The 57,671-nt window shown below is 41.0% G+C and carries 55 protein-coding genes (1 of these 55 running past the window's edge); 28 read left to right on the plus strand and 27 right to left on the minus strand.

The window, feature by feature from the left end:
- Nucleotides 1-454: 454 nt before the first annotated feature.
- The 3 genes from ABJK37_RS18260 to ABJK37_RS18270 form a co-directional block, all read right to left on the minus strand.
- Complete coding sequence (locus ABJK37_RS18260; RefSeq protein WP_348356926.1) at nucleotides 455-1,207, minus strand: FKBP-type peptidyl-prolyl cis-trans isomerase; 753 nt, start codon at nucleotides 1,205-1,207, stop codon at nucleotides 455-457.
- 197 nt (nucleotides 1,208-1,404) lie between these two features.
- A complete protein-coding gene (fusA, locus tag ABJK37_RS18265) occupies nucleotides 1,405-3,495 on the minus strand; it encodes an elongation factor G (protein WP_348356928.1) in 2,091 nt (696 codons plus the stop codon).
- 181 nt (nucleotides 3,496-3,676) lie between these two features.
- On the minus strand, nucleotides 3,677-4,693 hold the full coding sequence (locus tag ABJK37_RS18270) for a GGDEF domain-containing protein (protein WP_348356930.1): 1,017 nt from the start codon (nucleotides 4,691-4,693) through the stop codon (nucleotides 3,677-3,679).
- A 189-nt stretch (nucleotides 4,694-4,882) separates the two neighbouring features.
- Between ABJK37_RS18270 and ABJK37_RS18275 the strand changes: the two genes are divergently transcribed.
- Nucleotides 4,883-6,313, plus strand: coding sequence for an alpha/beta hydrolase (locus tag ABJK37_RS18275; RefSeq protein ID WP_348356932.1), 1,431 nt, complete (start codon nucleotides 4,883-4,885; stop codon nucleotides 6,311-6,313).
- A gap of 117 nt (nucleotides 6,314-6,430) precedes the next feature.
- Nucleotides 6,431-6,904, plus strand: a complete 474-nt coding sequence (locus ABJK37_RS18280; protein WP_348356934.1) for a cytochrome c — start codon at nucleotides 6,431-6,433, stop codon at nucleotides 6,902-6,904.
- Nucleotides 6,905-6,945: 41 nt separating this feature from the next.
- On the opposite strand, the gene ABJK37_RS18285 is transcribed toward ABJK37_RS18280, so the two are convergent.
- From ABJK37_RS18285 to ABJK37_RS18300, 4 genes are all read right to left on the minus strand, one after another.
- Nucleotides 6,946-7,629, minus strand: coding sequence for a cytochrome b/b6 domain-containing protein (locus tag ABJK37_RS18285; protein ID WP_348356936.1), 684 nt, complete (start codon nucleotides 7,627-7,629; stop codon nucleotides 6,946-6,948).
- Between the two features lie 80 nt (nucleotides 7,630-7,709).
- The gene (locus ABJK37_RS18290) at nucleotides 7,710-11,057 is read right to left on the minus strand and encodes an amidohydrolase family protein (RefSeq protein ID WP_348356938.1); all 3,348 of its coding nucleotides are present in this window, start codon (nucleotides 11,055-11,057) and stop codon (nucleotides 7,710-7,712) included.
- Between the two features lie 250 nt (nucleotides 11,058-11,307).
- The gene (locus ABJK37_RS18295) at nucleotides 11,308-13,530 is read right to left on the minus strand and encodes a GspE/PulE family protein (protein ID WP_348356940.1); all 2,223 of its coding nucleotides are present in this window, start codon (nucleotides 13,528-13,530) and stop codon (nucleotides 11,308-11,310) included.
- Between the two features lie 150 nt (nucleotides 13,531-13,680).
- The gene (locus ABJK37_RS18300; RefSeq protein WP_348356942.1) at nucleotides 13,681-14,820 is read right to left on the minus strand and encodes a HupE/UreJ family protein; all 1,140 of its coding nucleotides are present in this window, start codon (nucleotides 14,818-14,820) and stop codon (nucleotides 13,681-13,683) included.
- A 514-nt stretch (nucleotides 14,821-15,334) separates the two neighbouring features.
- On the opposite strand from ABJK37_RS18300, the gene rpsJ reads away from it, so the two are divergent.
- The 12 genes from rpsJ (at nucleotide 15,335) to ABJK37_RS18360 (ending at nucleotide 21,098) form a co-directional block, all read left to right on the plus strand.
- The gene (gene rpsJ / locus ABJK37_RS18305; RefSeq protein WP_006012796.1) at nucleotides 15,335-15,646 is read left to right on the plus strand and encodes a 30S ribosomal protein S10; all 312 of its coding nucleotides are present in this window, start codon (nucleotides 15,335-15,337) and stop codon (nucleotides 15,644-15,646) included.
- Between the two features lie 17 nt (nucleotides 15,647-15,663).
- Nucleotides 15,664-16,302 (plus strand): 50S ribosomal protein L3, encoded by a 639-nt coding sequence (gene rplC / locus ABJK37_RS18310; protein ID WP_348356944.1) that lies wholly within the window; start codon nucleotides 15,664-15,666, stop codon nucleotides 16,300-16,302.
- A gap of 18 nt (nucleotides 16,303-16,320) precedes the next feature.
- The gene (gene rplD, locus ABJK37_RS18315) at nucleotides 16,321-16,926 is read left to right on the plus strand and encodes a 50S ribosomal protein L4 (RefSeq protein WP_215926751.1); all 606 of its coding nucleotides are present in this window, start codon (nucleotides 16,321-16,323) and stop codon (nucleotides 16,924-16,926) included.
- Nucleotides 16,923-17,225, plus strand: a complete 303-nt coding sequence (rplW, locus tag ABJK37_RS18320) for a 50S ribosomal protein L23 (RefSeq protein WP_215926753.1) — start codon at nucleotides 16,923-16,925, stop codon at nucleotides 17,223-17,225. Before rplD ends, rplW begins: the two co-directional genes overlap by 4 nt.
- Before the next feature lie 14 nt (nucleotides 17,226-17,239).
- Nucleotides 17,240-18,064 carry a 50S ribosomal protein L2 gene (gene rplB, locus ABJK37_RS18325; protein WP_215926755.1) on the plus strand — a complete coding sequence of 275 codons (825 nt, stop codon included), beginning with the start codon at nucleotides 17,240-17,242 and terminating at the stop codon, nucleotides 18,062-18,064.
- Nucleotides 18,065-18,079: 15 nt separating this feature from the next.
- Complete coding sequence (gene rpsS / locus ABJK37_RS18330) at nucleotides 18,080-18,355, plus strand: 30S ribosomal protein S19 (protein WP_014107406.1); 276 nt, start codon at nucleotides 18,080-18,082, stop codon at nucleotides 18,353-18,355.
- 10 nt (nucleotides 18,356-18,365) lie between these two features.
- Entirely contained in the window at nucleotides 18,366-18,698 is a 333-nt protein-coding gene (gene rplV, locus ABJK37_RS18335; protein WP_348356947.1) for a 50S ribosomal protein L22, read from the plus strand.
- A 9-nt stretch (nucleotides 18,699-18,707) separates the two neighbouring features.
- A complete protein-coding gene (gene rpsC, locus ABJK37_RS18340; RefSeq protein ID WP_215926759.1) occupies nucleotides 18,708-19,409 on the plus strand; it encodes a 30S ribosomal protein S3 in 702 nt (233 codons plus the stop codon).
- Nucleotides 19,410-19,411: 2 nt separating this feature from the next.
- Nucleotides 19,412-19,822, plus strand: a complete 411-nt coding sequence (gene rplP / locus ABJK37_RS18345; RefSeq protein ID WP_215926761.1) for a 50S ribosomal protein L16 — start codon at nucleotides 19,412-19,414, stop codon at nucleotides 19,820-19,822.
- Nucleotides 19,822-20,025, plus strand: coding sequence for a 50S ribosomal protein L29 (gene rpmC, locus ABJK37_RS18350; RefSeq protein ID WP_215926763.1), 204 nt, complete (start codon nucleotides 19,822-19,824; stop codon nucleotides 20,023-20,025). Before rplP ends, rpmC begins: the two co-directional genes overlap by 1 nt.
- A 1-nt stretch (nucleotide 20,026) precedes the next feature.
- Nucleotides 20,027-20,278, plus strand: coding sequence for a 30S ribosomal protein S17 (gene rpsQ, locus ABJK37_RS18355; protein ID WP_215926765.1), 252 nt, complete (start codon nucleotides 20,027-20,029; stop codon nucleotides 20,276-20,278).
- A 193-nt stretch (nucleotides 20,279-20,471) separates the two neighbouring features.
- A complete protein-coding gene (locus ABJK37_RS18360) occupies nucleotides 20,472-21,098 on the plus strand; it encodes a hypothetical protein (protein WP_348356950.1) in 627 nt (208 codons plus the stop codon).
- 35 nt (nucleotides 21,099-21,133) lie between these two features.
- Here the strand turns inward: ABJK37_RS18360 and ABJK37_RS18365 are convergent, their stop codons facing one another.
- From ABJK37_RS18365 to argR, 4 genes are all read right to left on the minus strand, one after another.
- The gene (locus ABJK37_RS18365) at nucleotides 21,134-21,451 is read right to left on the minus strand and encodes a hypothetical protein (protein WP_348356952.1); all 318 of its coding nucleotides are present in this window, start codon (nucleotides 21,449-21,451) and stop codon (nucleotides 21,134-21,136) included.
- Nucleotides 21,452-21,507: 56 nt separating this feature from the next.
- Entirely contained in the window at nucleotides 21,508-23,112 is a 1,605-nt protein-coding gene (locus ABJK37_RS18370) for a S41 family peptidase (RefSeq protein ID WP_348356954.1), read from the minus strand.
- A gap of 62 nt (nucleotides 23,113-23,174) precedes the next feature.
- On the minus strand, nucleotides 23,175-23,747 hold the full coding sequence (locus tag ABJK37_RS18375) for a paraquat-inducible protein A (RefSeq protein ID WP_348356956.1): 573 nt from the start codon (nucleotides 23,745-23,747) through the stop codon (nucleotides 23,175-23,177).
- A complete protein-coding gene (gene argR / locus ABJK37_RS18380) occupies nucleotides 23,740-24,204 on the minus strand; it encodes a transcriptional regulator ArgR (RefSeq protein WP_348356958.1) in 465 nt (154 codons plus the stop codon). Before argR ends, ABJK37_RS18375 begins: the two co-directional genes overlap by 8 nt.
- A 229-nt stretch (nucleotides 24,205-24,433) precedes the next feature.
- Here argR and mdh point away from each other — a divergent pair, with 229 nt between their 5' ends.
- Nucleotides 24,434-25,369, plus strand: a complete 936-nt coding sequence (gene mdh, locus ABJK37_RS18385; protein ID WP_348356960.1) for a malate dehydrogenase — start codon at nucleotides 24,434-24,436, stop codon at nucleotides 25,367-25,369.
- 109 nt (nucleotides 25,370-25,478) lie between these two features.
- Here the strand turns inward: mdh and ABJK37_RS18390 are convergent, their stop codons facing one another.
- Together ABJK37_RS18390 and ABJK37_RS18395 are read right to left on the minus strand one after the other, a co-directional pair.
- The gene (locus ABJK37_RS18390; RefSeq protein WP_348356961.1) at nucleotides 25,479-26,099 is read right to left on the minus strand and encodes a DUF2726 domain-containing protein; all 621 of its coding nucleotides are present in this window, start codon (nucleotides 26,097-26,099) and stop codon (nucleotides 25,479-25,481) included.
- Nucleotides 26,100-26,243: 144 nt separating this feature from the next.
- Nucleotides 26,244-26,717, minus strand: coding sequence for a hypothetical protein (locus ABJK37_RS18395; protein WP_348356963.1), 474 nt, complete (start codon nucleotides 26,715-26,717; stop codon nucleotides 26,244-26,246).
- 107 nt (nucleotides 26,718-26,824) lie between these two features.
- Between ABJK37_RS18395 and ABJK37_RS18400 the strand changes: the two genes are divergently transcribed.
- Both ABJK37_RS18400 and ABJK37_RS18405 read left to right on the plus strand, forming a co-directional pair.
- On the plus strand, nucleotides 26,825-27,352 hold the full coding sequence (locus ABJK37_RS18400; protein WP_348356965.1) for a DUF2937 family protein: 528 nt from the start codon (nucleotides 26,825-26,827) through the stop codon (nucleotides 27,350-27,352).
- 211 nt (nucleotides 27,353-27,563) lie between these two features.
- A complete protein-coding gene (locus ABJK37_RS18405; RefSeq protein WP_348356966.1) occupies nucleotides 27,564-28,208 on the plus strand; it encodes a DsbA family oxidoreductase in 645 nt (214 codons plus the stop codon).
- Nucleotides 28,209-28,295: 87 nt separating this feature from the next.
- Here the strand turns inward: ABJK37_RS18405 and ABJK37_RS18410 are convergent, their stop codons facing one another.
- Nucleotides 28,296-30,464, minus strand: a complete 2,169-nt coding sequence (locus ABJK37_RS18410; RefSeq protein ID WP_348356968.1) for a M3 family metallopeptidase — start codon at nucleotides 30,462-30,464, stop codon at nucleotides 28,296-28,298.
- 232 nt (nucleotides 30,465-30,696) lie between these two features.
- Between ABJK37_RS18410 and ABJK37_RS18415 the strand changes: the two genes are divergently transcribed.
- A complete protein-coding gene (locus ABJK37_RS18415) occupies nucleotides 30,697-31,266 on the plus strand; it encodes a hypothetical protein (RefSeq protein ID WP_348356970.1) in 570 nt (189 codons plus the stop codon).
- Between the two features lie 31 nt (nucleotides 31,267-31,297).
- On the opposite strand, the gene ABJK37_RS18420 is transcribed toward ABJK37_RS18415, so the two are convergent.
- The 3 genes from ABJK37_RS18420 to thpR all read right to left on the minus strand — a co-directional run bounded on the left by ABJK37_RS18420 (nucleotide 31,298) and on the right by thpR (nucleotide 33,507).
- The gene (locus ABJK37_RS18420) at nucleotides 31,298-31,900 is read right to left on the minus strand and encodes a histidine phosphatase family protein (protein ID WP_348356972.1); all 603 of its coding nucleotides are present in this window, start codon (nucleotides 31,898-31,900) and stop codon (nucleotides 31,298-31,300) included.
- Nucleotides 31,900-32,754, minus strand: a complete 855-nt coding sequence (gene purU / locus ABJK37_RS18425) for a formyltetrahydrofolate deformylase (RefSeq protein WP_348357415.1) — start codon at nucleotides 32,752-32,754, stop codon at nucleotides 31,900-31,902. Before purU ends, ABJK37_RS18420 begins: the two co-directional genes overlap by 1 nt.
- 237 nt (nucleotides 32,755-32,991) lie before the next feature.
- Nucleotides 32,992-33,507 carry an RNA 2',3'-cyclic phosphodiesterase gene (thpR, locus tag ABJK37_RS18430; protein WP_348356974.1) on the minus strand — a complete coding sequence of 172 codons (516 nt, stop codon included), beginning with the start codon at nucleotides 33,505-33,507 and terminating at the stop codon, nucleotides 32,992-32,994.
- A 91-nt stretch (nucleotides 33,508-33,598) separates the two neighbouring features.
- Between thpR and hrpB the strand changes: the two genes are divergently transcribed.
- On the plus strand, nucleotides 33,599-36,061 hold the full coding sequence (gene hrpB, locus ABJK37_RS18435; protein ID WP_348356976.1) for an ATP-dependent helicase HrpB: 2,463 nt from the start codon (nucleotides 33,599-33,601) through the stop codon (nucleotides 36,059-36,061).
- Nucleotides 36,061-38,421, plus strand: a complete 2,361-nt coding sequence (gene mrcB / locus ABJK37_RS18440; RefSeq protein ID WP_348356978.1) for a penicillin-binding protein 1B — start codon at nucleotides 36,061-36,063, stop codon at nucleotides 38,419-38,421. Before hrpB ends, mrcB begins: the two co-directional genes overlap by 1 nt.
- Before the next feature lie 96 nt (nucleotides 38,422-38,517).
- Here mrcB and ABJK37_RS18445 read toward each other — a convergent pair whose 3' ends face one another.
- On the minus strand, nucleotides 38,518-39,240 hold the full coding sequence (locus tag ABJK37_RS18445; RefSeq protein ID WP_348356980.1) for a hypothetical protein: 723 nt from the start codon (nucleotides 39,238-39,240) through the stop codon (nucleotides 38,518-38,520).
- A gap of 288 nt (nucleotides 39,241-39,528) precedes the next feature.
- A complete protein-coding gene (locus ABJK37_RS18450; RefSeq protein WP_348356982.1) occupies nucleotides 39,529-39,900 on the minus strand; it encodes a hypothetical protein in 372 nt (123 codons plus the stop codon).
- A 289-nt stretch (nucleotides 39,901-40,189) separates the two neighbouring features.
- On the opposite strand from ABJK37_RS18450, the gene glnK reads away from it, so the two are divergent.
- The 6 genes from glnK (at nucleotide 40,190) to ABJK37_RS18480 (ending at nucleotide 46,033) form a co-directional block, all read left to right on the plus strand.
- Complete coding sequence (gene glnK / locus ABJK37_RS18455; RefSeq protein WP_007622553.1) at nucleotides 40,190-40,528, plus strand: P-II family nitrogen regulator; 339 nt, start codon at nucleotides 40,190-40,192, stop codon at nucleotides 40,526-40,528.
- Between the two features lie 17 nt (nucleotides 40,529-40,545).
- Nucleotides 40,546-41,796 (plus strand): ammonium transporter, encoded by a 1,251-nt coding sequence (locus ABJK37_RS18460; protein ID WP_348356984.1) that lies wholly within the window; start codon nucleotides 40,546-40,548, stop codon nucleotides 41,794-41,796.
- A 218-nt stretch (nucleotides 41,797-42,014) separates the two neighbouring features.
- Complete coding sequence (ggt, locus tag ABJK37_RS18465) at nucleotides 42,015-43,688, plus strand: gamma-glutamyltransferase (RefSeq protein WP_348357417.1); 1,674 nt, start codon at nucleotides 42,015-42,017, stop codon at nucleotides 43,686-43,688.
- A gap of 109 nt (nucleotides 43,689-43,797) precedes the next feature.
- Nucleotides 43,798-44,676, plus strand: coding sequence for a protease HtpX (htpX, locus tag ABJK37_RS18470; protein ID WP_348357418.1), 879 nt, complete (start codon nucleotides 43,798-43,800; stop codon nucleotides 44,674-44,676).
- 4 nt (nucleotides 44,677-44,680) lie between these two features.
- Nucleotides 44,681-45,604, plus strand: coding sequence for a Dyp-type peroxidase (locus ABJK37_RS18475; RefSeq protein WP_348356986.1), 924 nt, complete (start codon nucleotides 44,681-44,683; stop codon nucleotides 45,602-45,604).
- 9 nt (nucleotides 45,605-45,613) lie between these two features.
- Nucleotides 45,614-46,033: a hypothetical protein gene (locus tag ABJK37_RS18480; RefSeq protein ID WP_348356988.1), complete on the plus strand. Its 420-nt coding sequence runs from the start codon at nucleotides 45,614-45,616 to the stop codon at nucleotides 46,031-46,033.
- Between the two features lie 19 nt (nucleotides 46,034-46,052).
- Here the strand turns inward: ABJK37_RS18480 and ABJK37_RS18485 are convergent, their stop codons facing one another.
- The 8 genes from ABJK37_RS18485 to ABJK37_RS18520 form a co-directional block, all read right to left on the minus strand.
- The gene (locus tag ABJK37_RS18485; RefSeq protein WP_348356990.1) at nucleotides 46,053-47,144 is read right to left on the minus strand and encodes an adenylate/guanylate cyclase domain-containing protein; all 1,092 of its coding nucleotides are present in this window, start codon (nucleotides 47,142-47,144) and stop codon (nucleotides 46,053-46,055) included.
- 54 nt (nucleotides 47,145-47,198) lie between these two features.
- Nucleotides 47,199-48,494, minus strand: coding sequence for a glutamate-1-semialdehyde 2,1-aminomutase (gene hemL, locus ABJK37_RS18490; RefSeq protein WP_348356992.1), 1,296 nt, complete (start codon nucleotides 48,492-48,494; stop codon nucleotides 47,199-47,201).
- Between the two features lie 45 nt (nucleotides 48,495-48,539).
- Nucleotides 48,540-49,544, minus strand: coding sequence for an aspartate carbamoyltransferase (locus ABJK37_RS18495; protein WP_348356994.1), 1,005 nt, complete (start codon nucleotides 49,542-49,544; stop codon nucleotides 48,540-48,542).
- Nucleotides 49,545-49,593: 49 nt separating this feature from the next.
- On the minus strand, nucleotides 49,594-50,073 hold the full coding sequence (locus ABJK37_RS18500; protein WP_348356996.1) for a GNAT family N-acetyltransferase: 480 nt from the start codon (nucleotides 50,071-50,073) through the stop codon (nucleotides 49,594-49,596).
- A gap of 101 nt (nucleotides 50,074-50,174) precedes the next feature.
- Complete coding sequence (locus ABJK37_RS18505; protein ID WP_348356998.1) at nucleotides 50,175-51,530, minus strand: DUF3300 domain-containing protein; 1,356 nt, start codon at nucleotides 51,528-51,530, stop codon at nucleotides 50,175-50,177.
- Nucleotides 51,531-51,652: 122 nt separating this feature from the next.
- Entirely contained in the window at nucleotides 51,653-52,270 is a 618-nt protein-coding gene (gene ribA / locus ABJK37_RS18510) for a GTP cyclohydrolase II (RefSeq protein ID WP_348357000.1), read from the minus strand.
- 146 nt (nucleotides 52,271-52,416) lie between these two features.
- Nucleotides 52,417-55,197, minus strand: coding sequence for an EAL domain-containing protein (locus ABJK37_RS18515; protein ID WP_348357002.1), 2,781 nt, complete (start codon nucleotides 55,195-55,197; stop codon nucleotides 52,417-52,419).
- 168 nt (nucleotides 55,198-55,365) lie between these two features.
- Nucleotides 55,366-56,817, minus strand: coding sequence for a protein adenylyltransferase SelO (locus ABJK37_RS18520; protein WP_348357004.1), 1,452 nt, complete (start codon nucleotides 56,815-56,817; stop codon nucleotides 55,366-55,368).
- 133 nt (nucleotides 56,818-56,950) lie between these two features.
- Here ABJK37_RS18520 and ABJK37_RS18525 point away from each other — a divergent pair, with 133 nt between their 5' ends.
- Complete coding sequence (locus ABJK37_RS18525) at nucleotides 56,951-57,211, plus strand: cytochrome c (RefSeq protein WP_348357419.1); 261 nt, start codon at nucleotides 56,951-56,953, stop codon at nucleotides 57,209-57,211.
- A gap of 53 nt (nucleotides 57,212-57,264) precedes the next feature.
- Nucleotides 57,265-57,671, plus strand: partial view of an HD domain-containing protein gene (locus tag ABJK37_RS18530; RefSeq protein ID WP_348357006.1) — the 5' portion only. Its footprint extends 175 nt past the window's final position; 407 of the gene's 582 nt are visible here — the first part of the coding sequence; it begins with the start codon at nucleotides 57,265-57,267; its stop codon lies beyond the right edge, outside the window.

Genomic DNA, 57,671 nt, shown 5'->3' on the forward strand with positions numbered 1-57,671 from the left:
TACCAATCCATCCTAACAATTGATCGCTCAGCGAGGTTTAAAATCACCTAATCAAGGCGTTCGAATGAAGCAATAGTTATTCTATTGTAAGTTCGAGCAACGCAGAGTAGGTGCTTTTAAACCTCGCCCAAAGGGAGAACATCAGCGACTTTCACTCTTCGTTCTAGTCCTTTGAAAGGGGGTAGCCATTCCTGCAGGACTACGCCTCGATTGAAAGTCGCTGGTGTTCTCTGAGTGACTAATTGATAAGATGAATTGGTATTAGCTGAGCTACGGCATCATTTCCGATAAATTTAAGTGAGTTGAATAGCCAACTAACTAGGTTTGAAAGCCGGTTATGTAGGTCTAAGATACTTATTTGAAGCACTACTGGGAAGGGGGTTACATTTTCGTCAAGCTGTTTTATTAAAGTGAAAGCCTCACACAGCTGGAGGCAAGGCTTTCAATTAACTCATTATTTTATTTCGATTAGTTCAACTTCAAATAACAAAGTGGCATCAGGGCCGATAGTTGGACCGCTACCTTTCGCACCGTATGCTAGGTCCGATGGGATAGCCAGTTCAAATTTGTCACCTACATTCATAAGCTGAAGGGCTTCTACCCAGCCTTTGATTACGCCTGTCACTGGAAATTCAGCCGGTTGTCCTCTTTTATAAGAGCTGTCGAATTCGGTACCGTCAGTTAATGTACCAGTGTAATGAACTACAACAGTTTTATCTGACGTAGGCATTTCACCGTCACCCGCTACGATTTCTTTATATTGCAAACCGCTTTCAGTTACGACAACGCCTTCTTTTTTAGCATTGGCTTCAAGATAGGCAAGGCCCGCTGCTTTATTCTTAGCGCTGGCTTCTTGTTGCGCAAGTAGTTGTTTCTCTTGGGCTTGTTTCTGAACAGTTGCTACTGCTTCTTGAATTTGCTCCTGAGTTAAACGTGGGTCTGCACCAGACATTACATCATTAACTGCCAAAACGAAGGCGTCAACATCCAAAGAAAGTTCATCGTTTTTAAATTGACCCGCTAAGTTTGTTCCTACTATATAGCTTAATTTTTGCTCAAGCGTGGTTAAGGCGGTATCAGTTGCAGCGTCGCCTGCAGCCTCAGGAGCTTCTGCTGTTTTAGATTCTGGTGTTGCTGTTTTGTCGTTGCCACATGCAGCTAAAAATAAAGAAGATGCTGTCAGAAAAGCAAGGGTGTTTAATTTCATGTATTTTTCCTATTTTGGGATGGGATTAATGGGCGTAGATAAACTGACCTATTAATTTAAAATCATAAAGAGCAGAATTATTTATGTCATAGCTACCATATGGTGCCGAGTCACAGTATTCAAGCCTAAAGGGAAGATAAGATCAAAAAAGCCCCATTAATTCATATTAATAGGGCTTTTAAAATCAATTAAAGAATTTACTTCTTAGCAGCTTCACGTTCTTTGGTTTCTGCAATTACTTTCTCTGACACATTTTGTGGACAAGGATTGTAATGAGAGAATTCCATTGAGAACTGACCACGACCAGAAGTCATAGTACGTAAGCTTCCGATATAACCAAACATTTCTGCAAGTGGGATATCAGCTTTAACACGTACACCTGTAGCGGCAGCTTCTTGATCTTTTATCATGCCACGACGACGGTTTAAGTCACCAATAACGTCACCAACGTGATCGTCAGGCGTAAACACGTCAACTTTCATGATAGGTTCAATCAACTGAGGACCAGCCTTAGGAATTGATTGACGGAACGCGCCTTTAGCAGCAATTTCAAAGGCAACGGCTGATGAATCAACTGCGTGGAATCCACCGTCGAATAATTCAACTTCAACGTCTAGTACTGGGAAGCCAGCTAGAACACCAGTATCCATCATGCCAGCAAAACCTTTCTCGATAGCTGGGAAGAATTCTTTAGGTACGTTACCACCAACAACTGTTGAGGTGAAAGTAAAACCAGAATTTGGCTCGCCAGGCTTGATACGGTAGTCGATTTTACCGAATTGACCAGAACCACCAGACTGTTTCTTATGAGTATAAGAATCTTCAACTTCTTGAGTGATAGTTTCACGGTAAGCAACTTGAGGTTCACCAACTACTAAGTCAACACCATAGGTACGCTTAAGGATGTCTACTTTGATATCTAAGTGAAGTTCACCCATTCCTGAAAGGATGGTTTCGCCTGAATCTTGGTCAGTTTCAACACGGAAAGTAGGATCTTCAGCCACCATTTTACCAATAGCGATACCCATTTTTTCAGTTGAACCTTTATCTTTTGGTGTAACAGAGATAGAGATAACTGGCTCTGGGAATACCATAGCTTCAAGGATGATTGGATCTTTAGGATCACACAAAGTGTGGCCCGTTTGAACGTTACTCTTCATACCTACAATCGCGATGATGTCACCAGCTTGAGCTGAAGATAATTCATTACGGTCGTCAGCTTGCATTTCACACATGCGCCCAATACGCTCTGTTTTACCAGTCGCAGCATTTAAGATTGTGTCACCTTTCTTAAGAGTACCAGAGTAGATACGCACGAAAGTTAGTGCACCAAAACGGTCATCGGTGATTTTAAAGGCTAATGCTTTAAAGGTTTCTGCAGGATCAACAAGTGCAAATTTGCCAGTAGGCTCGCCTTCTTCATCGGTAAGAGGTTGAGGATCAACTTCTGTAGGTGAAGGCAAGTAATCAACTACAGCGTCAAGAATAAGTTGAATACCTTTGTTTTTGAACGCCGAACCACAATAGGTTGGGAAGAAGTCCATCGTACGTGTACCTTTACGAATACAGCGTTTAATGTCTTCCATTGAAGGCTCTTCACCTTCCATGTAAGCCATCATTAGGTCATCGTCTTGCTCTACAGCAGTTTCGACTAACATTTCACGATATTCTTCTACTTTATCTACCATGTCCGCAGGAACATCTTCAATTTTGTAGTTTTCTGGAAGACCAGTGTCATCCCAGATGTATGCTTTGCGAGTAAGCAAGTCAACCACCCCTACAAAATCATCTTCGATTCCGATAGGTAGAACCATCACTAGTGGGTTAGCAGCTAGTACGTCTTTAGTTTGTTTAACTACGCGGTAAAAATCAGCACCCATACGGTCTAATTTGTTTACGAAGATAATACGCGCAACTTCTGAGTCGTTCGCATAACGCCAGTTAGTTTCTGATTGTGGTTCAACACCACCAGAACCACAGAATACACCGATACCGCCATCTAGCACTTTAAGTGAACGATAAACTTCAACTGTGAAGTCAACGTGCCCAGGAGTATCAATAACGTTGAAGCGGTGATTGTCCCAAAAACAGCTAACAGCTGCTGACTGGATAGTAATTCCGCGCTCGGCTTCTTGTTCCATGAAATCGGTAGTAGATTCACCGTCATGTACTTCACCAGTCTTATGAATTTGACCAGTAAGTTTAAGGATTCGTTCTGTAGTAGTTGTTTTACCCGCGTCAACGTGGGCAAAAATACCTATATTTCTGTACTTTGCTAAATCTGTCATTGTTCCAACTTCAGTCTGAGTAAAATTTGCGCGGGATTATACAAGAAATTTTACGTTGATGTTGTTTTTCTTTTGTATAAAAATCAGCTAAATAGAAAAACTTACTTTTTAGTGGGCTTGCTGGGACGAAAATATACAAGGGATAGAGGTTCGCCTTTAAGTGTAAAAATGAAATGAATTTTTAGGTTATTGGCATGACTCGATTTCGTCCTAAACGTTTAGCTTCATAAAGTTGTTTGTCGGCTTTTTCAATAAGGGCCAGTGGATTCATGCCTTTAGTCAGTTCAGCCACCCCTATGGATGCCGCGATGTCGCCTAATATCTCGCCACTTCGTTTGTCTTTTACCCCTATTTTTTCAATCGCTTTACGCATTGATTCGGCTAATCGTCTTGCTTTAACTAAGTTTGAATTAGGCACAATTATAGCGAACTCCTCTCCGCCAAAACGGAAAGCTTGAGCACCATCCCGACAACCGGCTTGGAGTTTTTTTGCTGTGGCTTTCAATACTAAATCACCCATGACATGGCCGTAGTTATCATTAATTTTTTTGAAGTGGTCGAGATCAACCAATAATAAACATAAATTGGGTTGTAAAGACTGAGTCGCTAACTCTTCGTCGAAATAACGGCGGTTACATAAACCAGTAAGAGCATCATATAAAGCCTCATGTTGACTTTGCTCAAGTTGACCTCGTAGCGCTGCAATTTCTTTTTGTGCCTCGGTTAAGGCTGCGTTAAAACTAATGGTACTTCGCCGAATGTTTTGTGTATCTTTTACTAAATTGCGCACTAAGGCCATTACTTCATTAACCGATAGCCCTTCTTTTTCTACTTTCGCGAGGTCATCAACACATGTGTCCATCGTTTCTTTAAAACTAGTGGTTTCTGAGCGGGTGTCTTGCAACGATTGAGATAATTCAACTAGCATGGCTTCCACGGATTGGCGCAAATCCCAGGCCGAGACTTCTTCAGTTTCTGCTAAATAAGTGCGATACAGTTCCTTGGTTTTGGTCTCTGAGAGTTGTAATTTGTTTTCTATTACATAATCGACTGCTGTCTTTAACTCCGGTGATTCGTTGGCAACGTAGGTATACCAAAGTGCATAATTGGTAGGGATGGCAGAAATCTTATGTTTCAACAAAAGTGGAATAGTTTGTTTTAATGTGGCGAAAGATTTTTCTAAATTATTGTCTGCCATTAAATAAGTCCTTTATCTACAGTATTTTTAAGAACCATTAATATATCTAAGGATATAGGTTTATGCGCTTATTTTTACATGTTGTCGGTGTGAAGCTTAGATGTCGATTAACAATCGCTTAACTTGACATGATACTAACTCATCTTTAATTTAAAAGTCATCTATTGTGCTACTGGTGTGACAGTTTTTATGGGCCATTTTAAAGTTGTATTCGTTTACTTTGTTATTGCCTATAACAGCTATGCACAGGATAAAACAGACGGCAACGAAGTAGTTCAAGCACCGATAGAGCCTCTGCCAGTCCATTGGCAACAGTCGCGAATTAATGAACCCGTTTTTGATGGTGTTGTGCATGTAGTTGAAACGGGGAAAAAATATAAAAAAACTATTATTTTAGTGCACGGTCTAGGATACAGCGGACTACGTGATTGGCTAGGTGTGATTCCGCAACTAGAATCTGAGTATCATGTCATCGCGTTGGATTTGCCTGGATTTGGGGAGTCCGATCCCACATCGCTGCAGCTAGCACCACGACGTTATGCACAATTACTCAAGTGGTTGATCCCCCAGTTTTCAACACAACAAGTAACATTAATTGGTCATTCAATGGGAGGGGCAATCAGTTTACGCTTTGCGTCAGAGTTTCCTGAAATGGTCGAGCGCTTAGTCATGGTAGATACCGCTGGGGTGCTGCATCGCTCAGTATTTGTGCGGCATATGACACAAATGCCGGATCGGTATGAGTGGTTAGCAAAATACCAACAGCAGTTTGATTTTGTCGATACGGCTGTCAGTAGGTTTAATCGGTTTATTGATAGAGTCAGTGGGTCGATGCTTAGTCGCTTAGATAGACTGCCAGATCCTACTCAAGTACTACTAAGCAATGAATATGCGCAACAATACGTATATAAGGATCGCCCTACCTTAAATGCGGCTATTGGGCTTATTAACGAAGACTTTTCGCAGGCCTTGGATAGTCTTGCGGTGCCAACGCATATTATTTGGGGGGAGTTTGATAGAGTTGCACCGCTTAGAACAGGAGAAATACTCCAGTCTAAAATAACCCATGCTGAGTTAAATATTATCCACGAGGCTGGCCATGTGCCAATGAAGGATAAGCCTAATGAATTTATGCGCAAACTAAATTATGCGTTAAATAGCCCTCCTTCAAAGAAACAAAATTCAAATACTGTAGAAACTAAGCAATTACCTACTCTTACATGTAATAACCAAAATGAACGGTCTTACAGTGGACACTATGCTTTTGTTTATATTAGCGGCTGTAGATATGTCACTTTGTCTGACCTCTATGCCGAGCAGATTTATATTGAAAACTCAGAAGTTACTATGCAGCATGTTGTAGGTAAGTCAGACAGTTTAACTATGGAAGTGATTGACTCTTTTGTCACTATGACAAACGTGCGATTACAAGGAGAGACTGCGTTGAGAGTTAAGGGCAGTACCGTTGACGCGGCGGGTTCTGAATTCACAGGTGCAACTCTACCTATTCAAGTGGTGTCTGATTCGCTTATTTATTTGTCAGTAAGCAGCCAACACTACAAGGGTGAATTTCAATATCTACACGGAATGTCGCAGGGAAATAGTTACAAACTGAGGTAAATATCAAGGTCAATTATCAGTCTACAAGGTGGTTGCTCTTAAATAATAGGAATGCACAACAAAAAACAGTTATCATCGTTCTATATACAATTACCCCTAACTTTTGGAGAAAGCAATATGATGAAAAAAGCGTTAGCGATAATAATAATAGGTTCAGCTATGTTAAGTACATTTTCTGTCGTTGCAGAGCCGGCCAAATCGGCTAAACAAGCCAAAGATGTCACAGAGTTTAGACAAGCAATTTTTACACTTGTTAAAAGCAATGTTGGTATTTTAGGCGCAATGAACAAAGGTGCTATCCCATTTGACGCGGAAACTATGCAAACAAATGCGATGCGTATCGAACAGTTATCTTTAATGTTGCAAGACTATTTTGCAACCGATACATCTGGTTTTGATGTTGATACCGCAGCCCTAGATAAAGTTTGGAAAAACAAAGCCGACTTTAACGACAAAATAAATGCTTTAACTCTTGCGGCAAACAACTTAAACAAAGTAGCTAAAGCTGGTGATGCCAGTAAATATAAGCCTGCTATTGGACAGGTTTTTAAAAGCTGTAAAGGTTGTCACGATAACTACAAAGCAGACTAAGCTTTGCTAATGGGTTTGCAGCACAACTGCAAACCCATTGATTAATAGTAATATCCGTCATCTATTGGAGGCGGGTTTATTTCGACTAGCCAATAGATAAATACCGCCACTAAACACATGATCACAATCGCTTTAACAAGTTGAGAGTGTGAAATACTGTCTTTTGTTGAGACTGTTTTTTTACCGTCTAACATGGGTTTTATTAGATTGTGTTTCAGATAAAACAAATACCATCCAATCGCCACCAAATGTAATCCAATGATAGCTAATAAAAGATCGAAAATATTATGGTGTAACCACTGCATCCATTGTTGTAAATCATCGCTAGCACTGTCGTAATAAGGACCTGTATATAGAATGTCGTCTGACGTAAATAATCCACTAATGGCTTGTAAACCCACTAAAATGATCACCGCAGGTAATATCAGTCCACCCACAGAGTTGTGACCGATACTGAAGGCATGTTGTTTTGAGGCGATGCTTTTTAAATACGCCAGCATAGTTTTAGGACCTGCAATAAAACTACTAAACTTAGCGTATTTAGTCCCCAAAAATCCCCAGATAAGCCGGAATATAATGAGCCCCAGCGTAAAATATCCAATATAGAAATGGATATCCATGGCATCTTCCAAAACTTCAGCTGTTAGCCATTGCCCAAATAAGCACAACACTAACAACCAGTGAAATAATCTTACGGGAATATCCCAAACTAAGTTTCTTTGCATATTTAGAGATTCTTATTTTTCAAATTAGGTTATTTAAACACAATACCTTAACAAAACGTTGCTAAGGTATTCTAGAGAAATTAATGCACCCAATGATGCTTTTGTGCCTTAGCGTCTATGGCTTGTTGTGTCTCTTTAGGCATAAACAACTGATTATTGTTTTCAAAGAAAAACGCTTTACGTTGCTCTTTCTTATCCACTTCATTCATGGTTGCAGTCTCATAAACACGGCCATTTAAAACCGTGTATTCAACAAATTCACTACGAGTGATATCTTTGAGAACATCACCGTCAATAACTATCAAATCGGCGATTTTCCCCACTTCGATACTGCCTATTTGTTTGTCCATTCCTAAATGAGTGGCGCCGTCTATTGTGCCACCTCTAAGCGCTTCCCAAGGTGTAAAACCTCCTTGATTCATTATCCATAACTCCCAGTGAGAAGCTAATCCCTCACGCTGACCATGTGCACCTATATGTACACTTACGCCATTATCACGTAAGGTTTTCGCATATTCAGCCACAGTGACATGGTTATATTGGTTTTCTGGAGCGGTAGGGCGTCGTATCGAACGTTTGTCTACCAAAAAGCTAGGTGTATAGCGCATTAAACGTGGATTTTTCCAGACTTCGGTTTTGTCGTAAAAGTACTCTTCACCCATCATTCCACCATAAGACACCACAAACGTTGGGGTGTAACCAAATTTAGTGGCTGACCATAACGCCGTTAAATCATCATAACCTTTGGCAATAGGTAATGAATGTTCTAAACCAGTGTGTCCGTCCACTAACATTGTTATATTTTGTTGCAGTTTACCGCCGCCTTCTGGCACTACCATCATGCCTAGAGCTTTTGCCGCAGCTAAAACCTGTTGGCGGGTATCCCGTCTTGGTTGATTGTAACTTTTAACAGAAATAGCACCTGTGTCTTTTAATCGTTGCATGTGAAATAAAGCATCATCGTAACTATTGATAATTGCTTTGTACCCTAAGCCTTCAGCACCGTATAAAATAGTACCAGTTGAATAAATGCGTGGCGCCAAGATTTCTCCGGCTTTTTGTAATTCTGCCGCAGAGAAAATTTCTGTGGTGTCATTAGACGGATCGTGAATAGTGGTCACCCCAAATGCTAGATTTGAATACATGCTCCAGTTTTGCTGAGGTATAATTTCATAACTACCCTGTGAACCATGAGCATGTGCATCGATAAGCCCTGGTAGTATGGTTTTTCCCTTAGTATCAATCAGTAATGTTTCATCGGGGATTGATACTTCACCCGATTTACCCACTTCGATTATTTTATTGTCTTGGATTAACACTACGCCATTTTCTATCACTTCACGTTGTCTATTGGCGTCTCTCATAGTAACGACAGTGCCACCGACTAATGCTTTATAACCTGATGGTTTGTCGGATTTATGTTGGAACGATAAATTAATTCCTTCAGTGACTGGCTCAGGTAATTTATCTGGCGCGCCTTCTAAAAACGCAAAGGCATCTTGTAACTTGCGTTCATAGAAAATTGCACCGTGGTACCAACTCACAGCTTGGTTATCGGCGTTCCAAGTCAGAAATTCTCCAGCGCGGCTCGATATTTGTTTAACTGGTAATGAAGACATTTTCGGGCCAATTTTGACGCGTTTACCTGTATCGACAAACGGCGCAATATAGGCATTGTATTGATAGACAAACGCGACCCATTTTTTGTCGTGTGAGAGGCGATACTCCGTGACTTCATTGGCACCATACAAATGTTCACGTTTATCTTCGCCGTTTAAGTCGACACTCACAAGCTGGCTTTCCGCATAACTACTTCCCGGAACTGAGGTGGTTAAATACACGCGTTTATTGTCACCAGAAAAATGAGGAGCAGAGCCAGATTTGGCAATACGTTTATTGGTTTTGTTTTCTACATTGAGTACGTAAATTCCTGGGTCGACAGAATATTCAGGGCTAAGTAAGTAGCCGCCCGTCACTTTTTTATAGGTAACTAATTTACCGTCGATGGAAAAAGAAGGAGAAATGTAATGACCTGGCGTGGTGGTTAATGTTTTACCTTTTCCTCCTCGGGCTCGCACCATTTTTATACTGCCTAACTTCTGGTCGTGCCAAGTGGTGTAAAGGATAGACTTGCCATCATTGGAATAGCGAGGGTAAAGCTCTTCATGATCGTTTTGTTTAGTTAATCGTTTAGTTTTACCTGACTTAATATCTTTAACGTAAAGTTTACCTAAAGCTTGAAATAGTATGCTTTTCCCATCGGGAGATTTTTGGGCCCAACGGGTCATTTTTATAGGGAAATTATCGGGAGCAACATCTACATCAAAGCGCACGGCGTCGGCGTATTGTAGTTCAGTTTGAACATTCACCTCTATTGTGGCCACAGATAAGTCTTTAACGTTTAATTTATGGAAAGTACCCGCTGTCCAGAAAACGATATGTTTAGAGTCGGGAGTCCAGTCAAAATAAGCAAAATAGCCCTCAGAGCCAAATCCCTCCTGCATGTCACGTTCGAGATCCATGTATAAAGGCGTTTCCATACCTGTGGTTAAATCCTTTACAAAAAGTACGGTTTTTTCTTTTACTCTGCGGATAAATGCGAGGTGTTTACCATCTGGAGAGGGAGTGGGAACCACCGCTCCACCTGTGCCACTTACAAAACGCTCTTCTTCACCCGTTGCTAATTCGTAGCGGGTAATGGCAAAAATGCCTTTTAAGGGGTCACGATTATAACTAAAGGTGCTTCCAGCAGTTATGTCTTGGGTGAAATACAAATATTTTCCGTCAGGTGAGAAAGCCGGATCGGCGATATTTTTTTGATCTTTTTTACCATTTACTCGCTTTTTAATCGGCAAACCGTCGCCGCCACTATGATGATAAAGCCAAATTTCTCCAGCTGGGATGCTTCGACTCGACATTATTCCTTTGCTTACTGCTATGTATTGACCGTCTGGGCTCCACTTGGGGGAATGGATAAGGTTATGCTTTTCGATACTGAGTTGTTTTAAGTTGGTACCGTCTTGGTTCATTACCCAAAGGTTAGATAATCCGCCACGGTCTGAGATAAAAGCGATTTTCTCTCCATTGGGGCTAACGGCAGGGTGTATATTCCACGCAAAATCTTGAGTAAGGGCTTTGGATTTTCCACCTTTTATATCAGTGATATAAATATCTCCAAGCATATCAAACACTATACTTTTACCATCAGGAGCGACGTCTAGGCTAGACCAAGTAGTTTTGTTTGTATCGATAGATACCGTTGCTAAATCAAGAGGTGGATTTAGGACATCCCAGTCTTGATTTTGTTGCGCTGGTTCTGCAGATAATGATTCTTCATCTTGTTCGGTTTGGCTAAATGTCAAAAATGAAACGCATAATGCAGAGGTTATTCCGGCCGCACGCAGCAGGTTTTTGTTGAAGGATGACATATTGAATTCCCTAGTTTTTATAGATTCTTTCGTGGGTTTATATTGACGTTAAATAAATGTCGTGGAATCAAAGTACAATATCACTATGGCTTTTATCTACAAGTGAAGGGCTTGAAAATGTCTCAAACTGATTTAAGCGCGCTGTATAGGATCCAGCACAGCCCATTTTGTTCTGATTTAACACCCTAAACATTGATAAAAAACACTATTTTATAGGGCGGTAACAGTGCATGTATAGTGAGTCAAATAACTATCCGGTGCCGCTAATAATTTGAATTTGCGGAATATCTGTATCACCTTTAATTACTTTTAGAATCCCGTCTTGGGTGAGTGTTCGCATGCCGTCAGCCATAGCTTGGTCTTGCATGTCATGTACTGACGCTTCTTTATATACTAAAGAACGTAACTCTCCAGTCATGGATAATAATTCATGTACGCCGGTTCTGCCTCTATACCCAGTATCGCCACACTCATCACAACCCTTGCCTCTGTATAGCATGAGAGGCTCTGGTAGATTAAGCTCTTCAATATATTCTTCGCCATATTGACGATTAATAAAGGCTAAGTCCGTTTCGCTTGCTGGGTATTTTTCTTTGCAGTTCGGGCAAATTGTTCTGATCAATCGTTGCGCTAAAATACCCACACATGCGTCTGAAAAGTTGACAGGATCAAGCCCTAAGTCTAACAGCCGAGAAATAGTTTCTGGAGCAGAGTTGGTATGTAGTGTAGAAAATACTAAGTGCCCAGTCAGTGACGCTTCAATACCGGCATGTGCGGTTTCTTTATCACGCATTTCACCAATCAGTATTATGTCGGGATCAGCACGTAAAAAAGCGCGAAGAGCATTGGCAAAAGTAAAGCCTATTTTGGCACTGACCTGAACTTGTTGTAAGCCCGGCTGGGTTATTTCAACAGGGTCTTCCGCAGTCCAAATTTTCTTTTCTGGTGTATTAATATGGCCTAGTACCGCATGCAAGGTGGTTGTTTTACCCGAACCAGTCGGTCCTACTACCAACATAATCCCATGGGGTTTTTGTACTAGTTCAAGAATTTTTTCATGATTTCGTGGGGATAAGTTTAATTTGCTCAGTGGCATAGCACCCCCGGCAGCCAGTATCCTCATTACCACGCCTTCACCTGCTATGGTGGGGATGGTCGCTACCCGCACTTCAATAAGTTGCCCCGACATTCTAAACGATAATTTACCATCCTGAGGTACACGCTTCTCTGCAATGTTCAGATTTGACATGATTTTAATACGAGCAATAACAGCACTGTGATGAGATGCAGGCACTTGTGTGACATCCCTACACACTCCATCTATGCGCATACGTACTCGGGTTGGCGCGTTTTTTTCGGGGTCAACATGAATATCCGATGCATTAAGACGTTTGGCATCATGTAACACTCGACTCACTAGCCTCACAACAGCAGGTGCATCGTCTGACATTTCATCAGTTTGTTCGTCTAATTCGTCAGCACTGGTACCAATTTCATCGAGGATCTCATCCATTGCACCAGGACCCGCACCTCCACCGGCGGCTTCCCCTAAATATTGCAGAATAATATTAGGCAAACTCACTGATATTTCGTAACTATCTATCCCTAAAGCACTTTCAATTTCCATTAGTAAAGTGGCGTTATTAGGCTCAGACATCAACACAATGGGATTTTCATTTACATCAGCTAATACCGCTACAAAATTGCGCTTTAAGTAAGATAAATTAAGCTTACTGTCGCTTTGATACAAATGATATTTATCAGGTAAGTAGGCTAAATAAGGTACTTGGAAGTGAACCGATAAAGCGTTACCTAAGTCATCTTCTGGTACTCGGTGTTCAGATGTTAAGCGTTGTACTAACTGGCGACTATCATGACTGGTTTCTTGTAGCTTTTTTAATTCTTTGTCAGCGATAAGATTGCGATGCACTAAATAATCAAAGGGTTGACTGGTTCCACCTAATTCATAACGAAACTTTCTTCCCATAATTTCTGCGATAGCATTGGCAAGGGCAAGGTCATCTTCTGTAAAGGCAGCCTCTTTTTTATTGATGATCTGCATCACGCCCATCAGTACACCTGAATCAAGGATAGGAATGCAAATAATGTTACGAGTCTTAAAGGTTGAGCCTTTGTCGAATTTATCCGCAAAGTTAAGGCGCTTATGAATACTCGCTAGTTCTTCTTTATTATATGGGTCGCTGATTATCAGAGGTAATTGACTCAACGCAACATAGCCAGCAATTGACATAGGGCTAATAGGTACTTTGATTTCCCGTGTTTCTTTACCTGTTTTAAAGCGCGCTACTAGGTCTTGATGCTGGCGACGACGTTGAAAAATACTCATACGTTCGGCATCAAATAAACCCAAAATAAAAGGTTCCAACTTATGATACGCATCCATAAGAGAGGGATACGTCTTAAGTAGCTGATTGATACGATCGAGATGATTTTGGTTAACGTCTGAGTTCATAAATTTTTTCAGTGTGCGTCTTTGCTGTTTTTCTTATAAGTATTTAAGCACTTACTATAACTGAGCATTCACTTACAGCAAACTACTTCTACTTTATTCTTAATTATCCGATACCATTGCTTCGCACTAGTTCACGCATTAATGATTATTTCAAAAGCGTTGAATACTCCAACTTAGTGCAATAAGCGCTATCATTGCTGAACCAATTTTGACTCCATAGTGTTGATACCAGTTTCGTTTACTAGCCAAAATTAGTAGCGGTAACACTATTATCAGAATCATAAGTTGCCCCACTTCTACGCCTAAATTAAAAGAGAGTATCGACAATAATTTTTGATCTCGGGCTAACCCTAACTCACCTAATACTCCGGCAAACCCCATGCCATGCAATAGACCAAATGCGAAAGTAATCCAGCCAAGCCTAATAATAATCGGCCAAATATTATTCAGCGCCGTCAGCAAAACTGAAATTGCAATGCCTAGTTCAACCCATCTACTATTTGGCACTATTAATTCCATTGCCGTCGCGGTGAGTGTAAGTGAGTGGGCTAAAGTAAATGCAGTGACTATCCAAGCCGCGTTTTTGTATACGCTCCTATTATTGGTTGCTTGTTTCCAGTGTTGTTCTTCACGACTTAAAGCACAAGTTAGTAATAAGGCTATGAGAAACAAAATATGATCTATTCCCATAAAAATATGCAATACACCTTGATAAACATAAAGTGTAAAGGTTTCCCATTGAGAGGCTTGGGTAAAATCGACCACAAAACTCTGGTCATCTTCTTTAATAACAGCACTTATAAAACTGTTGTTATTTTCGACGTTGATGAGCAGGCTATGGGCGTTATCTTCTTCAAAAATGGCACTGTAGTTTATTGTCAGTTGCTCTGATTTAATTGGGCATGACCAATTAAAGTCAGCAACCATATAATGTTCATCAAAGTGTTCGCTGACTTGCAATGGCGGTGTAAAAGTGATGACACAGTGACTTTGTTCAACCACAAAATGCATGTGTTTCTTTAAGTAACTTACGACTGCAGTTTGTTGACTTTGGATTTCCGCCAATAATAGTTGCTTAACAGTATTGTCGCCCAAAGCAAGACTTGTTTCTAAATCAGACCATCGAAGCTGGATTTGTCCTTTATTAATCTGCATATCCTTAGTATCCAGATTGAGGTAGCCCGTACTTGTTTGATGGGCACTGGCATAACCTGCTACAAGTATCCACATACTAGCGGTGATATAACGAAAAACAGCGCTAACTGACAATGCGGAGTGTGGATACTTCATTGATATTGGTTCCTTTAAAAACAATCTGACTACTGGTTAATCTAGCTTAACTTCATTTGCTACCATTTCAGAGCAGTACGCGATAGAGCTGAATAAGACGATGCGGCGAAACTAAGTATGATATCTGACCTAAAATCACAAAACATAATAAATAATTAGGTGTCATTCGAAAACCTAGGCTGAGTAACAGATATTGATTTAAATAGGATAAGCCAATAAGGCGCGTTACGTATTTTCATTACTTAAGCGGTTGCATTCTATTTATTGGTATGTATAATGCGCGCCCACTGTCCCACTAACTTGTTAGTAGCGACGTGATTAACGGGCGGTTATCTAGGTCAATTAGTGCTTGTCACTACTTTAGGTAATCTCTAGCAACAAATGTTTACATAGGTTGCACGTTGATACTAAAACAGGACCCCAATTGGGGGTTAGCAGTTTACACACATCCTCCTATCAATAGTAATTGATGGCGTGGGTGATTTTTTTTGTTCTTTCGGTTGGAGCTTAATCGATGCCAAATCAAAGAATTCGTATTCGTTTGAAAGCGTTTGATCACAAGTTGATCGATCAGTCTACGGCTGAAATCGTTGAAACTGCGAAACGTACAGGTGCTCAGGTTAGCGGTCCCATTCCTCTACCTACACGTAAAGAGCGTTACACAGTACTTACTTCACCTCACGTAAATAAAGATGCACGTGATCAGTATGAAATTCGTACACATAAACGTTTGGTGGATATCATTGAACCTACTGATAAAACAGTAGATGCGTTGATGAGATTGGACTTGGCTGCCGGTGTTGATGTTCAAATCAGCCTGGGCTAACAAGAGAGGGTTTTAACATGGCGATTGGTCTTATCGGTCGTAAAGTAGGTATGACTCGCATCTTCACTGAAGATGGTGTGTCTATTCCTGTGACTGTGATAGAAGCCACCCCGAATCGTGTTACTCAGTTACGTACTGAAGAAACCGACGGGTACAAAGCGCTTCAAGTAACAGCTGGCGATAAAAAAGCTAACCGCGTAAATAAAGCTGCAGCAGGTCATTTTGCTAAAGCTGGCGTGGAAGCAGGTCGTGGGTTGTGGGAGTTTCGTTTAGACAACAATGAAGGTGAAGGCATAGAAGTTGGCAGTGAAATTACTGTTGAAATTTTTGCTGAAACTAAATTGGTTGACGTTGTCGGAACTTCTAAAGGTAAAGGTTTCCAAGGTGCAATTAAGCGCTGGAACTTTAGCCACCAACGTAACACACATGGTAACTCATTGTCGCACCGTGCACCGGGTTCGATTGGTCAAAACCAATCACCAGGTAAAGTTTTCAAAGGTAAGAAAATGGCCGGTCAGATGGGTAACAAACGCGTAACTATGCAGTCTTTGGACGTAGTGCGAGTAGATGCTGAGAACAACCTTTTATTAGTTAAAGGTACAGTTCCTGGTGCTCCTGGCGGCGATGTCATTATCAAAGCTGCTATCAAAGCGTAACGTCTGGGGAGTTAAGTGATGGAATTAGTATTGAAAGACGCTAAAGGCGGTCTTGAAGTATCCGAAGCAACTTTTGGACGTGATTTTAACGAAGCTCTAGTACATCAAGTAGTAGTGGCATTCGGTGCTGGAGCTCGTCAGGGTTCTAAAGCGCAAAAAACACGCTCTGAAGTACGCGGTGGTGGTGCCAAACCTTGGCGTCAAAAAGGAACTGGTCGTGCCCGTGCTGGTACAATCCGTAGTCCTATCTGGCGTTCTGGTGGTGTAACTTTTGCAGCGAAGCCTCAGGATCACAGTCAAAAGGTTAACAAGAAGATGTACCGTGGTGCGATACAAAGCATCCTTTCTGAATTGGTACGTCAAGAACGTTTAATCGTAGTTGAAAAATTTGCAGTTGAAACACCGAAAACTAAAGAATTAATTTCTAAGTTGAAAGAGTTTGAACTTAAAGATGTACTTATCGTGACATCAGAAGTAGACGAGAATTTATTCTTATCTGCACGTAACTTATATAAAGTTGACGTTCGTGATGTTCAGGGCATTGACCCAGTAAGTCTTATTGCATTCGAAAAAGTATTGATGACTGCTGATGCAGTTAAACAATTAGAGGAGTCGCTAGCATGATAAATGAAGAGCGTCTACTTAAGGTGTTATTAGCACCACATGTTTCTGAAAAAGCAACGCTATCTGCTGAACTAAACAACACTGTTGTTTTGAAAGTAGTCAAAGATGCGAACAAAGAAGAAATCAAAGCAGCAGTTGAAAAATTGTTTGAAGTTGAAGTTGATTCTGTTCGTACCCTAAACGTGAAGGGTAAAACCAAGCGTCACGGTGCATCTTTTGGCAAGCGTAAAGACTGGAAAAAAGCCTACGTTGTGCTTAAAGAAGGTCAAGACATCGACTTTGCTGGCAGCGAAGGTTAAGAAGGGGATTAGATATGCCATTATTGAAAGCTAAGCCGACTTCAGCTGGTCGTCGTCACGTAGTTCAGGTTATTAACCCTGACCTACACAAAGGCGCACCTTATGCTCCTTTGCTTGAAAAGAACAGCAAATCGGGTGGTCGTAACAACAATGGTCGCATTACCGTGCGTCACATTGGTGGTGGTCACAAGCATCATTATCGTGTTATCGATTTTAAACGTAACAAAGACGGCATTCCTGCCAAAATTGAGCGTTTAGAATACGATCCAAACCGTTCTGCAAATATCGCTTTGGTATTATATGCAGATGGTGAGCGTCGTTATATTTTGGCTCCAAAAGGTGCTAAAGCGGGCGATGCAATCCAATCAGGTTCTGATGCACCGATCAAATCAGGTAATACTTTACCAATGCGTAACATTCCAGTAGGTACTACGGTACACGCTATTGAAATGAAGCCAGGTAAAGGTGCTCAAATTGCTCGTTCTGCAGGTACTTACGCTCAGATACTAGCGCGTGCCGAGGGTTATGTAACTCTTCGTTTACGTTCTGGTGAAGTTCGTCGAGTATTAGCAGATTGCCGTGCCACCATTGGTGAAATCGGTAATGCAGAACACATGCTACGTTCACTTGGTAAAGCCGGTGCGAACAGATGGCGCGGTATCCGCCCAACTGTACGTGGTGTTGCCATGAACCCTGTTGATCACCCACATGGTGGTGGTGAAGGTCGTACCTCTGGTGGCCGTCATCCTGTTTCACCTTGGGGCGTTCCAACTAAGGGTAAGAAAACACGTAGTAACAAGCGTACTGATAAATTAATCGTACGTCGTCGTAATAAGTAACAGCGAGGATTCACCATGCCACGTTCTCTCAAGAAGGGTCCATTTATAGACCTACACTTGCTGAAGAAGGTTGAGGCTGCAGTGGAGAAAGGCGAGAAAAAACCAATTAAGACTTGGTCTCGTCGCTCTATGATCATCCCAGATATGATTGGGTTGACCATTGCGGTCCATAACGGTCGTCAACACGTTCCTGTATTTGTCAGTGACGAAATGGTCGGCCATAAATTGGGCGAATTTGCTCCAACGCGTACTTACCGTGGCCATGTCGCGGATAAGAAAGCCAAGAGATAGGAAATAGATTATGGAAGCTTTTGCTAAACATCGTCATGCTCGTACCTCTGCTCAAAAGGCTCGCTTGGTAGCAGATCAAATTCGTGGTTTACACGTTGAAAAGGCCCTTGAAGTTTTGGCTTATAGCCAAAAGAAAGGCGCCGATCTAATCAAGAAAGTATTAGAGTCAGCGATTGCGAACGCCGAACATAACGAAGGTGCCGATATCGACGAATTGTCTGTATCAAAAATCTTTGTTGACGAAGGTCCAACTATGAAGCGTATCAAGCCAAGAGCCAAAGGCCGTGCTGATCGTATATTTAAGCGTAGCAGTCACATCACTGTTGTTGTGTCTGATAACTAGGAGAAAGTAATGGGACAGAAGGTACATCCTACAGGTATACGCCTGGGTATCAGCAAACCATGGACATCTACCTGGTACGCTAATACTGCAGATTATGCAGATAACCTGTTTAATGATCATCAGGTACGTCAGTATCTGACTAAGGCACTTAAGAGTGCTTCACTTTCGAAGATCGTTATCGAACGTCCAGCGAAAAGCATCCGTGTAACTATACACACTGCTCGACCTGGTGTTGTTATCGGTAAAAAAGGTGAAGACGTTGAGAAGCTACGTAAGTATGTATCTAAGCTAGCCGGTGTGCCAGCTCAGATTAACATTGCTGAAGTACGTAAGCCTGAATTAGACGGACAACTTGTTGCAGATAGTATTGCTAGCCAATTAGAACGTCGGGTTATGTTCCGTCGTGCTATGAAGCGTGCAGTTCAAAATGCAATGCGAATTGGTGCTAAAGGTATCAAAGTACAAGTAAGCGGCCGTTTAGGCGGTGCTGAAATTGCACGTGCCGAGTGGTATCGTGAAGGTCGTGTTCCATTACACACTTTCCGTGCTGACATCGACTATGCAACGTCAGAAGCTGATACTCAGTACGGTATCATTGGTGTAAAAGTATGGATCTTCAAAGGTGAAGTATTAGGTGGCATGCCACTTACTCACGAGCAGCCAGCTGCCGCACCTAAGAAGAAGGGCCGTGCTCCTAAGCGTGAGGGCTAATTATGTTACAACCTAAACGTATGAAGTTCCGTAAAATGCATAAAGGTCGTAACCGTGGTTTTGCTGCGGGTGACAGTGTAAGTTTCGGAACATACGGACTAAAATCCGTAGGACGTGGTCGAATGACTGCGCGCCAAATCGAAGCAGCTCGTCGTGCTATGACACGTGCCGTTAAACGTCAAGGTAAAATTTGGATTCGAGTTTTTCCTGACAAGCCAATTACTGAGAAGCCTCTAGAAGTGCGTCAAGGTAAAGGTAAAGGTAACGTTGAATACTGGGTATGCCAAATTCAGCCAGGTCGTGTTTTATACGAAATGGAAGGTGTTCCAGAAGAAGTAGCACGTGAAGCGTTTGCATTGGCAGCCTCAAAACTGCCCTTTAAAACAACTTTCGTAACTCGGACGGTGATGTAATGAAAGCCACAGAACTGAAAGAAAAAAGCGTAGAAGAGTTGAACGCAGAGCTATTAAATTTGCTTCGTGAACAATTCAACTTGCGTATGCAAGCGAGCACAGGTCAGCTTGAAAAAACTGACGGTCTTCGTAAAGTGCGCCGTTCTATCGCGCGTGTTAAAACCATTCTGACTGAAAAGTCTAATGCCCCAGTAGGAGCTTAAGATGACTGAACAAACATTTCGTACAGTACAAGGTCGTGTGGTTAGCAACAAAATGGACAAGTCCATTACCGTTGCAGTAGAACGTAAAGTGAAACACCCAATTTATGGTAAGTTCATTAAACGCACTACTAAGCTACACGCACATGACGAAACTAACCAGTGTAACCAAGGAGACGTAGTCACAATTCGTGAATGTCGTCCTTTGTCTAAATCTAAAAACTGGATGTTAGTTGACGTTGTGACTAAAGCTTAATATAAAGTTTTAGGTAATAAATTAAAAAGGTGCTTATCGTAAGATAAGCGCCTTTTTTTGTGTTGCTAGCGTTATTCTGCGCTTATTGGATGTCCCGTTTAGGGCAAGTAAAGCAGACAAGGGTTATTGAACAAATAACTAATGTATGCCACGTTATCGTTAATATCGCCATGGATTATTTGGGAAAAATGTCGTGATAAAAGTGACACATATCGGTGCTGGTTCATCAATGATTGCAGCTATGTGTTTGTGTCTGGGTTACGTTGTTTCCTTTATTATCGTACCTGACTTTATCAGTAATTCTGATGCCCGCGCTGATTCGATTAGGCAGCATGGTTTGCTTATACAAGCTTATTATTTTGTTGTGTGGATAGTGTTTGCAGGAGCGGTGTTATTAAGCAACTATGCTCTACTCTATAATGAAAAAAGATCTCATAGTGTTTATGAGAGCCTAATCACCTTATCGTGTTTTGTTGCTGCGTGTTACTTTATTTCAATTGGATTGATTGAAATTTCCTCCACTTTCATAGTCAATAACGATGTTAATACCCTAAGTCAAGCCTCTGAATTTAGAGAATACTTTGCTTTCTTGCTGAAATTTAGAGGTAGTACCGAGTTTGCGGGTGACGTGTGGTTAATACTTATTAATAGCTATTTGTTCAAAATGAAAACAACCTATAGAGTGCTTGCTATATGGGGTGGATTGGTTGGGGTTTTAGGTATGATGTTGCTTCATCCTGCCTTTTATTCGATTGCAAACCTTTATCTTATCTTGTTTGTTGGCTGGTTTTTGGGTATTGGTTTTCGGATGCTGAGGTAAGTTCGTTATGTTCCCAACGGCTATCAAACTAGCGGCTATATCGCCTTGCACTTGATTTGGTTTAAATATTCGATTTCCCCGCTTTGGTCATGTCGTAAATAACATTTTTTATCATAAAATAACAACGACAAAGTTATTGCTGCACGTATTTCACGACCATTTAGCAGGTCCCCCTGACTGTTTTGAGGTGGAATAGCCTCAATATAAACGGTGCTATTATTGGTAAAAACGTTATCGGCGAGCTTAATAGTCTGACTGTTTAATAAGTCTCCGGCGGCTTGCTCAAGTACTACTCGACTGGTAGGTGATTGTTTTTCGAGTAACGCTGCTACGAAATAGTGTGACTGCGTCATATTGCAGCCAACTAACATAATTGCAACAGTTACTATTAATTTGAATTTTTGAGTTATCACAAGGCTGCAGGTTCTGTAATGGGTGTTAGGATCTTGAGGGAATCAATAAATATGTTGGGGGTGTTAATCGCTATACCTGTTGTTGCTGAACTGTTTTTCTCGAGAGCGTTATTGGCGGCTTTAGATAGGGGCGGACAAAGTCCAGTTTCGGCGTAGCCAATAGCCGATGCCAATAGCGCCTCATTTTTATCACCAAGTGCTTCGGAGAAATCATCTGCAACTGAACAGCCGGGTAATTGGTCGTCGAATTTTGGACTAACAACCGGGATAAAACCATCGGAATACTCACCAAAACCCTTAGCATTAACACCTTGAAATTGAATCGTGAAGTAAGTGGTACTGCAATTGTCCGTTGCATAAAATCCAAAGGGTTTACCACATGTTGTATCGCCGATTAATACCACCTCAACATCTATGCCTCGTAAACCATTTATGACGGCTTCACTAGCAGAACAAGTGTTGTCTGTCGCCAAGATGAATACTCTAGTTACCTCTACTGACGGTAAAGTGTTGTTTGTTAAAGTGTTCGACGTCCAGTTTATTTCTTTAGAGTAAAAAGGCGTAGGTTGTATCGTGTTGCCTGTAATTGGGTCTTGGGTAGGGTATTTATCATTGAACTGTAAAGTTTCAAAATCTTGATTGTTAGTTTGGGCACCGCCAGCAACCATATAAGCGACTTGCGAAGCCATGGCTAGCAGACCCCCACCGTTATACCGTAGGTCGATTATTAGTTCAGTGACACCTTGATCTACAAATGTTTGAAAACCATCAATAAGTGCATCTTGAGCTGTTCTGATGAACGAATTGAATTGCATATAACCAATTCTGCCAGCAGCAGTGTTGAGTACCTTAACATTTTGAACAGGACTTAATTCAATATTGGCCGATGTTAAATTCGTTTCTAACACTTGATTTCCAGCGCTATCCGCAAATACAAAATTAAAAGTTTGCCCGGCATCCACAGGACTTAAGGCTGCATTGATTTTATCTACATCAAGCTGATTGGTTGCGTTAACAAAATCAACACCATCGATTGTATTTAATTCGTAACCCCGACTGACACCAGCTATGGCTGCAGGTGAGTTTGGTTCTGTGTAACGAACGATTATACGTCGCGGTGAACTAGTACTCAGGTATTCCCAGCTGATACCATATCCAGAAGTCACCCCACTTTGGGTACGCTTGTTGTATTCTTGCGTAGATTGCGAAAAATGGAAATTATCTTTATTGGAACCGCTTATGGTTAATTCATTGGTTTTTAGCTGACTAAAATAGTCTGCGACAGAAAAATTCGACGGGTTGTTATCATCCACTTCGCTGTACCAAAGGTAGGTATCTTCAGTCCAAGAACGAAGCCACATTTTTTCATGCATAGCGGTGCCTTGAGAGTCCAAGAAAGTATCGCCATTACTATCGGGGCCTGTCCTTGGAGCAGCACAGAGGTTCTTGTAGTTTGCAACTGCTGCATACTGGCCAGCTACCCACTCTGGCTCATTTGTATTAGGGAGAGGCGGCACGCCCGAATTCGAATCACCGCCACCGCAAGAGGTTAATATAAAACTCATGGTTACAATAAAAATCGCTAATGGTGTTTGGTTCATAGATACAGTTCTTCTTACGGATAGTATTTTTAACAAAGAGTTTTAACCGACCAAATATTCGCTCAATTAGCTGGTTTCGATTTAATCGCAGAGCTTGCGAATTGCGTACCGAGCAATGACAGCAAACAGTATGCGGTGAAGTAATAGAAGCCTTCTCCAGCGGCAGATAATGTTTGGGTACTAATGTCCAACGCAAATTTAAAACCAAACACGCTGAATTGTTCAGTGGTAGAAGTATCAGCATGGTTGGTAGACATTATGGCTAAAAATATAGCAATGACAAACACATCGGCCATAGACCATTTACCAATTGAAGCGACAAAGTTAATCAGTCTTTTTTCAACTTGTAGCGACTTATTAAAGTAGGCAAAACATAAAAGCAGAGTTTTTAGTAAAGGAATGCACACTGAAAACACAAATATCAATATGGCAACCAATAAACGCTGGTCGTCCCATAATTCATTAATAGTCGCCATAATTGACAATTCCTTGTCTATTAACGATGACTTAAGATCTGAGCCGCTTAACGTAGCCGCCATTTCCATATTAAATGAAAACATGGTGAGTAAAATACCAGGAAAGAAAAACCCTAGCGCTGCAATGTTTAATGCAAAACCGATGTGCTTTTTATACATTTTCAAACAATGCTTCTACACGTTTGCGAGTATCTTCAATGGTTTTAACATCCGCCGGTGCGATAAAAATTGTGTCATCCCCAGCAATAGTGCCTAGTACGCCGTCTTTTTTACCCAATGAATCTAACAAACGAGCAATCAACTGAGCTGCCCCTGGACTGGTACGAATAATTACCATCACATTGTTGTGCACAATATCAAGTACCAACTGCTTAAGCGGGCTTTTTGCGGTTGGCATGCCCATCTCAGGAGGTAGGCAATAAACCATATCACCGCGGGCATTACGAGTGCGAACCGCGCCAAATTTGCTTAACATCCGAGAGACTTTGGATTGACTAATATTGTCAAATTGTTGGGTTTTTAGCGCTTCGACTATATCGCCTTGAGACCCAAAACTTTCTGTTTTGAGAATATTTTTAAATGCTTTTATCAATGCGTCTTGTTTATTGGTGGCCATATGTAGCTAATTGCTTGGGTTGATGGAGGTATTTTGCCGTATTGCTTGGGTTTAAGCAATTTGCCAGCTTAAAGAATGTAAAGAGTATATGATAAAACATAGCTGCCTGTTAAATCTAACCAGACCCTAGTATAATCCCGCGGTCTAAAATATTGACCAACAATTATATTTTACAAACCATGTTAGTTTTGATTATTGCAAAGCAGCAAGCTTTTCACAGGAGAGAATCATGAAAATAGCCGTATTAGGTGCAGCCGGTGGTATCGGTCAAGCGTTGTCATTATTATTAAAAACTCAATTGCCAGCTGGCTCAGAGTTGAATTTGTATGATGTTGCTCCAGTGGTTCCTGGTGTAGCGGTAGATTTAAGTCACATCCCTACTGATGTGAAAGTACAAGGTTTCGGGAAAGAAGATTTAGCTGATGCATTGAACGGTTGTGACATTGTGTTGATCCCTGCAGGTGTACCTCGTAAACCAGGTATGGATCGTTCTGATTTATTTAACATCAATGCTGGAATTGTTAGAAATTTGGTTGATGCCATTGCTGATAATTGTCCAGAAGCTTGTACTTGTGTAATCACTAATCCAGTTAACACTACCGTTGCTATTGCCGCAGAAGCGTTAAAAGCAAAAGGTGTTTACAACAAAAATAAACTTTTTGGTGTGACGACTCTTGATGTTATTCGCTCAGAAACTTTTGTGGGGAACCTAAAAGGATTAAACCCTGCTAACGTACATGTTCCTGTGATTGGCGGACATTCTGGTACCACTATTTTACCTCTTTTATCTCAAGTAAAAGGTGTCGATTTCACTGATGAAGAAGTCGCTAGTTTAACTACTCGTATCCAAAATGCGGGTACTGAAGTTGTTGAAGCAAAGGCTGGTGGCGGATCTGCTACACTTTCTATGGGTCAAGCGGCTGCAAGATTCTGCTTATCTTTAGTAGACGCTATGCGCGGTGAAAACGTAGTTGAATATACCTACGTTGAAACCAATAGCGACGATGCTGAATTTTTCTCTCACCCAGTACGTTTAGGTAAAAATGGAGTGGAAGAAATTTTATCTTACGGTGAGTTAAGCGAGTTTGAAGAAAACGCTAAACAAGCAATGTTAGATGGCTTACGTGGTGATATCGCTTTAGGTGTTGAGTTCGTCAAAGGTTAGTTTTAATTGACCTGCTATTGTTAAGCAATAAAAAATCCCCTTGAAGGTGAAACTTAAGGGGATTTTTTTATGTTTAAAATTGAATTGCTTCTCAATGCAATAGTCGTTGTTACGCTGCCGCTACAGGGCGACTCGGGACCGTCTTATTGGTTTGGATTGGTCTGGTTGGTTTCGATTGTCTCGCTAAGGCTGATGCTAATTTTCCGCCACTTTGTGGCGACGGAGCAGTTAATTGTTTTAACTTAGGTTTAGGCAACTTAGCTTGGATACATTCTCTAATGTCCTGAGCTTTGTAACCTGAACGCACTTTAATTCTCACGTGTGGTATATGTGCAGCATCGAGAGCACCGCTTACATAAAAATCTCGCTGGCTCTTGTAGCCATCTTTGCCACTATTGTGGACTAAATCTATTGCCAGTATTGGTGTCATATCTTTTTTGGAGCAAAGCACAAAATCCAAATGTTTGCTGCCGGCTCGTGAAGCGGCATTTTTGCTAGTTTTTTTATCGGCATTTTGGTGGATGGTTAATATATCGCTCATTTTCACTCTGCATAAAATACGAAACTCATTCCCTACAGCTTCTTCAATAAGCTCTAAAAAAGTACGCTCAACAGGAGTGAACAAGTTGCCTTTCTTTCTAAAAGGAAAGGTTAAACCTGGTTCATTAAGTTTCATTGCGCCTACTGCTACTATGATAAGTAACATCATCAAAACAATTGCTAGTTCCACTTTACCTCCAAAAGCCAATGTCGGAAAATTGACTCGGTGTTAATCTTTCTCCTAGCTAAGCAAAGAAAGTGCCAATGAGTGGTAGGTAAGGGGTCTTCAATGATGTGGATGAGGAGTGGGTCTAGATTTCCGTTGTTTTTAACTTTAACCAGCAGATTTTATTAGGATATCTATTTGACTACCTTGGCCATCTTTGGATATCACAACTATTTGTTGTCCATTTGAATATTGCAGCACTATACGGCCATTGAGCATTTTCTCTTGTTCAGCTTGTCCCATTTGGTTGATATAAAAATCCTTCGTGCTTTGCTGATCACTAATTGCAAAATAGGACATGCTTGCAGGTAGCCCGTGAGCAAATAACTGACAAAATTTGGCGTTGGGATATAGAGGTAAACTAAAAAAATCCGCCGGGCACATCGGGCTAGATGATTGGGATGTACTAGTCGATTCTGAATCACTAGCGGTTAGTTTTTCTGGCGTGGACGGCTGTGATTCCACCACCTCTGACTGTGCTTGCAACGCCACGGTATCTGCTACTGCATAGTCTTGAGCCTGCAATGTTATGCTTGTCACAGCAGTCAACAAGATTGAACTTTTCAATTTAAAATTTAACAAACAACTATCCCCGTGTTAACGCTTGTGTTTACTATAGAAGTTCATAACCTTAGCGGCAAGGCAATTCAGGTGAGCAAAGGTATGTTTGCCCGTGAATGAGTATAGAAATGATAAAATTTTGTTTAGATTACTTACGGCTGATACTTTTTTGCAGCGGACTCTTAATGGGTATTCAGATTCCTGCAGTGGTCGATCAATATGAAAAACGTGTTGATGCCCGTTTATCAGAAGCTTTAGACATTTTCGCTGGATTCCAACAAACAGCTGACCGTTATTTTGGTGGTAACGTAGAAGATCTCGTTAAACATTATGAAAGTAGCGAAGACGTTGTTTTTAATGATGACGCTCGAAACATTCGTTTTATCTCCGACCGAGTGGCCACATTACAGCAAGAAACACAGTCTCTGCAGCAGCAAGCACTTTGGCGAGTGCTGCATGTTGTTACATCAGCAGATAAACAAATTATTAATGAAACCATGGAACAATATAGCTATATGATCCTTATTGACCCCCAAGCTTTGATTTGGGGCATTGTATGTGGTTTTTTGATTACTATTGGGTTAGAAGCGTTGCTGCATTTTTTCGGCTTTTGTTTGTTGTGTTTTCGCCCCCATAAACACAGGACTAATAATTGAATTTAAACCAATACCGATAAAGCGATACGGAGTCCCTATTCCAATCTAGCATAGTGACTAGCGGTTTTTAGCATTGTTAACCTAAATAAGCTGAAATTCAAAAGTGATGAATTACTAATACTTTACTTCAGGGTCTTGACTAACAACCCTCGCTCCCCCACATCGATTCATAGTAAACATTTAAATTTGCGCTAAATAAAATGGTGGCTCTATGAATAAAAATTTAACTATCGATATTGTGTCAGACGTATCTTGCCCGTGGTGCATTATCGGTTACCAAGCATTGAATCAGGCTTTGTCAAATTTAGCCCCAGATATTCAAGCTGATATTACTTGGCAACCTTTTGAACTTAATCCTCAAATGCCAAAAGAAGGACAAGAGATCACTGAACATATTACCCAAAAGTACGGCATCAGCGAGCAACAAGCTGAAGAGAATCGCGCGGCAATTAAAGAGCGTGGCCTATCTGTGGGGTATGAATTTGGTAACCGTGGAGGAGGTCGTATTTATAATACTTTTGACGCACACCGTCTCTTACATTGGGCCCATGAATTAGGCAAACAAACTGAGCTCAAATTGGCGTTGTTTAATCTGTATTTTCAACAAAATGGTAACCCCAGTGATCACCAGCAATTGTTAGCTGTGGTCGAAAGTGTTGGGTTAGATGTGACAGAGGCCAAACAAGTTTTGGACTCAGATAAATTTACAACAGAAGTAAGAAAACAACAGCAACATTATCAATCAGCTGGAGTGCATTCGGTTCCGGCTGTGATTGTGAATAATAAACACTTAATTAGTGGCGGTCAGCCTGCAGAAGTTTTTCAAGCAGCCTTGAAACAAATAGCAACTGAATAACGGATTTTTAAGGTTACATGGTTTGCTGAATTGACTCTAATTACCCATTGGTCTCATGGGTAAATAGAGTCTTTCAGTGTATTTACGTTACTTGGTGACTGGGAAACCTCTGTCACGCATCAAAGCTTCAACTTTAGCATCACGTCCACGGAATAAACGGTAGGCCTCAGCCGGCTCCATTGCATTGCGGATAGAAAACAGGTGATCAACCAATTTCTTACTTAAGTCTTTATCGTAAAAGCCCCCCGGCGCCTCTGCAAACGCCTCAGCCGCGTCAGAAGTGAGAACTTCTGCCCACATATAGCCATAATAACCCGAAGAATAACCTTCACTAGAAAACACATGTCCAAACTGAGTACTGCGATGACGCATGACTACTTCTTTTGGCATTCCAAGCGCAGCTAATTGTTCTTTTTCAAAGGCCTGAGGTTCTATTTTGGCAGGATCAGTCGTGTGGTATAACAAATCCATAATAGCGGAGGCCATATACTCGGTTGTCTTGAAACCTTCATTAAAGGTGGCGGCTTTTTTGATTTTGGCTACCAAGTTAGCGGGGATGGGTTCGCCAGTTTTGTAGTGGACTAAATAGTTATTAATCACTTCATCTGTGGTCAACCATCGCTCTAACAATTGCGATTGAAACTCAGTGTAGTCTCTTACGCCAGAGTGGGACGTTGGGTAAGCAACGTTAGCTGACAAGAAATGTAAGGCGTGACCAAATTCGTGGAAATAGGTTTCGGCATCGTCCCAAGAAATCAGGGTGGGCTGACCTTCAGAACCCTTAACAAAATTAGAGTTATTTGAAGAAAGGACCGTCTTCTTTCCATCAAATGTTGTGTGGCTTCTATAGGTTGTCGCCCAAGCTCCGGAGCGTTTACCTTTACGGCCAAATGGATCAAGATACCAAAGTCCAATGTGTGCTCCTGAGGTTTTATCTTTCACTTCCCAGACTTTAACGTCTTCATGAAATACCGGTACCGAACCTTCGGGCACTGGAGTGAAATCAAAATTAAATATGCGACCCGCGACATAAAACATTGCATCGCGCAATTTATGCAATTGTAGATATTGTTTGACTTCATCAGAATCAAGTGAGTATTTGTCTTTGCGAACCTTCTCGGCATAATAGCGATAGTCCCACGGTGCGATCTTAAAGTTAGCGCCTTGTGCATCTGCAATCTCTTGCATATCTGCCACTTCTTCTTCAACACGGGCAATGGCCGCTGGCCATACTTGTTTCATTAAATTCATGGCATTTTCTGGATTTTTTGCCATGCGGTCTTCTAAGCGCCACTGTGAATAGTTATCGTAACCAAGCAGTGCAACACGCTCATCACGTAAATGAAGGATTTGTTTAATGAGCTCGTTATTATCGAATTCATCACCATTATTTGCGCGGCTGTAGTAAGTTTTCCAAACCTTTTCTCTTAGTTCTCGTTCGTCAGAGTAAGTTAAAAATGGATCCATAGATGAACGAGAGTTAGTAATTGCATACTGGCCTTCCTTTCCTAAGGCTTTTGCGGCGCTAGCAGCAGCTGAAATTAACGATTCTGAGAGACCCGCTAACTGCTTTTCACTTAAAAACAATGCGTAATTCTCTTCGTCAGCGAGTACATTATTGGCGAACTGTGTCTGTAGTCCTGCTAATTCTTGGTTGATTTCAGCATAACGTATTTTCGCTTCACCTGATAACGTTGCGCCATTACGGGCATAACTATTATATGTAAGCCATGTGATCCGCTGTTCTTCAGTGTTAAGGGTTTTTAGTTCAGCACCTTGATACACGGTTTTTATCTTTTCAAAGAGCTTTTTGTTACCTGTGATGCTCGAATTAAAAGCAGAAATTTTTGGCACCATTTCTTTTTGGATCGCTCGAAATTCAGGGCTGTTAAGGTTTGATCTCCAAATTCCCCAGTATTTATAGACTCTACTCAAATCGCGGCCTGATTTTTCTAACGCGACTATGGTGTTCTGAAAATTAGCGGGTTCAGGGTTATTAACTATGGCCTCGATTTCAGCCAATTTGAGTGCCATGCCTTTTTCTAAGGCAGGTTTAAGATCCGCTAAGCCCATCTTATCAAACGCTGGTACACCGCCATATGGCCCGCTAAATTCTGCTAAAAGTGGATTGTTTTGTTCAGCCTTTATTTCGACTGTGGTTTGTGCTGTTTCAGACTGTGGAGTGGGGTTTTCGCTACACGCACTTAAAGTCATTATCAACGCACTACTTAATAGCGTTGCTAGTTTAGTATTCATGATTTTCTGCCTAGTAAATTATTATATTTATGATTTTTCGTTAGTTTCTCTCTAAGAAGCGAAAGAGTGTAAAGTTCTGGCATCAAACTACAAGAGGGATAAGGGCTCATCGGTTTAGTTTTTTTATTAAATTTCGTATGTTTTTTTATACCTAACTAGCCTTGGGTATACGGAAGTTATACCTAAACTAGGTACAGTATAAAGGTAAAGAAAGTCCAATTTGAGCCTTGAAATGAAATCAGTCTTAGTTGCAGCATTATTACTACTGTCTAGCCATTGTTATGCTAGTTCAGATGTATTGGCGACTACCTTAACTTGGTTGAAGACTTGGTCTCCAAAAAATATTGAATTTAAAACGGCAAAGTCAGCCATAAAATTTAACGGTTGTAGACAGAAAGAATACTTAGCCGCTTTTAACCAGCCATTAACTGAAAGCCTTACTCTGGAGATGGCAGTGGGGTATGCCAAAGGCAAACATTCATGGGGTGTGTTTAGTCAAAAAGTATCAGTTAAAGAATTTACTTTTGTTCCTAGGTATCATGTTAACGAAAGGGTCAGTATTGGTTTTGGGGTCATCGCGCAATCACAAACCGAATTTAAAACCAGTCAGGGAATTGAACTAAATTTACCCAAAAATACAGAATGGTTGTTCAGCACTCGAACTAATGGATTTGCTAACAACCATTATTTGGAATGGTCGATATCTAGCCAAAAATGGCAAGCTTCAAATGATTTTGGCGGTTTATTCGAAAACCGCACAACTAACCATAAAGTAGTCTTGAGTTATAATGGCTATTTCTAAAAGAGCACTGCCACCACGTTAGGTCATCTTCTTATACTGCTGCACCTTGAGCGCTGCTGGCTCCTAAATGCAGTGCGTCACATAATCTGAGAACTGTTTTTCTATCCACACCGTTTACTTCTGTAATACATGTATTTTGAAAGTCTGATAACGGAAGCACGCCTTCATTAACGACTAAATGTTGCTTTATTAGCTCTCGCAATACTAGGCCATGTGTCATGACGATTAAATTTCCCGACATATTTTGATAAGTGTCTAAAATGCTTTGCCATGCAAGACTTACTCGTTGTATGAATTGTGGGTGAGTTTCTCCGTTGGGTGGCGCGTAGTTTTCAGCAAAAAAGTCTGCATCAATATCAGCATAGGCTTTGCCGCGTAGATCTCCAAAACTTCTTTCTCTGAGTAAGGGCTCAAGAGTAAAACTTGCCGAGGCCATTGCTCGCATAGGTTCAGCCGTTTGTTGGGTACGTATGTGATCGCTGCACATTATGCCTTGGAAAGGAATGTCCGTAAAAGACGCGGCCAGTAACTGCGCTTGCCTGTGTCCTTCAGTCGAAAGAGGGGTGTCGGGTGTTTGTACAATTCTGTCTCTATTGCCATTAGTTTGGCCATGACGAATGAGGTAAATAGACATCAAGCAAACACCACGGTTTTGTTCTTATGAATAATCACTCGGTCTTCCAAATGATAACGGACACCATTGGCTAGAGCCGTTTTTTCACAGTTTTTGCCCTTGCGAACCATATCCGCAGAAGTATCGCTATGGCTAATTCGCATCACTTCTTGTTCAATGATTGGCCCTTCATCTAAGTCACTGGTGACATAATGGCAGGTAGCGCCAATGAGTTTTACACCGCGATTATAGGCTTGCAGATACGGTTTAGCGCCGGCAAAAGAAGGTAAAAAGCTGTGATGGATATTAATTGCCTTTCCAGCCAACTTTTTGCAAAGGTGATCAGGAATAATTTGCATAAACCTAGCCAGTACTGTTAAGTCTGCATCATAGGCTGCTATGAGTTTTTCAATTTCTGCAAAGGCTTTTTCTTTGGATTGATCTTTAAAGTCTACCCAATGGAAGGGGATATTGTGCCAGTCAGCAAATTGTTTCATTTGAGGATGATTGGCAATAATACACGGGATATCGCATTGCAATTCACCACTATGCCAGCGATGTAAAATGTCCATCAAACAATGGGACTCATGGCTGGCCAGCATCACTACTTTTTGCTTTTTATGAGAATCGGCAATTTTCCAATTCATTTGAAATTTTTCAGCAATAGGTTCAAAAGCTTGCTGAATGCTGCCCATGCTCATATTGATAGATTCAGCTTTTATCTCATGACGCATAAAAAATCGCCCTGTTTGCTGATCGGTATGGTGGTTCGCCTCTACAATAGTGGCATTTTGCTCTGCTAAAAACTGACTTACGGCTGCGACTAACCCTACTTGATCTGGGCAATCTATTACTAATCTAAATGTTTGCTGCATATTTTTTGACATATTTCCGATAACTTGACCCTATTGTTGCTCGCTACATACACAGGCGTAAAGAACAATTACTGCTATTTCAGAATCAATAGTAAAAAGCGCGAATGCCGTACCGCCATTGTTTTTCACAAAATTCATGTAAACGCGCCGTGCCTAGAGGTGACCGACAGCTGTTTATCGCGACTATTTTATTCTTGGTGTTCACCAAGAGACTAATCAATATCGAGTGATAGTTACTTAACCTAAAGGCCAAGATTGTTGGATCGGGTAATACACTCCCTGCTCACTGGGTTTTGACGCAAACAAGTGAAATTCATTTGCTCGCCACTGAAAGTCCGCAGTCGCTGAGAATATCCCTGGTTTAGTCTTACATTTTCGCGCTAATGTAAGGTGTGCTGTGTAGTGTTGTTGCTGCAATCTAAGACCAGCCACTTGTGCTAGTTTGTTTGTTTCTGCCACTAGACTTAAATGTTCTGTTGCGGTTTTTTCGCAGCCTAACCAAAACGCTTTGGGTTTTGACCAATAACCCAAATGGTTAAGGGAAACATCAAAGGCTGCGATTTTAGGCATTTTATCGACAAGGCGAGTAAGTGAATGAAATTGCTCAGCCGTTATATCACCCAAAAATGCCAAAGTAATATGAAAGTTCACAGCAGGCACTGGCGCAAGTAATTGGGGGAAGGCTTGGTTGCGCCAAGCTTCAATTGCTAATTTAGTTTCTGCGTTAGGTTCTAAACCAAAAAATGCTCGCATACTGCTACCTCTAATGTTTGGTATCATCTCGAAAAGATATTTTATGCATCAGTTTTAGCTGAGCTTCACCTCAAACTCAAAGAGATTTCATTTGCTACCTGTTGAACATATTTTACCGGCGCTACATAAACAGCTTAGTACTGGTGATGCCATTGTTGTGGCCCCTCCCGGAGCAGGAAAGTCTACCTGTTTGCCTTTGTCTTTACTTAATTTAACCGTGTTCAAAAATAAAAAAATTATTCTATTGCAACCAAGGCGTATCGCGGTAAGAAATATTGCGGCATATCTAGCAAATCAATTGGGTGAATCTGTAGGTAAAACTATAGGTTATCGGATAAAAGGGGAGGTAAAAGTAAGCGCTAACACACGCTTGGAAATAGTAACTGAAGGTATTTTAACGCGGATGTTACAAAACCAACCGGAGTTACCCGAAGTAGGTTTGGTGATATTTGATGAGTTTCATGAACGTAGTGTACATGCCGATTTTTCTCTGGCTTTATGCATTGAGGTGCAACAAGCGTTACGAGAAAATTTACGTTTGTTGGTGATGTCTGCCACCCTCGATGTTGCGCCGTTACAAAAATTATTACCCGCCGCAAAATTGTTAGAGTCACAAGGAAAAAGTTACCCGGTTGATGTTATTTACCACCCAAATAACTCTCACTCAGCACTTTTTGAAAAAGTCAGTCGGCTGATCATTCAAGTGTTTTACAAACACCAACATGATTTTCTGGTGTTTTTACCCGGTGCTTTTGATATCAACAAAGCTGCAGAACGCTTGAGTCAACATTTTGGAGCTGAGGTTGAAATCTTAAAGTTGTATTCTGAATTATCTAAAAGCGAACAGCAACGGGCACTACTACCTCATCCATCGGGAAAAAGAAAAGTTGTGTTAGCAACCAATATCGCAGAAACCAGTCTAACTATTGAAGGTATAGAAGTGGTTGTTGATAGTGGTATTGAAAAGAAGGCGTCCTTTCAGTTAAATCGTGGCATTTCACACTTACAAAATCAAAAAATATCACAGGCGTCTGCGACTCAACGAGCGGGTAGAGCTGGGCGTTTAAAAGCTGGAAGTTGTTATCGTTTATGGAGTAAAGAGCAACAGGATCGTCTAAATCACCAAAGTACCCCTGAAATCATGTCTACTGATATGTGTAGTTTTGTTTTAGAAAGTGCAGTTTGGGGATCTGCTATCGAAGCGCTTGCATTGTTAGATCATCCCAGTGATGCCCAAGTATCCCAAGGCAGCGCCCTATTACGACAACTAGAATTATTCGATGGCAACAACAAACTCACAGCACTGGGCCGCAAAGCTCATGCTTTAGGTTGCCACCCTAGTATTGCAGTGATGTTGTTTAAAAGTGCCAAAATAAGCCTCAATCATCTGAGCATGGCTTGTGCTATTGCCGCAATCATAGAAAATAAAGATCCTATGAGTAGAACATCAAGCGGTGCGAGTATCTCTGCGAGATTACAGTTTTTGTTAGGGCAAAAGAGTCATATTATCTGGCAAACAATACACCAGTGGCATACTAAAATGGCCTGTAACCTTTTAGGTTGGCCGCTCGAAGATTCCGCTGTTATGGTTGGGTATGCGTATCCACAATGGTTGTCGAAGCAGAGAAAAGATGAACGTTATCAGTTAGTGAATGGAAGCGGTGCGGCATTGTTTCGTGACGATCCTCTAACTACTCAAAGTTGGCTGGCTATTGCAAGTATGCAGACCAGTGATAGACAACAAGACAATGCGCAAATTCGCTATGCCGAATCGTTAACGCTGCTACAAATAGAGCAGCATTTTAATTACTTAATCGAGTCGAAAGAACGAGTCGCATGGGATCAAAATAATCAGCGTATTACGTCGGAAAAGCGTAAATATTTAGGTAAAATTATTTTAGAAAAACAGCCAATTAAACGTCCTTCTCAGCAGCATTCTCTGGATATTTGGCACGATGTTATTCATGAAAAAGGTATTGCTAGCCTGCCATTTAACCAAGAAACCCAACAACTTATGTATCGAGTGCAACTTGCGGCAAAACTGTCGCGGGATATGTCCTTTCCAGACTTTAGTGAAGTTGGTTTACTGAAGTCAATTGATAAATGGTTGTTGCCATATTTGACAGATATTTTGACGTGGAATCAACTGAGTCAATGTCACTTTTACCAACAGTTGTTTAGCGAATTGGATTACTCACAACAACAATACTTAAACAATCAGCTACCCCAACGTTTCGTGTTGCCTAGTGGGACCCATGCATATTTGACCTACAATTCAGACCACAGTGTTATATTGTCGGCGCGTATGCCAGAATTTTATGGATTACAGAGCCATCCATCAGTGGCGCAGCAGCGGCTTCCTATCACAGTTGAGTTACTCTCTCCTGCCAGTCGCCCGATACAAACTACCCAAGATTTGCCAAGGTTTTGGCAAGGAAGTTATAAAGAGGTACAAAAAGAAATGAAAGGCCGTTATCCTCGTCATTTCTGGCCTGATGATCCAGCCAATGCCCAAGCGACAACGCGTACTAAAAAAAGAATGAGCAGTAAATAATGAGCAGAACTTCTAAAGGGAAATCCCAGAAAGCCTCAACCAAGGCTGCCACTAGTAGTAAAACTTCGCTAATCCGGCGGCTCAATCCGTTTCTTTGGGTTGTTCGACATTGGTTTAAATTGCTCGTTGTTTGTACCCTAGTGGTGGGGGCTTACGGAGTGTATTTAGATGCGCAAATTAGGGCTAAGTTTGCAGGTAATAAGTGGCAAGTTCCCGCACAAATTTATGCACGACCGATGTTTCTGCGTGTAAAACAAGAAATAAGTATCAAGGAAATTGAAGAAGAATTACAGCTATTAGGCTACCGAAAACTCACTCGAGCAGATAGCTCAGGTGAATATCAAGTATTGAACAATCGGATCCGTATCCAAAGGCGTAAGTTCGATTTTTCTCATGGTTCTGAGGATCTGCGTTACGTAGAAATTACGATCAAGAATCAGCGCATAGTAGATATTCAAGAGCTCAGTAGTGGACAGGCAATTAGTAATATTTCTCTCGAACCTTGGTTGGTGACGCGTTTGGTTAGCAGTGGTAGAGAAGATCGTATGTTGGTACAAATTAACAACGTACCGCCTATTTTGACGCAAGCTTTAGTGGCCGTTGAGGATAAAGATTTTTATCAGCACTATGGAGTGGCACCGCTTTCGATTTTGCGGGCATTAATGGCCAACATTTCTGCGGGGCGAACCGTTCAGGGCGGCAGTACATTAACGCAGCAATTGGTCAAAAATCTCTTCTTAACCCGTGAAAAATCTCTAGTGCGCAAAGCTAAAGAAGCGCTGATGGCGTTGATAATAGAGGTTAGATACAGCAAGGACGTGATACTCGAAGCTTATTTAAACGAAGTGTTTTTAGGTCAAAATGGCGACACTGGTGTGTATGGATTTGGGTTGGCTAGTTACTTCTATTACGATCGCCCGTTGAACGAATTAAGCATTGACGAAATTGCGACCTTAGTTGGTATTATTAAAGGTCCCTCATATTACAATCCACGTAAATACACAGAGCGGGTCGCAGAAAGGCGCAACATAGTGTTACGGTTGATGTTTGAAAACAATCAGTTAACACCTAACGAATATCAAGATTTGGTTAAGTTGCCAATTAAACTTGCCAGTGGCGCCAGTCTTAAGAAAGATAAACATCCTGCATTTATGGATCAGGTGCGACGCGAGCTTAGATTGGTATTAGATAACCCAGACATTCGCCAATCAGGCTTAAAAGTATTTACCACTTTGGACTCCAATGCTCAGGTAAAAGCCGAGCGTGCTGTTTCAAAAGGAGTCGCAACACAAGAAAAAAGACTAGGTAAGAGCGGATTTGAAGCCGCCATGATAGTGACCGATATTGACTCTGGAGAAATTCGCTCGATTGTAGGGGGGCGTAATACTGACTATGCTGGTTTTAATCGTGCGCTGGACGCTAAACGTTCAATTGGTTCTTTGATCAAACCCGCTATCTACCTCACTGCACTTGAGCAGGCGGCAGACTATAACTTAGCTACCCATCTAAAAGATGAACCCATAAAACTCAAAAGTACCTATGGCAAGATGTGGGAGCCACAAAATTCAGACAAAAAGTTCCGAGGAGAAGTGCCTTTATTGACCGCTTTGAGTCGGTCATTAAATGTACCCACTGTAACATTGGGTATGAACCTAGGCTTGGGAAGTATTGCTGATACTATCTGGCGATTAGGGGTAGAAGAAGAGCTTGAGTTGTATCCAGCTCTTACCTTGGGAGCCGTGAATTTTTCACCATTGCAAGTCAATCAAATGTATCAAACCATTGCCAATAATGGGCGTTATATACCGTTGCATTCTATTACTGCAATTATGTCTCCGAATAATAATTTATTGTGGAACTTCGATGTGGCTGAAGAACAACGAGTAGACGAACAAGCTACCTATTTATTGAATTATGCTTTACATAAAGTGACCCTAGAAGGCACCGCTAAAACTATTCGTACAAAATTTCCGGATATTAATATGGCTGGAAAAACCGGTACTACTGATGATTATCGTGATAGTTGGTTCAGTGGTTTTGACAAAAACATTTTAGTAACGAGCTGGATTGGTAAAGACAACAATGATCCCGTTAATTTGAGCGGAGCAAGTGGAGCAATGCAATTGTTTATTGGGTATCAACAACAACAAGAGCCTAAGTCATTGGTGAGACGTTTTCCAAAAGGGTTAGGGATTGCTCACTTTGATACCGCCACAGGGCGTCTGAGTAGAGCTGGGTGTGTTGATACTTATAGTGTGCCTGCTATTACAGCTGCACTGCCGCCGGTTCCGAAAAAGTGTTTTGGCGAATCGACTGTGCCTGATAAACCAAAGAGTTTGTGGGAAAGAATATTTGGTTAAGGTTTTTATATTATTACGGCAGTTTTTTTGGCCATTGTTAATCTAGATTGAAAAAGTGACTTAGGATTCAGCCCAGTGAGAAGGTATCGCGTCCAATTACTTTTTGATTACCACAGACTGAGGGACTTTTTGCTCAGCTTGTTGATTTTGACTGGGTAAATGTGATTGTTTATTGATCCTGTCTTGTATGAAACCTGAAATAGGCGGTGGTTTTGAACAATCAATTTGGGCTCCAAGAAAACCTAATACAACGGCTGTGGTTTGTTTACTGGCACTACTGCAATCTGCGCGTACTTTGAAGCTTTCTCTGATCTTTTCATCCTCTGTCATAAAAGGATCTTGTAGTTGACCGTTGATTACCGGTGAGTTTTTACGTTTCTGATAATTCCGAGATGCTTGTTCTGCCACTCTATTTTGCTGCAATCGTTGAAAGCTGTTTAGGTGACGCTTCACCATGCTTGATGCAGCAGACCTCATTTCTGAACTGTTTGTAGGCTCGATATCTTTATCAGTAGTGATAAGGTCGCTGGTCTCGTTGTCATTGAGCTGGCTCTTGTCTTCTGTCTCTGGTGGCAACTTATCTTCGATCCTAGGTTGAGGCAACGCAATAGCAGGGAGAGGTTTCTTTGGTTCGGTAACAGGCTCGATTAGGTTGTTTTTTGGCAGTTCAGCAGGCGGTATTATCTCTTGTGGTTCAATGGCTTGAGGTATTTCTTCTTCAATGACTTCCTTTTGGGGAGCGGGGGGAAGGTCAAATATTAAGGTCGCTTGAATGACGTTTGGTTTTTCTGCAGGCGAGTCTAAGACTGAAGGAAACATAACCGACTGAGCTACAACATATATTACTATCAGGTGCGCAAAAACTGATAAAAATAGGAACTTATTTTTTCTAAACACTGCTGCTCGCGCATGCCTTTGATAAAGTTAAGGTTTAATAGAGTATTCTGAAATGGAATAGTTCAAATCAGCAAAAGCATGTCAATCCTCCACCTGTTTTATTCATTAGTTAATATAACTTATCCATTAATAAAAATCGGATGATTTTTACAGTAACAAGGTGATTTAAGGGGGGCAAGTTTTCATTGAGTTTTTGACGATGAAAAATCCTTATGAAGCAGCCAATCTTTGGAGTGCGTCTTTGCTAGAGTCGCTAACAAATACTGTGGCTTGGCTGTCAGAAAATATGCTTTTTGTGACGCTCTCCATTACCTCACGTTCGTTTTCATTGACAGCGACCGCAATGTTTATTTTACCTGATTTCTCTAACCCCATTTTCCCTAACATAGTAATAGCAACGGCGTCTTCAGCAGTTATCGACACTCCGCTAATATTGGTATAGTCGATTAAAATTTTTTTATATTGATTAACCACGTCTTTGTATTCTTGGCTTTGAAACATAAACATCAAATCTAAAGAATTGAGATTACCTTCTATGGTGATACAAGCAATGTTGTCTGCAATGGAAATGTCGTATTGCATTAATTTCTTTCTCCATTTTTTGATCGAAGAATAAACCAAAACTCAAAGCTGCGCACAAATATCTTTAGTTGGAAACGTGATTGAATTAAGTCAATTCACCTTGTTTTTACATCGTGCACCAACTTGATCCCATTTTTGTTGCTTGCACCAAAGAAACGCAACAAAATGTAACAATTGTCCTCTGTTTTCATTTAACGCATTGATTTTATTGTTAAAAAAAATTGGCATAGGTCTTGTTGTAGTTCTGGCAATTACTTGCAACACATAACAATAAACTGGGAGCTACACCATGAAATTAGTTACTGCGATCATTAAGCCATTTAAGCTTGATGATGTGCGAGAAGCCATCTCCGAAATTGGCATTGACGGTTTAACCGTCACAGAAGTAAAAGGCTTTGGCCGTCAGAAAGGTCATACCGAATTATACCGTGGAGCGGAATATCAAGTGGACTTTTTACCGAAAGTTAAACTTGAAGTTGCGGTTCAAGATGATCATGTCGAGCGTTTAGTTGAAGCAATTGTTGGCGCAGCTAAAACTGGCAAAATTGGTGACGGTAAAGTGTTTGTGTATGACTTAGAGCATGCCGTTCGTATTCGTACTGGCGAAACAGATGGCGAAGCCATTTAGATTTTAGGAGAGGAACCGTGGAAATTACTTTTGAATTGGGCTACGCCCTAGATACATTTTACTTTTTGATATGCGGCGCGCTAGTTATGTGGATGGCTGCTGGTTTTACAATGCTCGAAGCGGGTTTAGTTCGTGCTAAAAACACCACCGAGATTTTAACCAAAAACGTGGCTTTGTATTCGATAGCTTGCATCATGTATATGGTGTGTGGTTATTCAATCATGTACGGCGGTGGTGATTTTACTTTATTTCTAAGTGGCATTACTGGTGATGGCGCAACTGGTGTAGCTGAAGACCCAGCGACGTACGCACCTGCAGCTGACTTTTTCTTCCAAGTTGTATTTGTTGCAACCGCTATGTCTATCGTCTCAGGTGCAGTTGCTGAGCGTATGAAGCTTTGGGCATTCTTAGCCTTTACTGTTGTATTAACTGGCTTTATCTATCCAATGGAAGGTGCTTGGACTTGGGGTGGCGAAGCAGTATTTGGTATGTACACTTTAGGTGACCTTGGATTCTCTGATTTTGCAGGCTCAGGTATCGTACATATGGCCGGTGCTGCTGCAGCTTTAGCTGGCGTGATTTTACTTGGCGCCCGTAAAGGTAAATATACTGCTGACGGGAAAGCTCATGCAATCCCTGGTGCGAATTTGCCTCTAGCAACATTAGGTACGTTCATTTTATGGATGGGTTGGTTTGGATTTAACGGTGGTTCTGTTTTAGCCACTGCAACTGTTGAAAGTGCTAACAGTGTAGCCGTTGTATTTATGAATACTAACGCCGCTGCTGCTGGTGGCTTAGTTGCTGCGCTTATCCTAGCTCGCATCTTATTCAAGAAAGCTGACTTAACCATGGCATTAAATGGTGCTTTGGCTGGTCTAGTGGCAATTACTGCTGAACCTTCTACACCTACACCTTTACAAGCGACTTTATTTGGTGCTTTAGGTGGCATATTAGTGGTATTTAGTATTATTGCACTTGATAAAGTGAAGATTGATGATCCAGTTGGCGCTATCTCGGTTCACGGTGTAGTAGGTTTACTAGGTTTATTACTGGTTCCTGTTACTAACCCTGATGCGGCTACATTTGGTGGTCAGTTGATTGGTGCGGCAACTATCTTTGTTTGGGTATTTGTAACCAGCTTCATTGTTTGGGCAATTATTAAAGCAGTGATTGGTATTCGTGTAACAGAAGAAGAAGAGTTTGAAGGTGTTGATATGAGTGAGTGTGGTTTAGAAGCTTACCCAGATTTCACTACTTCACGTTCATAGTCAGATAATCTGATGTGTTCTAAAACATGAGTTTTAGGATTTAGAAAGTTAAGGCCTCGCAAAATGCGGGGCTTTTTTATGGAAATATCTACCTGAGTCTCACAGCATATAAGATAACTTATGCTAATTGTTTATGGTCGTGCACTGCGCGGGTAAATCAGAGTATCCTTATGACACCCGCAATTTTTTAATCTTTGCCAATGAAAATATCTATACGAATGAGTCTGTTGACTTTGGTTTTAACGAGTTTCTTTAGTTTTGCTTTTGACCGAATAACTGGGGAGCCGTTTGCTTCGCGTTCAGAGGTGATCGCACAAAATGCTATGGTGGCCACAAGCCAGCCATTGGCCACACAAGTCGCTTTGGATATATTAAAACAAGGCGGTAATGCCGTAGATGCTGCTATTGCAGCGAATGCAATGTTAGGGCTTGTTGAACCCACCGGAAGCGGAATTGGAGGAGATCTATTTGCCATTGTTTGGGATGCAAAAACTCAGAAGCTATATGGTTTGAATGCCTCAGGGCGATCTCCAGAATCGCTTACCCTAGAACACTTTGCATTGCAGGGACTAGAGCGTATTCCCTCACACGGACCTCTATCGGTATCTGTTCCTGGCGCGGTTGATGGTTGGTTTGAATTACATGCTAAATTCGGTAGTTTACCTATGAGTAGTATTCTTTCCCCCAGTATTGAATACGCAAAAAAGGGATTTCCAGTTAGCGAATTAATCGCTTATTACTTACAACAAAGTGAGCCTAAGTTACGTGAATTTGCAGGTTTTAAAGAAACCTATATGCCCAACGGCAAGGTACCCGCTAAAGGTCAGATATTTCACAATAAGGGATTAGCTGTTACTTATGAAAAAATAGCCACCGGTGGTCGAGACGTTTTTTATAAAGGTGATATTGCCCGTTCAATTGCAGCCTATATGAAAGAACAAGGAGGCTTCTTGAGTTATGAGGATTTGGCCAATCATACCTCAGAGTGGGTAGAGCCTGTTTCTACCAATTATAAGGGCTATGATGTGTGGGAATTACCCCCTAATGGTCAGGGGATAGCCGCATTACAGATTTTAAATCTACTCGAACAATTTGATATTGAAGGCATGGGATTTGGCTCACAGCAATATGTGCATACATTTATTGAAGCAAAAAAGCTGGCGTTTGCAGACCGAGCCAAATATTACGCTGACCCAGCTTTTAATAATATTCCCCTTGATTGGTTAATCTCAAAACAATATGCGCAACAGCGCAGCAAGTTAATTAAGCAGCATAAAGTCGCTAAAAGAATCGATGCTGGGGTCGATCATGGAGATACCGTTTATCTCACAACGGCTGATAAAGACGGAAATATGGTGTCTCTTATTCAAAGTAATTATCGTGGAATGGGCTCGGGTATGACCCCTACAGGTCTTGGTTTTATGCTACAAGACAGAGGCGAGTTGTTTAGTTTGCAATCAGAACATTTTAACGTTTATGCTCCTAACAAACGCCCATTTCATACTATTATTCCTGCATTTATTACGCGCAATGGTAAGCCTTGGGTCAGTTTTGGCGTAATGGGGGGGAGTGCGCAACCGCAAATGCATGCGCAAATAGTAGTGAATCTCATTGATTTTGGAATGAATCTACAAGAAGCCGGAGATGCGCCTCGTATGTTACATTTTGGCTCAAGCCAACCCACTGGAAAGACTATGACTGATGGAGGTTATGTTAGTTTAGAGTCGGGATTTGAACCTAAAGTAAAAAGGGAGTTGCTTAAGAAAGGACACATACTACGCGATAGTGTTGGTGCCTATGGTGGATATCAAGCTATTATGCGCGATCCCGAAACAGGGGTATATTACGGAGCGTCTGAAAGTCGTAAAGACGGTCAAGCTGCGGGGTATTAGAGATACTGAAGTTGCACGGCAAAAAATAGAGCTATAATCGCGTTTTGTTTTAAACACTAAGTTGCAACGCACTTTGCTGATTTCGAAATCTTAAACTGGGGAATGTTAAATAATGAGAATATTATTATTCTTGGGAACTAATATTGCTGTGATGGTTTTATTAGGACTAGTGTTTAGTCTATTTGGGATTCAAAGCTTATTGGCTGACAATGGCGTAGATCTCAATCTCAACGCTTTGTTGGTGTATGCTGCAGTTATAGGTTTCAGTGGTGCATTCATCTCATTATTTTTATCTAAGTTCTTAGCTAAGCGCAGCATGAAAGTGCGTGTCATAGTCAACGCACACAACCCAACCGAACGGTGGTTAGTCGACACAGTGCAACGCATGGCAAAGCAAGCTGGGATTGGAATGCCAGAAGTGGGTATTTTTTCGCATTCTTCACCTAATGCATTTGCTACTGGCTGGAATAAAAATAATGCCTTAGTGGCCGTGAGTAGCGGACTTTTAGATGTCATGCCTAAAAGTGAAGTTGAAGCGGTGCTCGCTCACGAAGTCAGTCATGTGGCAAATGGCGACATGGTAACTATGACTCTTATCCAAGGTGTAGTGAATACCTTTGTGGTTTTTTTATCACGAATTATTGGTCATATTGTTGACCGAGTGGTGTTTAAAGTTGAGCGAGGACATGGCCCGGCTTTTTGGATTGTTTCTATCATTGCCGAGATAGTTCTTGGCCTGTTTGCGACTATGATTGTTATGTGGTTTTCAAGATACCGAGAATTTAAAGCTGATGCTGGTGGAGCAAAATTAGCAGGGAAAAATAATATGATTGCTGCTTTGCAGCGTTTGCGTAACCTTAGTGATGCTCCAAAATTACCCGATGATATGGCCGCGTTGGCTATTAATGCAGGTAAGGTGCAGGCAGTGTTTTCTAGTCACCCTCCGTTAGAATCGCGTATTAAAGCCTTAAATAATTTGAGGCGTTAGGAATATGGCTCAGGCTCAAAAAGGTATCTGCGCAGAGCCCAATCTGCACGCATTGTATCTTATTTTTACCGTTGTTGACGATGATACACAGGCTATGCGTGCTAAATTGGCGCGTATTCTGGATTTGTTTACTCATTTTGATGAAGAATATTATGAGGCGATGGTCTCGGGTGTTGTGGCGATAGGTACCGAGTATTGGTATGAACTTTATCCTGATATTATCCCACAGGAATTAGCTCCGTTTCCAGCCATGAATTGTGACGATCGCAGTGCCCCTAATTCTCCAGGGGATCTCTTTATTCAAGTTAAAGCTGACCGCATTGATATATGCCATGCCATAGGTATAGAAATCATGCAGTTGTTAAAGCCTCATGTTGACCTGTACGAAGAGGTGCGTGGTTTTCGGTATTTAGATGGTCGAGACCTAACTGGATTTGTGGAAGGTACGGAAAATCCTCGTGGCATGCATAAATTTGATGTGGCGTTAGTGGGTGACAATGATCCTGACTTTGCTGGAGGTAGTTATATTCATGTGCAGCGCTACCGTCATAATATGACAAAGTGGCAACTGCTGCCTACTAGTAGTCAAGAAGAGATAATTGGCAGGTCTAAGACGGATAACGTTGAAATAGCGGATGACAAAAAGGCTCCTTTCGCACATACAAATCGTACTAGTATAAAAGATGACAAAGGCAAAAGTATCGAAATGCTTAGGCAAAGCATGCCATATGGTGACATGTCGATTCAGGGGTTATATTTTGTTTCATGTGCTAATAGCCCTGACCCTTTTAATAAAATGCTCAAAAGTATGATTTTTGGTGATGAAGAGGGAGCTTATGATAAGTTACTCGACTACACGATAGCCGAAACAGGCGGAGCGTTTTTTGCACCGTCTATTACTTTTATCAAGCGACAAGCCAAACACTAGGCTTTGTATATGTATCAACACGCTGGAAAATGTGACTGTGGAAATGTCACTATTGAATTTTCTAGTTCTAAGAATTTACCTAGTTATAACACGAGAATCTGCGATTGTGTTTATTGTACGTCACATGGAATTGAATATTTATCTGATCCTGATGCGCAGATTAGCTTCGTGTCTAACACTCCACTTAAACATCAAAAACAAGGTTCACAACAAGCGAGTTTTTTGAAGTGTTCAAAATGCCAAACAGTTATCGGTGTTTGTTACATTGATACAGAGGTTTGTGTAGGAACCCTAAACGCTAAATTATTAGATAAATTTCATCAAGTGCAGCAAGGAGTAGTGGTTTCACCCAAACGCTTAAACAAAGCCGAAAAGGTAAAAAGGTGGCGTCAATTGTGGTCGCCTATCCACATTAACATAACTGCATAAGCCTTTGTCAGACAAACAATTATTCCAACAATATTGAGCCATCCCATTCATGTGGCAACTCGGTGTTTTCTAATTTAGCACATTGCTCTAAGTGATGCTGTGCAAGGGTGTCTTCAGGATAAATATCTAAAGCGTGTTGAAAAAATGTAGTGGCTTGTTGCCAGTTTTGTTTTTTTCGACAAGCTAAACCTCGCTCAATTAACGCGGCGTTGGCAAGTTTCAGTTTTTTAACGCTGCTTTCTTGGTGATCGATAATTTCGTACACTTCTATCGAGGCCTTCCTCCCTTTAACTCTTATCCAGTCTAGTAAACGGTATTCAAATAAATCTTTCGCTGCCGCTTGGTGCAGCGCTTGGGCACTGATGACTATGTCGGTATCATATTTGGGAGCAAGGGCTTCGAGCCGGTAAGCAATGTTGACACTGTCACCTATCACTGTAGTGTCCATTCTGTCGTCTGAACCAACAGTGCCAATAATCACAGGTCCAAAATGGATGCCAATTCCAATATTTACCGCAGAATAATTACAGTTAGCTCTATGTTCGTTATAGAGGTTAATCGCGTCGCGTAAGCCAAGAGCGGCTCGGATGGCGTCTTGGGCTTTGTCGGTGTTGGTGCCACTTGGTCTATCAAACAATGCCATGACGGCATCACCTATGAATTTGTCGATAAACCCTTTGTTTTTATGAATAGGTTCGTTCATTCGTAAGAAGTAGGAATTTAAAAAATTCATCAATTCCTGCGGACTCATTTGTTCAGATAAACTCGTAAAGCCTCGAATGTCTGTAAATAAAATTGCTAGCTCATCTTCGTCTGCTCGTCCCAGCTCTAGTGTTTCCGATCCATGTTTGGCGAAGTGGTCAACAAATTGTTTAGGTACAAACTTACGAAACGTTTGATTTAAACGCATCGCTTCGTCGGCTTTGTCCTTATACTGTTGCAGCGCTTGAGTATTGTGTGATTGATGTTCACTGGGCTGGGAGCTTTGAATAGGAGATAAATGGCTACTTAAACGCGCTGTTTTTTTAATAAGCATGATTAGCACTATTGAAAATAGTGCAATAATGGCTAATAAAAACAGCGGTAAAGGTTGTAATACTTGTTCAAGCATTAGGTGTCATTTATCTCTCTATTAACATCGATATGTTAGTCGTACTACAATTGGTTATTTACAATTAGCAGCAACATCCGCTAAAACTTTATCGGCTATTGCCAAAGTCTGCTGCACAATTTCGTCATCGTGTGCCGCGGATACAAAACCTGCCTCATAGGAAGCGGGTGCTAAGTAAACACCATTGTCTAACATACCATGATAGAAATGGTTAAACTGTTCTGTATTGCAGTTAATGGCTTGTTGATAGTTGGTCACTCGTTCTACTTCAGTAAAAAACAGCCCAAACATGCTACCAGCGTAGTTAACAGACATCGCAATACCGTGTTTGTTTGCTAGTTTCTTAAAACCTTCAGCTAAAGTTTGAGTTGTTTGGGTGAGTTGCGCATACATGCCTTCTTTTTGAATTTCTTCCAAAGAAGCCAAGCCGGCAGCCATTGCCACTGGATTACCCGATAACGTACCCGCTTGATAGACAGGGCCATCGGGAGAAATATGCCTCATTATTTCGGTTTTACCACCAAAAGCACCGACTGGCATACCACCACCTATTACTTTTCCTAAACACGTAAGGTCTGGTTTGATATTGTATTTTTCTTGGGCGCCGCCCCTTGCGACTCGGAAACCAGTCATCACTTCATCGAAAATCAAAATGGCACCGTATTGATCACAGATATCTCTAAGACCTTCTAAAAAACCATCTACAGGGGGAATGCAATTCATATTACCGGCGACTGGTTCAACAATAATGCATGCAATTTCTTCAGGGTGTTGTTGAAATGCATTTTTTACTGAATCTAGATTATTGTATTCCATGGTTAAAGTGTGTTTAGCAAAATCTGCAGGAATACCAGGAGAACTTGGCACGCCGAAGGTTAACGCACCTGATCCCGCTTTAACTAGCAACGCATCAGCATGACCGTGATAACACCCTTCAAATTTTAAAATTTTATCGCGATTAGTAAACCCACGAGCCAAACGAATCGCACTCATAGTCGCTTCAGTGCCAGAATTGACCATACGCAACACTTCCATCGAAGGGACTAATTGACTAACTTTTTCAGCCATGATGACTTCTGTTTCAGTGGGTGCACCAAAACTTAACCCATTCGCTGCAGCATCAATTACAGCTTGACGAATTTTAGGGTTGTTATGACCTAATACCATGGGACCCCATGATTGTACGTAATCAATATAACGTTTGCCGTCAACGTCAAAAATATAAGGGCCATCGGCCTTACTAATAAATGGGGGAGTGCCGCCTACTGCTTTAAAGGCTCTAACAGGGGAATTAACGCCACCTGGGATATGTTGCTTGGCGCGGGCGAAAAGACTTTCTGATTTTTGCATAGTGACTTCTTTTATTAGTTAATTTTTTGCTGATGATTCATATAGTTAGCTATTTACGTGCCAAAGCACTTCTCGATCAAACTGAGTAACAATGTTTTCTACACCAAGAGTAAGAGCAAATAAAGCCATGCGTACCAACACTCCGTTATCTGTTTGACGAAAAATAGCCAAATTGGGGTTGAGATTTAGATCATTGTCCAATTCGTTGGCCTCTGCACGTGAATCCCGAGGAAGCGGGTGCATTATTACCGTTTTTGATTGAAAATGTTTGGTGTAAATCTGTTGGTTTAGACGAAACTTACCTCGGTATTGATTGGCTTCCTCTTGTGATGGGAAACGTTCTTCCTGAATGCGTGTTTGGTAACAAATATCCGCATCAACACTGCCTTCAAATTGGTCAGTAATTTTGTATTGGTGCCCCGCATTTTCGATAGCGTCAATAATTGTCGTTGGCATGGACAGTTCTTTCGGGGAAATCAATGTGAAGCGTACGTTGTTAAATAAACATAATAACTTCGACAACGAGTGTACTGTTCTACCGTATTTTAAGTCCCCAATCATAGCGATATGCATACCATCAATGGTATTGCCGTGATCGAGCAGTTCTTTTTGGATAGTATATAAATCCAAAAGTGCCTGAGTAGGGTGTTCATTTGCGCCGTCACCGCCGTTGATGACGGGAATTCGACTACCTTCAGCAAACTCTGCTACAGAACCCGAGTCTGGGTGGCGCATGGCGATAATATCAGAATAACCACTGAGCACCCGAGCCGTATCATATAATGACTCACCCTTTGCTAGAGCAGAGTTGCTTAATCCTGTGGTTTCGCGAACTTCCCCACCTAATAAATTAAAAGCGGTACCAAAACTAACTCTGGTGCGGGTACTAGGTTCAAAGAACAAATTACCCAGAATAGCGCCATCTAATACTGTTGTGCGTTTTTGCCGTTTGGCATAAGGCAACATGTAATGAGCAACATTAAACACTCGCTCAATGGCTTCGCGATCGAACTGATTGACCGACAGAATATGGTTACCTTTAAAATTCATTTGCTGCGCAACTTATATAAATCCTTAGATAGTTTTTATTTTAACAAATTTAGTCTTCTGGGTCTGTTGAACTTTCTAATACCAATGTCATAAATCTACTGTTGGGATCATCATCATAGTCTGCAAAGGGTTCACAAAATTTAAAGTTGTAACTTTGATAAAGCGCGATAGCGGGTTGAAAAAAGTCTTGAGATCCAGTTTCTAGGCTTATACGTTCGAATCCACGAGCCTGAGCTTGCAGAATAATATATCTAAGCATTTGAGCTGCTACCCCTTTGCGCAAGTGTTCGCGGGCTGTGCGCATTGATTTAATTTCAGCATGCTTAACAGACAATGTTTTTAGCGCACCACAGCCGAGCAAGTCTTGCTGCTGCCAAGCTGTCCAAAAGGTGATCTCTGGTTGGCGAAGCTTCTCTAAGTCTAAGGCATGAACACTTTCAGGTGGTGAGGTGGCATACATATCGTCAAGATGTTGTTGCAGTAGATTCACTACTTTAGGGTGCGATAGATTGTCTATTTTGATTTGCAAAAGAAAGCCCAATTTAATTCCTTAATTAGATAAGGAATAATAACTTGAGCGGTTCTTTGATAGCAATAGCTGCGCGTCGATAGCAGATTATGGAAAACAACTTATCTTTGGTTGCCCTTACTCTTCGTGTGTTTTGAAACGTTCACCTGCCTGGACTTGTTTTGTTTATATGATTTAGCGCGATAGCTCTTACTCTTGTTGCTGCCTTTGTAACTCGACTTGTATTTGCTATTGTATTGAGCATTTACCTTGGTGCGTTTCTGTTGTTTATTCTGGGATTTCAAACCAGAATATTTCTGGTTACTGTTATGCTTAGTATCTATTTTAGCGTAATTGTTAGGTCTGGCTTTATTGTTGATAAACTGTTTTTTTTGGCTTTTACTTTGATTAATAATGCGTTGTTTGTTTTTAGCGGCCTTAGTTACCTTTGTGCTTTTTGTTTGACGTAAAGCTTGCTTAAAGGTTTTGGCGTTCTTTTTGTATCCCTTGGTGTTTTTTTGTTTATAGCGATATTCACTGACATTCAAAACTCTTTGTTTATCAATCTGTTTATAACTATTCACTTTGTTGCCACCGTTAATGTTACGCACTATACGTTGGCCATTTACACGGTATTGCACACCTCGTCTATGCTGTTGGTTATGCTTCCAACGTGGATATTCTTTCACTCTCACCACTTGGCGTTTATGATGATTTGACCAATATCTATTGGCATGCTTACGATAGTGATAGTTAGCGACTAGGTGACGGTTGTGCCAATTAAAACCTCCGAAATAGAAACTGGGGCGAATGTTAAACCCTATACTCCAATATAAACCGGCGCTAAAAATACTGTGTCTGGGTCGAGCCCAATAATAAGGTTGATGATTGCTCCACCACCAGTTTCCATATACAACACGAGTATCGTAGTAGGGGACATAAACCACTTCTCTACGTATAGTTTCTATTACGATTTGATCTTCGTCATGTTCTACATTGATATAATCATTATTAGTCAAGTGACCTTGTTCGTAGGCCTTTTGGCGTAAATTTTGAACGCTAGTTAATATCTTCTGTTCGTTAACCAAAAAAGCGCTGCCTAAGGATTGTAGCCAATCCAAATCATCACTTAATTTTTGCAATAAATCATTAAAGGGTACTAAAGCTTGGACACTGGGATCCCAATCTTTATTTTCTACCGCATTGAGAGCTTGTTGTTCATCTAAGTCCGGATTAGCTGCGCGCCAACGTGCCGCTTGAATAACCTCCAATGGATAGGTTGAAGCCACTAAAATATGTGACAGCAAGGTATCTGGATATAGGGCAATTGGAGCTAATATTTGATCTAATTGGGCTTGATCAAGTTCGATACTCTCGGCACTGTTGGTTTGCTGCCCAATCGCAGGTTGAATGGCGTTGGCTGTGAATAAGCAAAAAACAGTTAAATAAATGAATAGGTACTTAGTTTGAAATTGCATAACCCTTTCCTTATAAAATCGAAAACCCAAGTGAGGCTAAAACTTGCTCACCACTTGAGAGTTTAGATTAGGTTATACGTTTGATTGCCTTAACCATGGCTGAATATTAATTAACGAGTCATTTATTTAAATAAATGTTTATCGAACTGATGCCCTAGCTTTTCTGTTTTAGTACGAATGTAGTTGCGATTGTCATCAGTTATGCCGTGATCTATGGGAGTACGCTGTACAACGTTAATGCCCATGCTGGTTAGCGCTAGACCTTTCTTGGGATTATTAGTCATTAGATTGACATTACTGACCTGCAATTTTTCCAACATCAACTTACAAATACCATAATCTCTCATATCCGCATCAAACCCTAAATGTTCATTTGCTTCAACGGTATCCATGCCTTGATCTTGTAATTGGTATGCACGAATTTTATTAAGTAAACCAATGCCTCTACCCTCCTGACGCAGGTACAGTAATACTCCTTTGCCTTGTTGAACGATATTCTGCAATGCTTTTTCTAGTTGTGCTCCGCAGTCGCATCGAGTACTGAACAATGCATCGCCGGTTAAACATTCTGAGTGAATGCGAATAGGCACAACATCGTCAATGTTCCACTCTCCGTAAGATAAGGCAACATGCTCTTGGTCCAGTTCGTTATCAATAAAACCATGTATTTGAAATTTCCCCCAGCGGGTAGGTAACATGGCCGAGCTTACATATTGATACTGATCTAATTTTGGATTCATATTTTGTAAAACGTACTTTATTAAAGGGAAACTTGCGGGCAAGTGGCCCACATACTAAGTACTCGTACAACTAAGTTAAAGTACATCTCCAATTCGGAAGTATTGCAGTATATGGGCACGATTCAGAGTTTTACAATAGCTTCAATTCATCTATGTGCGGTGAATTGAGTGAGTGATTGCGGTTTAGCTACGCCATATCCTTGGGCGAAATCAACTCCCATTTTACCTAGTTCAACCATAATCTCGGTGGATTCAACAAATTCTGCAACTGTTTCCATTCCCATCGCTTTCGCCACATCTTTGATGGAGTTCACCATTGCCATATCAACGGGGTCAACTAATATATCTTTTACAAAACTACCGTCTATCTTGACTTGATCCACGGGTAAGTTTTTCAAATAGCTATAGGAAGAAAAACCACTTCCAAAATCATCTAGAGCAAATAAACAACCCAATTTGTGGAAGGTATTTATAAACTCTAAGGTTTCATCCATTTTTAAAATCGCCATACTCTCGGTAATTTCGAAACAAACCTTGCGATAAGGTATTTTGTGTTTTTCAAAGGCATTTAAAACAAATAACTTAAGCTCTTTGTCTGCCAAGGAGTGGCCACTTAGGTTAATACTGACTCTTTCTAATTTTTCGCTGTGTTGTGGATTATTTTCCAACCAACTGAAATAATTTTCTACGACCCATCGATCAATTTGTGCTGTCAAATTATATCGTTCGGCAGAAGGCAAGAAAGCTCCAGGAGCGATAATATTCCCTTGCTGGTCGCGCATTCTGAGTAAAATTTCGTAATGATGTCCGTCAGCTTTGTGACTTAATGATTGATAATGTTGATAATATAATTCGAAGCTATCGTTCTGCAAAGCATGATTGATATGAGTTACCCAAGACATTTCAGACTCGTAACGTTGCATGTGGGTATCTTCAGCTGAATAGGTATGGATCTGATTACGACCACACTCTTTAGCTAAGTAGCAGGCCGCATCGGCCATACTTAACAACTGCTCTGGTGAATTGATATTAGGTTGCCAGGGGACTTGTCCTATACTAATTCCTAGTGTGAAAATTCGATTTTCCCAAACAAAACGAAATTCTTGCACTGCCGTCAGAAGTTTGTTGGCCAGTAAGTAAGCCATTTGCGCATTATCACCTTCCAGCAATACTCCAAATTCATCACCACCAAGTCTAGCTAAGGTGCCTTTATCCATCACAACAGCATCAAGCTTTTCTGAAAGCTGCTTTATTAATAGGTCACCGGCTTTGTGACCGCAGGTGTCATTGACAACCTTAAATTGGTCTAAATCTAAATAGAGTACAGTGAGATCACTGTTTTGATCTTGTGCGTTGACTAAACCCCGTTGTAGGCGGCGTTCAAACTCACGTCTATTGTATACCCCTGTCAGTGAATCGTGAGAGGCCAAATATTCCAAACTAATATTCGATTGTTTGCGCTCAGTTACATCTGAAATTGATCCAAATAGGTATTGTTTATCTTGTTCTTGCTTAATTTGCCCTGAGATAGCAAACCAGAATTCGCTACCATCTTTACGTACACCTTTAGTTTCTCTACCTATGACTTTATCACCGCGGTGTATTTCTCCGAGCATAATTGCGCGATCTTGTGGATTGGCATAAAACTGAGAGGCATTTTCTACCTCCCGTAACATTTCTTCTTCATCGGAATAACCAAATAGATTACACATCGCGGGATTAACGCTTATGAGTTGACCGTCCAAAGTAGAGGTGTATAAACCTTCTGCCGAATTTCTAAATAACTCATAAAAGTGCTGTAAGTCAGTAATTGCTAGTTGTTGTTGTAAGCTGTGGCGATAGGTTATGACTCGCTCATGGGCTTCAATTGCAAGTGCTATTAACATGATGCCCAGAACAACAAATACCGTAAATAGCAGGGAAACATTTTGTGTCAATGGGATACTTGCTAAGAATAAAGTCACTTGGCCAAACCCACTTAAAGCAATACAAGCCAGTCCCACTAAACACACTAAGTTCGCTATTTTCTTGTCGGGTTTGTGATAGAAAAATGCCAATAAACTAACCAGCGAGGTAGAAAATATCGCCATTAGTATTGAAAATGTAATTTGCTGCCCACTGTCTGCAGAAAAAGCCATTCCTAATGTTATAAATCCAAAACAATATAAGGAATACCGCCAAATAGTTGGGACTCCTTCTAAAATTGCGAAAGTAACTTTTGACGAAGTTAATAACAACAATCCAAACAGTGCAAAACTGAGGTTGGATATGTAACTAGTGATACCGATTATTTGACTTAGTACCCCTTTAGTATTTAAAAATAATAATAAAAAAGCGGCATTAGAAAGTGCAAACCAAAAACGCACTGGGCTACGCATAAAAATGTAAGTAATAAAGAAATAGCAGGCAAGTAATGCCAATCCACCACTAATAAAGCCAATGATAGCGAGCAGTAACTGTTCTCTTTCCACTAACGAGGATTGTTTGTCTATGTCAATGGAAAAGACTAACGGACCATCGTCTTTTATTCTTAAAAAAACCGTTACAGCTTGTTGTTCGCCATTGATAGGCGTAATAAACAATCTGTGCCTGAATGGACGTTTAGGATAGTCTCGATTACTACCCATAAGATAAGAGCCTAAAATGCGCTCTTTTTTGTCTAATAAGAAAACATCAACATAGTTCAGGTAAGGATTATCTACGGTCAGAAAATATTGTTTTTCATCAGGATCTTCAAAGGCTATATCGATTTTCCCCCACAGGCTTTCATCTGCGTTAATTTTATTTGGGATATAGCTGTGTTGCCAATTTTGTAAATTTTGAATATCTGACAACTGTCTGCTTTTTTCTGTGACCAGCCAATCAATTTGGGGAAGTAAGTTCACTTGAGAGTTTTGTTTAGATATAACCACCTGTTCGGCTGCCATGCTTACGCTGGGCCCAAAAACGCATAAAAAACATAACATTAAGCCAATTGAATAAAGTGATTTCATAGGTGTTCGGTAACTATTACGAAAGTTATACGTTGGCGTATATTGCACTTTATTGCTACTACTTTTGCAAAAATTGCTGCGTGAATTCAAAAGATTTTAACCTTAACTACTACAAGATATTTCTAATTTTTTACCCCAATCGGGCGGAGGTGCAGAGAATTTTTGGTATTCTTTTATTTCTTGATACGGCTTTTTTAATGCAGCAATAAACTGGTGAAACATTTCAAAATTTCCCTCTTCTGCTTGGTCTATTACCTGTTGCGCTAAATAATTGCGCAACACAACATGCGGATTGTATTGGTACATTTGTGTTTGTCGCTGGGTTTGTATTGTACCCTGATTTTGTAGCGCAAAAGCGTATTGTTTAGCCCATTTGTCAAACCGATCACGATTGATAAATTGTTCCCGCAATTTCTGGTTACCACCTAATATATCAAATTCACACAGTTGCCTAAATGCCACGGAATAATCCTTTCTTTCAGCAGCTAGCATCTCCAACCAAGTATTAATAAGATTGGAATTGGTTTCACGATTTTTGTCGCTAGCTATCAGCCCCAATTTGTGATGCATCAGGGTGGAATATTCTTTAAGCAAAGTTGCTTCGTAACTGTTAAGCACCTGCTTTATCTGTTCTATCTCTAAGTATGGGGTGAAACTCTGTGCTAAGGCATTTAGATTCCACAATCCAATCCCTGGCTGACTATCAAAGGAATACCTACCTTGAGGATCGGAGTGGTTGCAGATAAAGGTGGGTTCAAAGTCATCTAGAAATGCATAGGGACCATAATCGAAAGTGATCCCATGAATCGACATATTGTCTGTATTCATTACACCGTGATTAAACCCAAAAGCCTGCCATTTCGCAATTAACTTTGCTGTGTCTTGTACAATTTTTTCGAACATTGCTTGGTATGGATGCGCGGATTGGGCGCACTCAGCAAAGTGGTATTTAAAACAATAGTCAAATAGGCTTTGCAGTTTTTGCGGTTGTTTACTGTGAAAAAAGTATTCGAAATGGCCAAAACGCAAGTGACTTTGACAGACTCTAATCATCTTTGCCGCGCGCTCTTGTTTTTCACGATAGACAGGTTCGTCACTGGTGATTAAACATAAGGCTCGAGACGTGGGAATGCCTAAGTAATGCAAAGCTTCACTGGCTAAGTATTCTCTAATAGTAGAGCGTAAAACTGCACGACCGTCAGCAAATCGCGAGTAGGGTGTTGGACCTGCACCCTTAAGATGTAAATCCCAGCGATTATTGTATTGATCACACGTTTCAGCCAGTAACAAACCGCGACCGTCGCCCAATTCTGGATTCCAATGGCCGAATTGATGGCCCCCATATTTTTGAGCTATCGGACGCTGATTAAGTGTGCCTTCTTGAGAATATAACGCCGCAAACAAAAGAGCTTCTTCTTGCCATTGTATTGGCAGGCCTAATTCATTTGCAAGTTCATGATTAAAAGCAACTAAGTGCGAATTTAGCAATTTAATTGGCTTGACTTCGCTAGCCAGTGAAGTAAGTTCTTCAGCAAAAGAATGATCTAATTTCATTGAAAACGTTTATTCAATAACATAATTTATTTGCTCAAACCTCTGAGTGTAAGACTAAGGACCAAACATGATAAGTATTAAGAACAGTGTTGTAACCAGTGTATTTGCCGCTGCTACCTTTTTTTCTCAACCTATGCTGGCAGCGGATATTGCTGCGGGTAAAGCGAAATCCGTAACTTGTGGCGCTTGTCATGGTAACAACGGTATTTCCGCCATTCCTATGTATCCTAACCTAGCTGGACAAAAAGAGCAGTATTTGGTTTTACAACTAAAGGCATTTCGTGATGGAGAGCGCAAAAATATGGTGATGGCACCGATGGCTGCGGGATTAAGCGATACTGATATTGCTAATTTGGCAGCTTATTATGCGAGTTTAGATCCCTCAGGAAAATAATCTGTTTGCTTTATGAAAAACGATTAACTTTTTACTAATTCGCAGAGTAATAAATGACTGAAGATTTTCAAGCAATCACTCGATTTATTGTTGAAATTGAAAAATTAAAAAATGTCGAGCGTAAGATTAAACCACGTGGTTTGTCACGTTATGAAAACAGCGCTGAACATAGTTGGCAAATTGCATTGTTGGCAGTGACTCTGTTGCCTTACGCTCAGCAAAAAACTGATCCTTTGACAGTGGTCACAATGTTGTTACTCCATGACATAGTCGAAATCGATACTGGTGATAAATTTGCATATGATGCTAATCATGATGATTATGAAAATGAATTGTTATCAGCCAAGAGAATTTTTGCCATATTGCCCGATGAACAACAGCAAACTTACCTGAAGTTGTGGATGGAGTTTGAGCATGCTGAAACTCCAGAAGCGCAATTTGCGAAAGCAATTGACCGCTT

Origin of the sequence: Paraglaciecola sp., from assembly GCF_039964565.1 — a bacterium.
Taxonomy (GTDB): domain Bacteria; phylum Pseudomonadota; class Gammaproteobacteria; order Enterobacterales; family Alteromonadaceae; genus Paraglaciecola.

Excerpts from the sequence above, each read along its gene's own strand:
- ABJK37_RS18515 (WP_348357002.1), bottom strand. The coding sequence starts at position 55,197 with ATGGCAGCCGAACAGGTGGTTATATCTAAACAAAACTCTCAAGTGAAC.
- ABJK37_RS18370 (WP_348356954.1), bottom strand. The coding sequence starts at position 23,112 with ATGAACCAAACACCATTAGCGATTTTTATTGTAACCATGAGTTTTATA.
- hemL (WP_348356992.1), bottom strand. The coding sequence starts at position 48,494 with ATGCAAAAATCAGAAAGTCTTTTCGCCCGCGCCAAGCAACATATCCCA.
- ABJK37_RS18415 (WP_348356970.1), top strand. The coding sequence starts at position 30,697 with ATGAAATCAGTCTTAGTTGCAGCATTATTACTACTGTCTAGCCATTGT.
- rpsQ (WP_215926765.1), top strand. The coding sequence starts at position 20,027 with ATGACTGAACAAACATTTCGTACAGTACAAGGTCGTGTGGTTAGCAAC.
- argR (WP_348356958.1), bottom strand. The coding sequence starts at position 24,204 with ATGGCCACCAATAAACAAGACGCATTGATAAAAGCATTTAAAAATATT.
- ABJK37_RS18375 (WP_348356956.1), bottom strand. The coding sequence starts at position 23,747 with ATGTATAAAAAGCACATCGGTTTTGCATTAAACATTGCAGCGCTAGGG.
- rplC (WP_348356944.1), top strand. The coding sequence starts at position 15,664 with ATGGCGATTGGTCTTATCGGTCGTAAAGTAGGTATGACTCGCATCTTC.
- ABJK37_RS18450 (WP_348356982.1), bottom strand. The coding sequence starts at position 39,900 with ATGCAATACGACATTTCCATTGCAGACAACATTGCTTGTATCACCATA.
- rpmC (WP_215926763.1), top strand. The coding sequence starts at position 19,822 with ATGAAAGCCACAGAACTGAAAGAAAAAAGCGTAGAAGAGTTGAACGCA.
- rplB (WP_215926755.1), top strand. The coding sequence starts at position 17,240 with ATGCCATTATTGAAAGCTAAGCCGACTTCAGCTGGTCGTCGTCACGTA.
- ABJK37_RS18410 (WP_348356968.1), bottom strand. The coding sequence starts at position 30,464 with ATGAATACTAAACTAGCAACGCTATTAAGTAGTGCGTTGATAATGACT.
- ABJK37_RS18365 (WP_348356952.1), bottom strand. The coding sequence starts at position 21,451 with ATGACGCAGTCACACTATTTCGTAGCAGCGTTACTCGAAAAACAATCA.
- ABJK37_RS18280 (WP_348356934.1), top strand. The coding sequence starts at position 6,431 with ATGATGAAAAAAGCGTTAGCGATAATAATAATAGGTTCAGCTATGTTA.
- mdh (WP_348356960.1), top strand. The coding sequence starts at position 24,434 with ATGAAAATAGCCGTATTAGGTGCAGCCGGTGGTATCGGTCAAGCGTTG.
- ABJK37_RS18400 (WP_348356965.1), top strand. The coding sequence starts at position 26,825 with ATGATAAAATTTTGTTTAGATTACTTACGGCTGATACTTTTTTGCAGC.
- mrcB (WP_348356978.1), top strand. The coding sequence starts at position 36,061 with ATGAGCAGAACTTCTAAAGGGAAATCCCAGAAAGCCTCAACCAAGGCT.
- ABJK37_RS18270 (WP_348356930.1), bottom strand. The coding sequence starts at position 4,693 with ATGGCAGACAATAATTTAGAAAAATCTTTCGCCACATTAAAACAAACT.
- ABJK37_RS18480 (WP_348356988.1), top strand. The coding sequence starts at position 45,614 with ATGTATCAACACGCTGGAAAATGTGACTGTGGAAATGTCACTATTGAA.
- ABJK37_RS18300 (WP_348356942.1), bottom strand. The coding sequence starts at position 14,820 with ATGAAGTATCCACACTCCGCATTGTCAGTTAGCGCTGTTTTTCGTTAT.
- rpsJ (WP_006012796.1), top strand. The coding sequence starts at position 15,335 with ATGCCAAATCAAAGAATTCGTATTCGTTTGAAAGCGTTTGATCACAAG.
- ABJK37_RS18260 (WP_348356926.1), bottom strand. The coding sequence starts at position 1,207 with ATGAAATTAAACACCCTTGCTTTTCTGACAGCATCTTCTTTATTTTTA.
- ABJK37_RS18290 (WP_348356938.1), bottom strand. The coding sequence starts at position 11,057 with ATGTCATCCTTCAACAAAAACCTGCTGCGTGCGGCCGGAATAACCTCT.
- ABJK37_RS18405 (WP_348356966.1), top strand. The coding sequence starts at position 27,564 with ATGAATAAAAATTTAACTATCGATATTGTGTCAGACGTATCTTGCCCG.
- rpsC (WP_215926759.1), top strand. The coding sequence starts at position 18,708 with ATGGGACAGAAGGTACATCCTACAGGTATACGCCTGGGTATCAGCAAA.
- ABJK37_RS18285 (WP_348356936.1), bottom strand. The coding sequence starts at position 7,629 with ATGCAAAGAAACTTAGTTTGGGATATTCCCGTAAGATTATTTCACTGG.
- glnK (WP_007622553.1), top strand. The coding sequence starts at position 40,190 with ATGAAATTAGTTACTGCGATCATTAAGCCATTTAAGCTTGATGATGTG.
- rplW (WP_215926753.1), top strand. The coding sequence starts at position 16,923 with ATGATAAATGAAGAGCGTCTACTTAAGGTGTTATTAGCACCACATGTT.
- ABJK37_RS18275 (WP_348356932.1), top strand. The coding sequence starts at position 4,883 with ATGGGCCATTTTAAAGTTGTATTCGTTTACTTTGTTATTGCCTATAAC.
- ABJK37_RS18420 (WP_348356972.1), bottom strand. The coding sequence starts at position 31,900 with ATGTCTATTTACCTCATTCGTCATGGCCAAACTAATGGCAATAGAGAC.
- rpsS (WP_014107406.1), top strand. The coding sequence starts at position 18,080 with ATGCCACGTTCTCTCAAGAAGGGTCCATTTATAGACCTACACTTGCTG.
- ribA (WP_348357000.1), bottom strand. The coding sequence starts at position 52,270 with ATGAATCCAAAATTAGATCAGTATCAATATGTAAGCTCGGCCATGTTA.
- ABJK37_RS18495 (WP_348356994.1), bottom strand. The coding sequence starts at position 49,544 with ATGAATTTTAAAGGTAACCATATTCTGTCGGTCAATCAGTTCGATCGC.
- ABJK37_RS18525 (WP_348357419.1), top strand. The coding sequence starts at position 56,951 with ATGCTGGCAGCGGATATTGCTGCGGGTAAAGCGAAATCCGTAACTTGT.
- purU (WP_348357415.1), bottom strand. The coding sequence starts at position 32,754 with ATGCAGCAAACATTTAGATTAGTAATAGATTGCCCAGATCAAGTAGGG.
- ABJK37_RS18295 (WP_348356940.1), bottom strand. The coding sequence starts at position 13,530 with ATGAACTCAGACGTTAACCAAAATCATCTCGATCGTATCAATCAGCTA.
- rplV (WP_348356947.1), top strand. The coding sequence starts at position 18,366 with ATGGAAGCTTTTGCTAAACATCGTCATGCTCGTACCTCTGCTCAAAAG.
- ABJK37_RS18475 (WP_348356986.1), top strand. The coding sequence starts at position 44,681 with ATGGCTCAGGCTCAAAAAGGTATCTGCGCAGAGCCCAATCTGCACGCA.
- thpR (WP_348356974.1), bottom strand. The coding sequence starts at position 33,507 with ATGCGAGCATTTTTTGGTTTAGAACCTAACGCAGAAACTAAATTAGCA.
- ABJK37_RS18505 (WP_348356998.1), bottom strand. The coding sequence starts at position 51,530 with ATGCAATTTCAAACTAAGTACCTATTCATTTATTTAACTGTTTTTTGC.
- ABJK37_RS18485 (WP_348356990.1), bottom strand. The coding sequence starts at position 47,144 with ATGCTTGAACAAGTATTACAACCTTTACCGCTGTTTTTATTAGCCATT.
- rplD (WP_215926751.1), top strand. The coding sequence starts at position 16,321 with ATGGAATTAGTATTGAAAGACGCTAAAGGCGGTCTTGAAGTATCCGAA.
- rplP (WP_215926761.1), top strand. The coding sequence starts at position 19,412 with ATGTTACAACCTAAACGTATGAAGTTCCGTAAAATGCATAAAGGTCGT.
- ABJK37_RS18445 (WP_348356980.1), bottom strand. The coding sequence starts at position 39,240 with ATGTTTCCTTCAGTCTTAGACTCGCCTGCAGAAAAACCAAACGTCATT.
- ggt (WP_348357417.1), top strand. The coding sequence starts at position 42,015 with ATGAGTCTGTTGACTTTGGTTTTAACGAGTTTCTTTAGTTTTGCTTTT.
- ABJK37_RS18520 (WP_348357004.1), bottom strand. The coding sequence starts at position 56,817 with ATGAAATTAGATCATTCTTTTGCTGAAGAACTTACTTCACTGGCTAGC.
- fusA (WP_348356928.1), bottom strand. The coding sequence starts at position 3,495 with ATGACAGATTTAGCAAAGTACAGAAATATAGGTATTTTTGCCCACGTT.